Below are 57,671 nucleotides of genomic sequence, written 5' to 3' on the forward strand. Positions count from 1 at the left end.
ACTCATGGAGTATTTGCCTTTATATAATACCGAACAAGCTAAGCGTCACAATGTGCGTCCAGGTATGACTGGTCATGCACAGGTAAATGGGCGTAATGCAATTAGCTGGGAAGAAAAATTTAAACTTGATACTTGGTACGTAGAAAATCAGTCGACTGTGCTTGATTTTAAAATTATGTTTAAAACTGTGCATAAAGTCATTGCAAAAGATGATATTAATGCGGCAGATAATGCACCAATGTCAAAATTTGAAGGTTCTAAAAATGACACAAAATAATAACATTCTGCTTTCAATCATTATTCCTGTTTATAATGTAGAGAATGTAGTTACTTTTTGTATAAATTCAATTTTTAATCAGAACTTGAATCCTGAGAATTTTGAAGTCATTTTAATTAATGATGGTTCTAAAGATAACTCATATAATGTGTGTTTATCACTCAGTCAAAAGCATTCTAATATTCGTGTGCTTAATCAAGAAAACTCAGGCCAAAGTGTGGCACGCAATCGTGGGATTGATGAGGCACGTGGCCTCTATTTGAATTTTATTGATTCGGATGACTATATAATTGATGGTTACATGAATGAGATCCTAAAATTTGCATTGAGAGAAGACTGTGACTTTATCGGTTTTGGTAGTAAGCAAGTATGGAGTCGTAAAAACGAGCAGGGTGCTGTGCCTTTAGAAGTGTCTTTACAAGGGGAGGGTAACTACATTCTTTCTGAATATAACTACAATAACGGCCCTTGGTGGTACATTTTTAAAAAAGAAAAGCTCGGCAGTTTACGCTTTATTTCAAAACGTCTTTGTGAAGATGGTTTATTTACAGCAGAACTGATTGCAGTCTCTCAAAAAGTCAGTATTATCAAAAATGTGGTTTATTGCTATGTTGATAATCCTGAGTCGACAGTAAATACTAAGAATGTCGCACGCCAGATCAAACTGCGTGATGATATGTTCTTTGCTGCGTCACATTTCAACAGTATTTTGATGAAGTTAGATAAAAGTAATCCCTATTATCAAGCCGCGTATCAGCGTTTAAAAGAGCGTCAAGAAACCTATATTTTCTATGGTTTAATTCGTTGTATTAAAACCAATGAACCTGTACCAAATATCATGCAAAAGCTTGCAGAAACAAAGAATGAATACCCAATCAAAAAATTCTCTGGGTATGGGAGATGGTATAATAAAGTGTTAATTTTTATCCTCAATAACAAGTTTTTATTATCGACCGCAGCAAAAGTTAACCATATGCTTAAAATTGTAAAGTGAAATAAATGTCTAATATTTTAATTACCTCAGCAGGACAACGGGTTTCATTAGTACGTTCTTTCCAAACAGAACTGAAAAAGCATTTTGAAAATGGCCAGGTTTTCACTACTGATTTAAACCCTGTATTAGCCCCTGCATGCCACGTTTCTGATCAAAGCTTTACTGTACCGCGTGTCACAAGCCCTGAATATATTGAACGGCTATTACAATTATGTTTAGAGAACAATATTAAATTGATTGTACCGACTATTGATACTGAGCTGTTGGTGCTGAGTGAAAATATTGAAATCTTTAAACAACAAGGTATTTATTTATTGGTGAGTGATACAGCACTCGTACAACAATGCCGTGATAAGCGTCAGATTAATCAATTCTTTGAACAGCATGGTATTCATATTCCTCAGCAATATAATCTAGACCATTTGCAGTTCCCTGTATTTGTAAAACCTTATGATGGCAGTTTAAGCAAAGGGATTTTTACCGCACAGTGTGCAGTAGATATTAAGCCTGAGCATCGTGCTGACCCTAAACTGATGTTTATGGAATACATTGCACCTGAGGATTATGATGAGTTCACAGTCGATTGCTATTATGATCGATACTCAAATTTAAAATGTGTTGTACCACGTAAACGTATTTTTGTTCGTGCAGGCGAAGTCAATAAAGGCGTGACTAAAAAGAATATTATTGTTGCTGAGTTTAATCAGAAGTTACACCATATTACCGGTGCACGTGGCTGTTTAACCATTCAGGTATTTTTACACAAAACTGAAGATAAAATTCTGGGCATTGAAATTAACCCACGTTTTGGTGGAGGTTACCCATTAAGTTATTTGGCAGGTGCGAACTATAGCCGATGGGTAATTCAAGAGTATTTGCTTGATCAGACCATTGAACCTTTCTCAGCATGGAATGATAACTTATTGATGCTACGTTACGATGCTGAGGTATTGGTCAATGACTACACTGCTTAAGTGTTTAGTTTTAGATCTTGATGATACGTTATATCCTGAAATCAGTTATTTGCACTCAGCATATCGCTTTATTGCCGCCAAAATCAGTACAGAGCCTGAAGCATTGAGTGCGCATATGCTGCAGCAATATTATGCTGGTGAAAATGTACTTGAACAGCTTGTACACGACTATGGAATTGATAAAACAACTTTGCTGGAGTGGTACCGTTTTCATCAGCCTGACATCAGCTTATATCCAGCGGTGTTAGAAACGCTGAATAGCTACACAGCAGAGTATCAATATGCTGTGATTACTGATGGACGTTCAAAAACTCAGCGTAATAAATTGTGTGCATTGGGCTTAATGCCATATTTAAACAGCATTGTGATTTCAGAAGAAATTGGTTCAGAAAAACCTGATGCTGCAAATTATGAAAAGGTGATGCAGGATTTACAATGCGAGCACTATATTTATGTGGGCGATAACTTAAAAAAAGATTTTGTCACAGCGAAACGCTTAGGTTGGACAACAATTTGTTTGAAAGACCAAGGGCTTAATATTCATCAACAAGATTTTTCAGTCGCTGAGCAATATAAAGCAGACTACTGCTTTGACTCTTGGCATGAAATTAAAAATTTCTTAGCACAAGATAGAAAAACATTCAATAGGATAAGTCGTAAATGTTAAACACTGCATTTGAACCATGGCCAAGTTTCACTCAAGAAGAGACTGATGCTGTATCACAAGTTTTACTTTCGAATAAAGTGAATTACTGGACGGGTCAAGAATGTCGTGAATTTGAAAAAGAATTTGCATATTTTGCCGGAACTCAATATGCAGTAGCACTTGCTAATGGTACCGTGGCTTTAGATGTGGCGCTAAAAGCTCTAGGCATTGGTGCGGGCGATGATGTCATTGTCACTTCTCGTACTTTCCTGGCATCGGCCAGTTCAATTGTGACGGCTGGGGCAAATCCAGTTTTTGCCGATGTCGAGTTGGATTCACAGAATATCTCGCGCCGTACCATTGAAGCAGTCATTACGCCTAATACCAAGGCCATTATCTGTGTGCATTTGGCGGGCTGGATGTGCGATATGGATCCAATCATGCAGTTGGCTGCAGAAAAAGGTCTATATGTCATTGAAGACTGTGCTCAGGCACATGGGGCAAAATATAAAGGTAAATCTGCCGGCTCAATTGGTCATATAGGAGCTTGGTCGTTCTGCCAGGATAAAATTATGACCACTGGTGGTGAAGGGGGAATGGTCACCACCAATGACGAAAACCTGTGGAAAAAAATGTGGTCGTATAAAGATCACGGTAAAAATTTTGACAGTATCTATAACAAACAGCATCCACCAGGATTCCGCTGGCTGCATGACTCCTTTGGCACCAACTGGCGCATGATGGAAATGCAGGCTGTGATTGGTCGGATTCAGTTGCAACGTATGGCCGAATGGACTCAAAAACGTACCGATAATGCGAAACGTATTTTGGCCGCATTTGCAGACAGCCCTTATTTTAACGTGCATTATCCAAATGATGATTATACCCATGCCAATTATAAGTGTTACGTACAAGTCAATCTTGAACAACTGCCTGAAGGCTGGTCACGTGACCGGATTATGCAGGAAATCAATGCGCTAGATGTACCTTGTTTTAGTGGTTCATGTTCGGAAGTTTATTTGGAACATGCCTTTGACGGTACAGCATGGCGACCAAAACAGCGTTTAGTCAACGCCCAGCAATTGGGTGAAACCAGCTTAATGTTTTTAGTGCATCCGACATTAAGTGATGTCAGTATTGATAAAACGGTCACCACGATTGAACAGGTCATTTGTAGAATAGCGGCTTAAATTTTGCAAGAGCAATGCACCGAATTCGGTGCATTGCTCCATAGGATATCAATTTAAATTACGAATAGAATCGTGATTCATTAAAAAATCATTAGAATGAGACGGCGCATCCAGTGAAATCCATAATTCATCCATTCGTAGAATCACCACGATCAGTAAAATTAGCATTTCTTGTTATTCTAGACTTTTGTATTTTTCCTGTGCTGATCTGGCTCTGTTATGCCATCCGTAAATTTGATTTGGGTGCAGAAGTTGTTCCTAACCTTCCTTTCGGTTCAATCTGGGTCAGCATCATTGCTGTTTCGTCCTTGTTTATTTTGGGTATTTATCGCTTTATTGTACGGACCTACAACGAAGTTTTTATGATTAAACTGGGCTTAGCCACATCATTGTCTGTGGTTGGACTTTATGTTTTGGCCTATTTGACTCATGCATTTATTCCGATGTCTATTCCGTTGATGTTCGGTTTCATGATGTTTGCCTGGGTCTGGTTTAGTCGCGGCTTTATCCGTTTTATTATCCGTTCCTATTTACAGGCTGATATTCAGAAAAAACGTGTGGCGATTTATGGTGCAGGTAATGCCGGACAACAAGTCGCTGCTGCGCTGTATCGTTCCAATGAACATTTGCCGGTTTTGTTTGTCGACGATGACCCTTCTCTATCGGGACAGCAGTTGGGCAGACTGAAAGTCTATGATGCTGAAACTGCATTAAAAGTGATGGCCAAGAAAAAAATTGATGAAATTTTAATCGCCTTGCCTTCAGTCGGTCGTATCCGTAAAAGTGAAATTGTCAAATTCTTGGAACCGGCACATCTTAAGATTACCGAAATTCCGGGTCTGACCAGACTGGTCGATGGTGAAATTCGGGTTTCTGATATTCAGGAAGTCGATATTATTGATTTATTGGGACGTGATCCAGTTCCACCAATTCAGGAATTATTGGCTAAAAATATTAAAAATAAAGTGGTCATGGTGACGGGTGCGGGCGGCTCTATTGGTTCAGAATTGTGCCGACAAATTATTAAAAATCAGCCTATAAAACTGGTGATTTATGAGCTGACAGAGTTTGCGCTGTATAGTATTGATAAAGAATTGAACTTAAATACCCATATTGAAATTATTCCTATTCTAGGTACGGTGCTGGATCAGGCCAAACTGGAACGCATCATTGAGCAATATGGCATTCAAACTGTTTATCATGCTGCTGCCTATAAACATGTGCCTTTGGTGGAATGTAACCCGATTGCGGGTTTAAAAAACAATGCCATTGGTACGGCATTTAGCTTAAATGCCGCAGTGAAAAAAGGGGTAGAAACCTTTGTACTGATTTCAACCGACAAAGCAGTACGTCCCACCAATGTCATGGGGGCCTCTAAACGTATGGCAGAGCTGTATTGCCAGGCCATGGCAGAAGCCCAAGACCGGACTCAAATCAGTATTGTACGTTTTGGTAATGTGCTGGGTTCGTCGGGTTCGGTGGTGCCGTTGTTTAAGCAGCAAATTGCCAAAGGTGGACCTATTACCGTCACCCATCCAGATGTTACACGTTACTTTATGACCATTCCTGAAGCCTCCCAGCTGGTGATTCAGGCCGGAGCCTTAGGTCAGGGCGGGGATGTATTTTTGCTGGATATGGGGGAGCCAGTGCGTATTCAGGACTTGGCGCGCCAGATGATTGCCTTAAGTGGCTTAAAAGTGCGCGAAACTGGTGCTCAAAATGGTGATATTGAAATTCAATATTCTGGTTTGCGTCCAGGTGAAAAACTGTACGAAGAATTACTGATTGATCATGAAGATACCGAAATTACACAACATACTCGTATTTTAAGATCTTTCGAAAAGCATTATCCTCTGGATGAGTTGATTAAAATTTTTGAAAAAATGAATACACTGACAGCCGTTGATAATGATGTAAATTGGGCTTTGACCCAGTTAGAGTATTATGTTGATGGTTATCAACGTGGTAAAGAAATTAAAGTAAATTAATATTTAGGTATGATGATGATTAAAAAGGCGATTCTCCCTGTTGCTGGTTTAGGTACTCGGTTCTTGCCTGCAAGTAAGTCGATTCCCAAAGAAATGGTCACGGTTGTTGACCGTCCTGCAATTGAATATGTAGTACGCGAGGCAGTTGCAGCAGGGATTGAACAAATTATTTTGGTCACCCATTCTTCAAAAGCATCGATTGAAAATTATTTCGACCGTAATTTTGAACTTGAAACCACATTAGAAAATAAAAAGAAATTTGATTTGCTCAAAGAAATTACTGAAATCTTACCCCCGCATGTGAGTGTTGTGAGTGTTCGTCAGCCACAGCCCCTTGGTTTGGGACATGCGGTATTGTGTGCAAAAGCAGTGGTGGGAGACGAAGATTTTGCAGTTCTACTGCCGGATGTACTGGTTAAAGATGATCAGGTTGAAAATGATCTGGCGAAAATGATTGCACGTTTTGATGCGACTGGCGCTTCCCAAATTATGGTTGAAGCTGTACCTGACAATATGGTCGATCAATACGGGATTGTTGATGTCGCTGAGAGTCCAGCAGTTGCTGAAAGCATTGTCATGCAAGGTATTGTAGAGAAGCCTGCAGTAGGAACAGCACCTTCTAATCTGTCGGTTGTAGGTCGTTACGTACTTCCTGCTAAAATTATGCAATTATTAGAGCAGACCCCAAAAGGTGCGGGGAATGAAATTCAATTAACTGATGCGATTGCCATGTTACATCAGACAGATTGTATTGAAGCTTATCGTATGAAAGGTCAAACTTTCGATTGTGGTAGCAAATTAGGGTATTTAAAAGCAGTATTGCATTATGGGGTAGCTCATCCAAAATTGGGTGAAGATTTTAAAGCCTTAATTAAAGAGTTAAAACTATAAATATAAAACTATAAAATTAGGAGACTCTATGAAAGTTGCAGTATTTGGACAAACCCTGTATTCAGGTGTCCTGTCAGCATTGTTGGCCGAATGTGGCCATCAGGTGTATTGGTGTGATTTTCTAAAAAAAAGTGCTTTAGAACAAGCTTATGCCCAAGATGATGCGGTCAAACAGTTACTGGATAAACAGCAACAAAATGGATTTTTAAAATACTGTCACCTGAATGATATTGCCCTGGATATCGATGCTTATTTCTTTAGTTTTAATCCGACTGAAGAAAATTTAGGCATTGAAATATTAAAAGAAATCGGTCAGCGTCAAATTATTCATCCTAAACTGATGATTAATGCATCCACGCTAGGCTTGCATGGTACGGACAAATTACAAAAGTATTTACCTGAAGATGATTGGGTGTATTTACCCGACATCATTCAGGAGGGAAATGCCTTGGCCAGCATGACTCAAGCCGAACAGTTGATTGTGGGCTGTGAGCAAAGTAAGGTTCAACTCAAAATCCAGGAATTACTGCGTCCATTATTTCCGCGTCATCAGCAATATTTATTTATGCCCATTTTAGATGCGGAGTTTACCAAACTCAGCATTTCAGGCATGTTGGCGACACGCATTAGTTATATTAATGACCTCGCCGTAGTTGCGGAAAAACTGGGCATTGATATCGAGCATGTGCGTCAGGGCATGGCAGCGGATAGCCGGATCGGGTCGTCGTATCTGTATCCAGGTGCGGGTTTTGGTGGAGAGAACTTCTCGCATGATATTCTCACTTTGGCCAATACTGTGTCCGGGACAGGGGCTAAAAGTAAGCTTTTGGCGCAGGTTTGGGAAATCAATGAACAACAAAAAGAGCTGCTGTTTAGAAAACTGTGGAATTATTACCATGGTGATTTAGCAGGCAAAACTGTTGCAATTTGGGGTGCCTCTTTTAAAGAAAATACGGCACGTATCCAGCAATCCCCTATTCATATCATGCTGAAAGCCTTATGGGCGCAAGGAGTGACGGTCAAACTGCATGATCCGCAGGCTTTGGCTGAAATTGAAAAAGTCTATGGACATCGTGAGGACTTGATTTATTGTACCGAGCAGTATGAAGCCGTAAACGGCGCACATGCCTTATGCCTGTTAACCGCTTGGAAACAATATTGGAGTCCAGATTATCCGACTTTATTAAAAATCATGCAGCATCCGCTGATTTTAGATGGTCGAAATATTTATGATCCAGACTATGTGAAAGCGCAGGGATTTGCCTATATGGGGGTAGGGCGTTAATGATGAATCAAGCACAACCTTATCCAGTAGAAACGACTGATACAGTTTTAAGCAAGCTGCTGAATTTGAAAAATGAACTTGGGAACAAGCATTTAACCGATTTTTTTGCAGAAGAAGAAGACCGTTTTCAAAAAAATTCTGTAAATTTAGACAATGTGGTTTTTGATTTTAGCAAGCATCGGGTCAATCAGGCTGTACTTGACCGTTTGGTTGAATGGGCCAATGCACAACAGCTCAAGCCCTGGATTAAACGTCTGTTTTCCAGTGAAGCCATTAACTATACCGAACAGCGTGCGGCGATGCACTGGGCACTACGCTTGCCTAAACATGAAGTTCAACATCCTGAAATTGCTGATCAAGTTCATGAACAATTAGAGCGGATGTTCAATCTGGTCAATAAAATCCATGCCGGTCAATTTCGCGGTGCGACCGGGGAAGTGATTCAGGATGTGGTCAATATTGGTGTTGGAGGGTCGGATCTTGGGCCAGTGATGGTCAGCCATGCGCTATCTGATTTTAAAAAACAGACCACCAAGCCTTTAAATATACATTTCGTCTCGACCATGGATGGTAGCCAGCTATCAGCATTGCTGCATCAGCTGCGCCCTGAAACCACTTTATTTATTATATCTTCTAAGTCTTTTGGTACCATTGATACCTTATCCAATGCACAAACCGTGCGTTTATGGCTGGAAAAAGCCTTAGGTCAGCATCCGCATATTCTCAAGCACCATTTTATCGGAGTCTCGACCAAACCTGAGAAAATGACGGAGTGGGGTATTGCTCCTGAAAATCAGTTGTTGCTTTGGGATTGGGTCGGCGGGCGTTATTCACTCTGGTCATGTATTGGTTTGCCCGTGGCGCTTAGTATAGGAGTTGTAGGCTTTAAGCAGCTGCTGGCCGGGGCTTATGCGATGGATCAGCATTTCCAGAATGCCCCTTTTGCACACAATATTCCGGTATTGATGGGCTTGCTGGGTGCCTGGAATACCAACTTTCTAGATATCCAGACCCATGCCATTTTGCCTTATGATGGCCGTTTAAAATACTTTGCGGCCTATTTACAGCAGCTGGAAATGGAATCGAATGGTAAATCGATTCAACGTACAGGTGAGCATGTTGAAACCAATACTTGCCCGATTGTTTGGGGTGAGGTCGGACCCAATGCCCAGCATGCTTTTTATCAGTTATTGCATCAAGGCACACAAGCCGTCAGCTGTGATTTTATTGCACCGGTAAAACGCTATAATGCCCAGCAATTTACTTATGTAGACAATGCCGATGCCTTGATTGAGCAGCATCATTTGGCACTGTCTAACTGCCTGGCACAGTCACGCTTGCTGGCATTTGGTAATCAGGCATTAGATCAGACTGAACTCAATGATTTACCTGCCTATAAACAATATGCAGGCAATCAGCCCAGTAGCACCATTTTACTCAAAGAACTGACACCTTATAGCCTGGGTATGTTGATTGCCATGTATGAACATAAAGTGTTTGTGCAGTCTGTACTCTGGAATATCAATCCCTTTGATCAATGGGGGGTTGAAAAAGGCAAGGAAATTGCCAATCAGCTGCTGCCGATTTTAAGTGGCGAAAGTCAGAACATTTCAGATTTAGATGCCTCGACTCAAGGCTTAATACATATATTATTAGGAAAAACCCATGGCTAAAATTTTAGTGACCGGCGGTGCAGGCTATATTGGCTCACATACCTGCGTGGAACTGTTAAATTCAGCGCATGATGTGATTGTGCTGGATAATCTTTGCAATAGTTCGGAAGAATCTTTAAATCGAGTGCAACAGATCAGCGAGAAAACTTTAACTTTTGTGCAAGGTGACATTCGTGATGCACAAGTTTTAGATCAGGTTTTTCAGCAGCATCACATTGATGCCGTGATTCATTTTGCCGGTTTAAAAGCGGTAGGGGAAAGCCAGCAAATTCCACTGGCTTATTTTGACAATAATATTTCTGGCTCCATTCAACTGGTACAGGCCATGCAGCGCGCAGGGGTATTTAATCTGGTCTTCAGTTCATCGGCCACAGTGTATGATGAGGCCAATGTATCACCTTTAAATGAAGACATGCCTACAGGTATGCCAAGTAATAACTATGGTTATACCAAACTGATTGTTGAACAGCTTCTACAGAAATTATCCGTGGCAGATGAACGCTGGTCGATTGCCTTACTGCGTTATTTCAACCCGGTCGGTGCGCATAAAAGTGGTCGTATTGGAGAAGACCCGCAAGGCATTCCGAATAACCTGATGCCATTTGTCACTCAAGTCGCAGTAGGCCGTCGTGAAAAACTGGCGATCTTCGGCAATGATTACGATACTGTTGACGGGACTGGCGTGCGCGATTATATCCATGTGGTGGATTTGGCGAATGCGCATTTATGTGCCTTGAATAATCGCCTTATGGCAAAAGGCTGTCGTGCCTGGAATATTGGAACCGGTCAGGGTTCATCGGTTCTGGAAGTAGTCAAGACGTTCGAACGGGTCAACCATGTGCCGGTCGCCTATAGCATTGAGCCGCGTCGTGAAGGCGATGTGGCGACTTCATTTGCAGACAATAGCCGTGCTGTGCAAGAGTTAGGCTGGAAACCGCAATATACTCTGGAAGATATGCTGGAGAACAGCTGGAACTGGCAGAAGCAGAATCCGAATGGCTATCGCTAAAATGCTTAAAATTGCATGAATAAAAATGGGAGCAAATTGCTCCCATTTTTATGGCGCTTGATCTGGAAGTTTTAACCTTGAATCAGCAGGGTTAACTCATTGACATAATCTTGGATTGGTCGTGGTTTTTGATCACGGCGACTTTCAATATTCAAACGCAGTAAAGGTTCGGTATTGGAAGCACGGACATTAAAACGCCATGCACCAAAATCCAGGCTGACCCCATCCGTCTGATCAATGGCAGGATTTTGATCGGCGAAGTGATCAAAAATCTTTTGAATGGTGGCTTGCGTGTTTGCAACTTTAAAGTTGATTTCACCCGAACATGGAAATTTGGCAATCATGCCTTCAACCAGTGAAGATAAAGATTGTCCTGTTTCAGATAATACAGAAATAGCCAACAGCCATGGGATCATGCCACTGTCACAGTAAGCAAAATCACGGAAGTAATGATGTGCACTCATTTCCCCACCGTAAACCGCATTGTGTTCACGCATTTTTTCTTTAATGAATGAGTGACCTGATTTGGATTGAATCGCTTCACCTTTGTATTGTTCAACCACATCAAAGGTGTTCCATACCAAGCGTGGATCATGCACGATTTTTTCACCTGATTGTTTAAGCAAGAACGCTTGTGCCAATAAACCAACGATGTAATAACCTTCAATAAACTGACCTTTTTCATCAAACAGGAAGCAGCGGTCGAAGTCACCATCCCAAGCCAAACCCATGTCGGCCCCATGCTCAATCACGGCATCACGTGTACTGTCACGGTTTTCAACAAGCAGTGGATTGGGGATACCATTCGGGAAGGTACCGTCAGCTTCATGATGAATTTTAATAAATTCTACCGGTACATTGAGTACTTTGAATTTTTCTTCAATTGCATCAATCACATGACCTGCTGCCCCATTACCTGCATTCACAACCAGTTTTAAAGGTTTAATTTTTGCAGGATTAATGTAGGTCATCAAATGATCTACAAATTCAGCCAGAATGTTGTATTTTTCAGTGCTACCTTTGACTGCAATATCTGCGAATGAATTGGTTTCAGCCAATGCCTGAATGTCTTTTAGACCAGTGTCTGCACTGATTGGACGGGCATTTTCACGTACCAGTTTCATGCCATTATAATCCATTGGATTATGACTGGCCGTAATTTCAATGCCACCTTGAACATCTAAATGGAACGCACCGAAGTAGACTTCCTCAGTTCCAGTCATTCCTAAATCGAGTACGTTAACACCTGCATCATTTAAACCGCGAATAGTTGCCTGTTTAAGATTTTCACTGCTCAAGCGAATATCACAACCTATGACAACGGTCTTGGGTTGATAAATTTGACCATAAGCCCGGCCAATTTTATAAGCGATGTCTTCGTTTAATTCTTCACCCAATTTTCCACGAATATCGTAGGCTTTAAAACAAGTCAGGGTCATATTCTTTTACTCTTTCCTTTTGCAAGAAAAAGGCCGGTTACCCAGCCTTATATCAAAATTTATTATTCCACCGTTACCGATTTTGCCAGGTTGCGTGGTTGATCGACATCCGTACCACGCAAGACTGCGACATGGTAAGACAGGAGCTGCACCGGAATACTGTAAACAATAGGCGCAAGAACCGGGCTGATACTTGGCACATGAACTACATGTTGGCGGTCTTTTCCTTTAATACCACTGTTTTCATCGGCAAAGACAAACAGTTCACCACCACGTGCCTGAACTTCTTCCATATTGGATTTGAGTTTATCCAGCATGTCGTCTTGCGGTGCAAGAATTACCACAGGCATGTCATTGTCTACCAATGCCAATGGGCCATGTTTCAGTTCACCTGCTGCATAACCTTCGGCATGAATATATGAAATTTCTTTCAGTTTTAATGCGCCTTCAAGAGCAATCGGGAACTCGGTACCACGGCCTAAAAACAGGCAGTGCTGTTTTTCTACAAACAGCTCAGATAAACGCAGAATGTCTTTATCTTGCTGTAGGGTATCTAAGATGACTTTAGGTGTATGCCATAAATCAGTGGTAATGGCAGTAATTTGTTCAGCCGAGATGCTTTGTTTGACTTGACCAATCTTGAGTACCAACAGCATCAGTGCAGCAAGCTGCGTGGTAAATGCTTTGGTTGACGCAACGCCAATTTCAGGTCCGGCCAGGGTTAGCAGGCTATAATTGGTTTCACGCACCATAGAAGAGGTAGCCACATTACAAATGGTCATGGTACTAATGTTTAATTTTTTTGCAGCAGCGCGTTTTTGGGTATCACGCAGCGCAGCCAAAGTATCGGCAGTTTCACCGGATTGGGAAATACACACATAAAGAGTGTTATTGACAATCACTGGCGTGCGGTAACGGAATTCGCTGGCAATTTCCACCTGACAAGGCAAGTCAATCAGCTGCTCAAACCAGTATTTTGCAATCATGCCGGCATGGTAACTGGTCCCGCAGGCAATAATTTGTACCTGTTGAATCTTTTCAAAATCGCCCACCGCATTTTGCAAGAAATCTTCGCGCAAATCGTTGCCATTCAAGGCTTGGGAAATGGTCTGCTGAATCGCTTCAGGCTGCTCATAAATTTCTTTGAGCATGTAGTGCTTATATTCACCTTTAGATGCATTGCTGACGGTGGCATCCAGCTCTTTTACTGGACGATTCACCAGTTGCCCATCCACAAACACTTCAATACTGTTACGGGTTAAACGTGCAATATCACCTTCTTCCAGATAAATAAAACGGTTGGTAATTGGAAGCAGGGCCAATTGATCCGAACTGATAAAGTTCTCGCCAATCCCGACGCCAATAACCAAAGGTGAACCTTCACGAACGGTAATCAGTTCATTCGGATGGTCGGTATGCACGATACCCAGTGCATAAGCCCCTTTGAGCTGGGGAACAACCTGCTGAACCGCTTCTAGAAGGCTAGAGGTTGATTTCAATGCATCATTGACCAGATGTGCGACAACTTCGGTATCCGTTTGTGAGGTAAACACATAGCCCAGGGCTTCAAGATCGTCTTTCAGTTCTTGATAGTTTTCAATAATACCGTTATGCACCACAGCCACCGTACCAGAAACATGCGGGTGAGCATTGTTTTCAGTCGGTTTACCATGGGTTGCCCAACGGGTATGGGCAATCCCCAGTGAGCCTTGGATATTCGATTCACTTACTGCCTGTTCCAGATTGATCACTTTACCCACACGGCGTTCGCGCAGCACATGACCACCATTGATCAGCGCAACACCCGCTGAATCATAACCACGGTATTCAAGGCGCTTCAGGCCTTCAATTAAAATATTGCTAATATTACGTTCTGCAACGCCACCGACAATTCCGCACATATTTATAATCCTCTTATTTTTTCAGTTTTTGGGGGCGTTGATAGTTTTCTTTAGCCACTTGTTTAGATCGTTCAAAGGCCAAACTATTTTCTGCGACATCGCGTGTGATGACTGAGCCAGCGCCGACAGTTGCACCATTGCCAATACTGACTGGAGCAACCAGTGAGCTGTTCGAGCCGATAAAGGCTGAATCACCAATAATGGTTTTAAATTTATTGGCCCCATCATAATTGCAGGTAATGGTACCCGCACCAATATTTGAACCTGCACCGACTTCGGCATCACCTAAATAGGTAAAGTGATTGGCTTTAGAGCCGAGGCCAATTGTGGAATTTTTCACTTCAACAAAGTTGCCAATATGCACTTCATTCGCCAGTTTGGCACCTGGACGTAAGCGTGCAAATGGACCGATTTGTGCATCTTCACCAACAATTGCATTATCGAAGATACTGTAGGGTTGAACCTTGGTGCCTGAAGCAATCTTGGTATTCTTAATCACACAGCCTGCACCAATTTCAACATGATCACCCAACTCGCAGTCACCTTCAATGATCACATTGATGTCAATCCGCACATCTTGACCAACTGTAAGATTGCCACGTAAGTCGAAGCGGGTAGGATCAATTAAATGCACCCCTTGCTGCATAAGTTTTTTAGCTTGATCATTTTGAAATTCACGCTCTAGAGCGGCAAGCTGAATACGGTCGTTTACACCTTCAACTTCAAAAGCTAATTCTGGTTCAACCGATGCGACTTCTAAGCCATCAGCAATGGCCATCGCCACGATATCCGTCAGGTAATATTCACCTTGGGCATTTTCATTGCTCAATTTTGGCAACCATTGATGCAATTTGGCGTTGCTGACACAGTAAATTCCGGTATTAATTTCTTTAATTTGACGCTGTGCATCACTTGCGTCTTTATGTTCAACAATGGCCTGAATTTTATTGTTTTCACGTACGATACGGCCATAACCGGTAGCATCAGCCAGGGTTAATGTCACCAGGCCAATTCCTGTTTCACGTGAAACAGTTAACAGCTTTTCTAATGTTTCTTGTGTAATGCAAGGCACATCACCCGATAGAATCAGTGAAACGCCATCGCTAGGAAGAACCGGTAAAGTGACTTTAACCGCATGACCTGTACCCAGCTGTTCGGCTTGTTCTACCCATTGAACATTTTCCTGTGCAAAGGCTTGTTGAACTAAATTACCGCCGTGTCCAAAAATGGTAATAATATTTTTGGCATTTAATTTTTTAGCAGTTTCAATGACATGACCGAGTAGAGGGCGTCCTGCGAGCGGCTGCAATACTTTGGGTAAGCTCGAACGCATTCGAGTTCCTTTACCGGCAGCAAGAATAATCACAGAAGTTGACATAATACACCTTAAAAACTTGGCTTAAGCCATTGAAATGTTGAGGTACACGAGAATACAGATTGCGGCCCAAATGCCAGCAATAATATCGTCAAACATAATGCCGAAACCGCCACCGACTTGACGGTCGATGACACGAATAGGCCAGGGTTTCCAGACATCGAATAAGCGGAACAGGGCAAATCCGACGAGCACCCAAAGCCAGCTCATTTTTGCGAAGTAAATCAGGGGCAGGAAGGTAATCGACTGTCCTGCAAATTCATCCCAAACAATACGGCCATCGTCATGTACGCCCATGACTTTAGCGGTTTGCCCGCAAATATAAATGCCAATAAGTGACATTAAAATCATGGCAATAATGGAGGCTGTAAAGCCAATTGCAAGCCAGGCAGGAATAAACAGCAATGCAAAGGCCGAACCAAAAGTGCCCGGCGCTTTGGGTAACAACCCGGAACCAAATCCGACACCGCAAAAAACGATAAAGCGGTTGTACCAGGACATGTCTTTAAAATGAATCGCAGGTTTATGCAAAGTGTTGATATCCATGAAATTGCAGCGAATGATCTACGCCATCCTGCACAAAAGTTAACTCAGTTTTTTGGTCAATTTGTCCAATTTTGCTAATGTTGACATCTAATTGTTGTTGCAAAAGCTTTTCGTAATTTTGCGGGCTTATTGTAAAGCATAACTCATAGTCATCGCCACCCGCGAGAGCATATTGCCATTGCTGTTCTTGAGTTAAATTTTGTAAATCTGGACTGATTGGTAGCTGATTTAATTCAAGCGTGGCGCCGACTTTTGATGCTTTTAAAATATGGCCCAAATCTTGTGCTAATCCATCAGACACATCTATCATGCTGGATGCCAGGCCTTTTAACTTTTGACCGAGCTGACAACGTGGGGTTGGATAATCCAGACGCTGTTGTAGCGGATGTCCTAAATTGTGCAGAGCAAATGCGGCATCACCGACTGTACCAGAGACACAGACATAATCGCCGGCTTTTGCGCCTGAACGTGTGATGGCTTTTCCGGTTTCTATCCAGCCAAGCGCGGTGACTGAAATAGTGAGATGAGGACTTTGGGTGGTATCGCCACCAATTAAACTCACACCAAATTGATCGCAGCAATCATATAAACCTTGGCTAAAGCCTTTGAGCCAGTCATGATCAATTTGGGCTAGGCTCAATGCCAGTAAGATGCTCTGCGGTTTGGCACCCATCGCGGCAATGTCAGATAAATTGACAGCGACAGATTTCCAGCCAATGGCATGCGGATTGGTATCGAGAGGGAAGTGTCGTCCAGCAACCAGAGTATCGGTACAAATCACCAATTGTTGCTGTGGAGGAGGGGTGAGCAAGGCTGAGTCGTCACCGACACCTAAATCGACAGATGAATTGTTTTGCCGATTAAAATAAGTATCAATGATCGAGAACTCAGCCATACAACAAATCTACTGAAAAATTAGTCGGCTTGTTGCTTTTCTGCTGCACGTAAGCTGGTTGCTAAACGGTCCAATACACCATTGATGTATTTATGGCTGTCTGCACCGCCAAAGTGTTTAGCAAGCTCAATCGCTTCGTCTAAAACAACACGGTAAGGAACTTCAAGATGGTCTTTGAGTTCATACGCACCGAGACGAAGGGTTGCAAGTTCAACGCCATCAAGGGCGCTCACTTCGCGGTCAAGCACAGGGATTAAGAGCGCATCCAATGCTTCATGATTGGCAACCACTTGAGTCAACAATTCATGATAATAGCCGAGATCCACTTTGTGCATGGCATTTTCCACACGTGTACGTGCTTCAATCTCATGTACCGGATTGTGGCTCATCTGCCATTCATAAATTCCTTGTACAGCAAAACGACGTGCTTTGCGTTTTGCTGCATAAGTTGCTTGAAGTGTTTGCGACATAGCGTTAAATAGCCTTTAACAAGTTAACCATTTCAATTGCAGTAAGGGCAGCTTCACCACCTTTATTACCTGCTTTTGTACCCGAGCGTTCAATCGCTTGTTCAATACTATCCGTAGTCAATACACCATTAATTACTGGTAAGCCAGTGTCCAGACCAACCACGCCTAAACCTTTGGCACATTCACCAGCAACAAAATCGAAGTGAGGCGTGCTACCACGAATCACTGCGCCAAGGGCAATAATTGCATCAAAACGATCGGCAGCAGCCAGTTTTTTAGCCACTACTGGAAGTTCCCAGGCGCCAGGTGCGTGAACAACGGTGATATTATCCTCTGATACACCATGACGTTTCAATGTATCAATTGCACCTTCTAATAGATGTTCTACAACAAAACTATTAAAACGACCCACTAAAATCGCATAACGGCCTTCGCTAGCGAGATGTAACATACCTTCAATACGGCGAATTGCCATAGCAACCTCGATTATTTCTCTGATGTTTGATTTGCGGTGATGTATTCCACCACTTCTAAGTTAAAACCTGATAGTGCATTAAAACGTAAAGGTGAGCTGAGCAGCTTCATTTTCTCTACGCCTAAATCACGTAAAATCTGTGCGCCGACACCAATGGTTTGGTATTGCTGAGATAACGCAGCATTTGATTTGGTTGGTTTTGGCGCACTTAAACTTTCCAGCGCAGGACCTAGATCCTGTAAATGGCGTTGACCAATCCACACCAATACACCGCGATCACTATCTGCAATAGTTTTTAGCGCTTTATCTAAATTCCAGGCAGGTTCGCCATCTTGCTTGTTGATTTTAAGCAAGTCACGTGCCGGACTAAAACCATGCACACGTACAGTGGTCACACCTTGTTTCGGTTCGCCTTTTACCAGGGCCAAATGAATATCCGGGTTACCAATTTCACGGTAACGGAATAATTCAAAAGTACCGTATTCAGTATCTAGGGTTTGTTGATCCAGGCGTTCAACGGTTTGTTCGTTGGTCATGCGGTAATGGATTAAATCCGCAATAGTCCCGATTTTTAAACCATGTTTTTCTGCGAAAACTTCAAGGTCTGGACGGCGTGCCATGCTGCCATCTTCATTGATAATTTCACAAATGACAGATGCAGGTTCAAGACCGGCCAAACGTGATAAGTCACAGCCTGCTTCAGTATGACCGGCACGGTGCAATACGCCACCTGGCTGAGCCATTAATGGAAAGATATGGCCTGGCTGAACGATATCTGCCGGTTTTGCATGTGCCGCAACCGCAGTTTGAATAGTGTGCGCACGTTCAGCAGGGGAAATACCTGTTGAAATGCCTTTTGCAGCTTCGATTGATAACGTGAAGTTGGTACCGTGTTGGGCACCGTTTGCATCAACCATTAAAGGCAGGTTGAGCTGCTGACAACGGTCGCGACTCAAGGTGAGGCAAACCAGACCACGGGCGTGCGTGATCATAAAATTGATGTCTTCAGGACGTACGTGAGTTGCAGCAATGACCAGGTCGCCTTCATTTTCACGATCTTCATCATCCATCAGGATAACCATTTTTCCTGCACGGATATCTGCTACAAGCTCTTCAACTGTATTGAGCGGCATCAATCTTCACCTTCTTGTTGTCTTGAACGACATTTTGCTTACATTGATTGTTGCATAGTCTACCGTTTTTTTACGATGTTTGCCTATGCTTATTGGTTTCCATTCATGGTTCATTGTTATACACAGTGCCTGAACAGTTGAAAAGGGGACTTTATTTTAAAAAGCAGCGATTATGCTGAATCTTTAAGCAGTTGAAATACATAAATAATGACAAGCTTATGCAAAATGATGCTGATTTGTTGGGTTACGTACGCTACCGGTATAAAAAAAGCCCTAATCTTTCGATCAGGGCTTTTTTGAATCTGGAGCGGGAAAGGAGACTCGAACTCCCGACCCCAACCTTGGCAATAGTCACCAACATAAATTACATTAAATATATTAAAAGTACATTAAACTAAATACATATAAAACAAATACTTAATTCCTTAATATTTAATGGTGTAATTTAAAGTAGGGTAGGGTAAGAAGAAGTTGGTCACTTTAATATGCATTAAAATTCAACAATAATAACCAACATAAAATATGCTTCTATTTTTTATTATTTTTATTTTTTACTATTTGATAAAAATTATTTAGCTGCTGAGGAGTCCTGAATTTGGTAAGCAGCAATAGTCAAACAAATTGACCTAGATTCTTGGTAAGCGTCCGCTGAGCCCCATCAAGATTTTCCCAGTCAAAAACGATAAGCTACCATAGCAGTTATCAGACTCACCGTTTTACGGGTTCTAATCATTTGCAAGTATTTGAAAGTCTGGATGCAATTTTTTCCAATGTTCTCTTAGTTTTTCTTTATGGGCAGAACCCATTGGTAAATCTAGTAATAGCGCTGGCCATACTGACCGTGCTTTGTCCATGATCTCGTGAAGTTGTTTTTCAATTACACGCCATGGAACACCGACTTTTTCTGCCCATTGTTCAAAGTGTTTCATCTCAGCTAAATACCAATCTTTATTTTTGGCAAGATTCAATGCGAAGTGACGCTCATTTTCAATATATACACTTGTCATCAATATATCGTATGCGGGAGATAATCTAGGTGTTCTTTTATCGTGATAAATCATACTCCAGTTCTTTAAGTGTGCATCTCCATTGGCGAGTAAAATATTTATGAGTAAACGGCTGGCAAATTGCTGAATATCAAAAATTTTGTTATCTGAATACTGGTAAATGATCTTGCCTATCTGCTCATAATTTGTGGTGCTGTATTTCTGATGTGGATATGCACCAAAGATCTGAGCAAAATCTTCAATATGAATAAGCTCTGTAGTGTTAGCAGTACTCTGTCTATCGAATCTCTTAATTGCAAAAGCATATTGCTCTTGAGGTAAATTTAATGGTGGAAGGTCTTGTAAGAGTGCCATATCTACCAAGCGAATCTCAGGGACATCTATTCCGACCATTTTGGCAAGGGTCATCATAGAATATTCATTCAGTGGAACAAAAGCATGTCTGGAAGAAGGAGTTTTGATAATCCAATCCCCGAGTAGACTGGATTCCGTTGCCTGCGCTAATGTAAAACGCCCGTCTTTGGCTTTCATGGAAAACTTCATTTGGACGCCGGCCAAGGAAAACTTATTATCTGTTCGAATCTCTTGTTTTAAGATCTGATCTGGATTCGAGATCTGAAGCTTGAATTTTATTTCATCTGGGATTTCTTCTGGATCTAATGGGGTCGCAATGAGTGCTCCAGGTAAGTCATGACCTAAAGCTGCCAATAACTGAAATTCATTGTCTATATGTACTTTGAGGCTTTGTGCAATGAGTTCGCGTAATGCACCTTCTGGTAGCAAGTTTGATAGCAAGGGGTGTAAGCGCTGATGTGTAACATAGGTCCTTTCTAAAATCTTATCTGCTTGAGGATACAAGGGGGAAGTAAGCAGGCTCAAGGTCGGGCGTTGCTGATCAAATCGGAAAGAATCCGTAAAAACCAGAATACTTTTTCCGCTCTGAAATCCTGCCAAGTATCCAACGACAGCGTGATGTAATGTTAATTCCAGGACGGCAACAGTATTCATAGTTCCTCTCCTCCGAGAAGACCCTTCCATGGGTTAGTCATTAAGTCATCCTGATCTTCAATAGTGACTTTAATTTCATCATTCAATAATTGTCTGATCAAATGAACCTTATCATCAGGGATGAGCATCAGTTGAGCATTTAATCCTGCCGCTATAATTTCTAAGGTCTCTAATCGAGGGTTGCCCTGACTTTCCAGTTTTTGGTACTGCTGTCTTGAAATGCCTGTACGTGATTGCATATCAACTTGCTTTAAGCCCAATTGGGTTCGTCTTTTTTTGATTTGCTGAAGTAAAGACTTATTCATTGTAGATACATTTATTGCTTTTAGGTCCTAAAAGAAACATATTAGTTTCTTATTTTTAAAAAAGCAATTTATGATTTTATCATTTCGATCTGTAAAACAACCCTAGCTACGTAGTGATCTGAAATGATTCTGAAAATACAGTTAAAATTTGCATTCGGACCCGCATCCTTTGTGATGGCCAGTTATTTTGATGAACTCTTCATATTATTGCTGGATATGGGCCAGAACCGAGCCTAATCTTTTATTCTCAACCGCTGCATTTTGCTGTAGTCCAACCAGTTTATTGAAGACGCTATAAATGACAAACTTCGTCATTTTATTATGGTCAGCCTCAGGGTGAAGTGTGTCTAATCAACAGGGTTTTTCAGTCTCTACGCTTTTTTGAAAGGAAGATCCTTGATCCAGATTCCTTTTGCAACAGTGCCGTTTATTGTCCTTTCGCTTCCTCAAACACTCCTGTTTCGTTCAAAACCATGTGCTGAATGGGGTGATTGGTTAGCTGGGCAATATCCAGAAGATCACAAACCATTTGTTGTCCTAGCTGTTCACGATGAGAAGCTTCAACGATTTCCTGCATGGTTTGAAATACTTCAAAACTAAGAACAACTGCTTCGCACATATTGTTCCTGTAAACAAAAACAGGTTTATGATTATCTTTGATGATCTGAACAATCTTGCTCCAATGATTGCGAATATCAGTGGCGGAAACGGTTGTACCATTAACAAAAGTTAGTTCATCCATATCAAAGACCTCATGTTGTATGACCAATGTTAGGTCATAAAATATAACCACAATTAAAACTGAAGGTATTTGCAAAATTAGCCATGTATTTACTTATTGATGGGCTATTGGGAGAAGGAATGGGTGATAGACTATGAACGAGAGTGTGTAGTCATTTTATTCAGTATTTTGCAATTTAACTAAATGAAATTTATTGAATTTTAATTATTAATTAGAAAATTAAAACGCCCAATTTAAAAAAACTGGGCGCTTCACTAATGGTAATAAGCATTACCATCAACCACTAGAGAACACAAACCATGGTTCAGTTTTGTGTTTTATAAACATACTTTGTGTATGTGAGTTTGTAAATGATTTTTTGCTCAGAGATTTAAAAATCAAAATACCTTCTTGTTAATATTTGTAATATTAGACCATACCCTAAAGTTACAATCTGAAAGTTCATGAAATTATGTATCATTTAAATGATTTTTAATCATAAGTAACATGTAACTTTAGTGTTAAAGAATTATAATTTACGAAATTGTTCATTTTTATCCAATTGGGGCGTGAAAAATTGAAAGGCCAAAAAGTAGGGTATATCCGGGTAAGTTCTGTCGAGCAAAACACTGGACGTCAACTTGAGGGAATTGAAGTCGACCGGATTTTTGTTGACCGTGCTTCAGGTAAAAATACTGACCGACCTAAATTTCAGGAAATGTTGAACTATGTCCGGGAAGGGGACAGGGTGATTGTACATTCCATGGATCGTTTTGCGCGAAGCCTGAAAGATTTGGTCACTGAAGTAGATAAACTGGTCAAACGAGGGATTGCCATCCAGTTTGTAAAAGAAAATATTACTTTTACGGCCGAATCCACCCCGATGGATAATTTGATGCTGCAATTGATGGGTGCTTTTGCACAGTTCGAACGTGAGATAATTTTAGAGCGGCAAAAGGAAGGAATAAAACTCGCCTCTGCTCAGGGGAAGTACAAAGGTCGGGTGCATAAACTAAAGCCTGACCAAGCTGAAGCTTTACGACAAGCATGGAGGGAAGGGAAGTATCCATCAAAAATGGCATTAGGAAAAGCTTTTGGGATTAGTCGTCAGGCGGTATACCGATATTTACAAGTTAGTGAATAGCTTATTGGGATTGGCAACTAAATTTAGTTTAACTTATAAAAATCATGAAACATTGTTCGAATTTTAAGCGTGGAACATAAATAATCAATAAAAAGCCGCTCTGGTACCCTATGCCCCACAACGGCTTGATCTAATATACTGAAATTTAATGATAAATATCAAGTATTTCGTATAAGGTGTATTATGTTATTTTTAGAAAAACTTAACTTAAATAGATAAATCTAATATATTATCTTTCTCACAATTTCATAAATATCAATTATCTAATAAGCTTTAAATCCTCTTGCTAAGTCTGTATGCTGTTTTATCAGAAAGATACTATAGAGGGTAATATGCATAGTTTTTCTGTAAAAGAATTGGATCAGTTGATTGAAAATGATCTAAAGGAAAAGAAAAAATCTAGTAAGTTATTGATTGGATATAAACTATTTAATGATCTAATGAATGACCCTAAATTTTATGCAGAAGTGACAGATTCAGCCCTGAGTGCCACAAAACGAAAATATAAGAACCTCAAGATCAAGATTACGACGGATAAATATCAACTTCATTTTGAATAAAACATAAAAAAGATATTGATCTCTTTCAATTGTAGATACTTGACACTGTAGTGGCTACAGGGTTTTTAATGTATCTGACAAGGAGAATATTATGAACTCTACTGGCGAAAAAAAATCTAATACTACAGGCTGCTATAGTTGTGGCAGCAATGATTCAATATCTTTAGATGAGGTTAAACCATCACCTGATTCTACAGCTAGCACATCCCATAGATTCCGGATCGCCAACATGGATTGTGCATCGGAAGAATCTGAAATCAGGCATGCACTGAAAAACATTGAAGGGATTCATAACCTGCAATTTAATCTTGGAGAACGAGAGTTAGCGATTGCCGCTGATTCTGAAGTGTTACCCGTGGTTCTCTCGGAAATACGAAAAGCCGGTTTTAAGCCTGAAGCTATTCATATCGATAACGAAATTTCAGGAGAAACCCATCATCCTGCCCAGAATTTCTGGACGACATGGGGTAAATTGTTTACTGCTTTAGTTCTAGCGTTGTGTGCTGAAGCATTAGCTTTTATGTTGCCAGAAAGTTTGGCTGTTAAGGTTGTTGGTATGACCTTAGCTGTTTTAGCCATCGGATTGTCAGGTTTTTCAGTCTACGGTAAAGGTTTATCTGCGCTTCGTCAGGGGCGTTTAAACATCAATGCGCTGATGACGGTCGCTATTACAGGGGCATTTCTGATTGGGCAATGGCCGGAAGCAGCAATGGTGATGGCTTTGTTCGCTATTGCAGAGGTCATTGAGGCACGGGCAGTAGATCGTGCTCGGAATGCGATTAAAAGTCTGCTGTCTCTTGCTCCAGAACAAGCAGAAATATTACAGCCTGATGGTACATGGCTGAGTACACCAGTGAAGGCTGTAGCAGTCGGGGCTATTGCTCGAATCCGTCCAGGAGAACGTATTCCGCTCGATGGTAGCATTATTGCTGGACACAGTGCAGTTGACCAGTCATCGGTCACAGGCGAAAGCCTGCCTATAGATAAAACTCCAGGTGATGAAGTGTATGCAGGTACGATTAATCAAACGGCTAGTCTGGAAATACAGGTCACTGCACCCGCTTCTGACAGTACATTAACCCGTATTATTCATGCGATTGAGCAAGCACAGACTTCTCGGGCTCCGACGCAGAGATTTGTCGATCGTTTTGCAGCTATTTATACCCCAGCAGTATTTGTCCTCGCCATTCTTGTGTTTCTGTCGATGCCTTTGTTCACAGATATGAATTGGATGCAGTCACTCTACAAGGCACTGGTATTATTGGTGATCGCCTGTCCGTGTGCATTGGTCATCTCCACACCCGTGACCGTGGTGAGTGGTTTAGCAGCAGGAGCACGTCGAGGGATTTTAATTAAAGGTGGTGTGTACATTGAGGACGCACGCAAGATTAAGGTTGTGGCTTTAGATAAAACTGGAACCATCACTGAAGGAAAGCCAAAACTGGTTGCATTCGAGCAATTGGACTTGAATACGCCACAAGCAGAAATAGAATGCCTTGCCAAAAGCCTTGCGGCGAGATCGGATCACCCTGTATCCAAAGCAATCGCAGAAGGGCTGACGGCAGAGGTGCGCGAGGTGAATGAGTTTCATGCTGTTGCTGGTCGTGGTGTTCAGGGTGTAATTGAGGATCATCCTTATGTGTTGGCTAACCATCGCTGGATCGAAGAACGTGGACAATGCTCTGCTGAACTTGAAGCACGTCTCAAGATTCATGAGGAAGCAGGTCGTACAGTTACAATTATTGCGAATGCGCATCGGGTGATCGCATTGTGTGCTGTCGCTGACACAATCAAGCCTTCATCAGCCCAAGCCGTGAGTGAACTGAAATCATTGGGAATTACACCGGTGATGTTGAGTGGTGATAACGTTGCGACAGCACGAACAGTCGCAGCAGAGGCGGGCATTACGGAAGTCAAAGGTAATCTATTGCCCGAAGATAAATTGCAAGCGATTGCTGAATTACAACAGCGATTTGGCGTGACCGCAATGACAGGTGATGGTATTAATGATGCGCCCGCCTTGGCTAAGGCGGATATTGGCTTTGCAATGGGTGGTGCAGGAACGCATATCGCAATGGAGGCCGCGGATGTGGTAGTCATGAATGACGATCTACGTCGCTTGCCTGAAACAATCCGTCTCTCAAAACGCACCCATACTATATTGTGGCAAAACATTACACTTGCACTAGGCATCAAACTTGTATTTTTGTTGTTAGCTATTTTTGGTAATGCCTCTATGTGGATGGCGGTATTTGCTGATATGGGGGCGAGTTTACTGGTGATTGGCAATGGGTTAAGACTGTTACGTCGATAAACTGGAATTCTTAACTTTTTGAAAGTATTTCTATTGAATGTTCGAGCGATTTTAGATGGATTTAGATAATATTTTTCTAGCTAGCTTCGGGATCGCTCTTATATTTTCTGATAGCACTTTTATTAATAAATTTTCTGAATTAGTAGACCATCCCACCAAAGTTGTGTCTTGAGCTTATAAATTATAAAGAAAATATTACATTCACTGCTCAATCGACCCCGATGGATAATTTGATGCCGCAACTAGCGGATAACGCTGGCTTCATTCAGTATCGAAAAAATTTAGGTTAATCCAATAGGCTTTGTTGCACAAACCTATCTGTAAAGGGTTTTTCAGCGATATAATTTTCAAATGAAGAAGCCTACACACAAAATCTACCGCACAACCAATTGGCCCGCATATAACCGAGCACTCATGAGTCGCGGAAATATTGCCATTTGGTTTGATCCTGCTACGCAATGGTATGCGCCATCAAAAGGCAAACAAGGGCGAAATCAAACCTACTCCGACGCAGCCATCCAATGCTGCTTAATGATTAAATCCTTATTCCGTCTGTCTTTACGTATGGTCACTGGCTTTGTGCAAAGTCTGATTAAACTTTGCGGATTAAATTGGATAGCTCCAGATTACACCACGCTTTGTAGAAGACAAAAGCATATTGATATTGTAATCAGCTACCAAAAAAGTAGCGATGGGCTGCATCTACTCATGGACTCTACAGGCATGAAGTTTCTAGGTGAGGGCGAATGGAAACGCAAGAAACATGGACCTGAATATCGTCGCTAATGGCGTAAACTTCATATTGGTATAGATGCTAAAACCCTACAAATACGAGCAGTTCAGCTTACAACCAATAATGTCAGTGATTCACAGGTGCTTGGTGATTTACTTAATCAGATTCCACAAGATGAGCAGATTAACTCTGTTTATACCGATGGAGCTTATGACACCAAGCAATGCCGTCAGGTCATTGCAGATCGGCAAGCGCATGCGGTGATTCCACCTAGAAAAAATGCGAAACCATGGAAAGATACAAAGAGTAGCTCGCTAGAGCGAAATGAATTACTTCGAACAATTAAACGTTTAGGCAGGACACTATGGAAAAAATGGTCAGGCTATCATCGTCGAAGTTTGGTTGAAACTAAGATGCATTGCATCAAATTATTAGGAGATAAACTCAGTGCAAGGAGTTTTGATAGCCAAGTGAATGAGATCCATGCACGTGTAGCAGTCCTTAACAGATTTACGGAATTAGGTCGACCACTTACCCAAGTTACGCCTTAAATTTGGCTCAATTAGGGGCGCTTTGCATTTCAAATCTTTGTGCAACAAAGCCGATGTGAATGAATTAATTGACTTACATGTCAGTGCTATCAGAGAAAATATAATCAAGCAACAAAAGCTTATTGAACAATTATCTGATTTAAGAGGTACTTGTGATGGTTTATGTACAATTGACCAATGTGGAGTTCTAAAAAATCTAGCTTGATTATCTAGACCTATGCTTTTTTCAAAAATTCTGTATATCTTTACTTAAGGCTGCAAAAAGTTTAAGGTTACTCAAATTCTGTGATCAGATCTTTGATAGATCTGGACAGCTTCTTATTGGTGTTTTAAATACAGATTTGTGTATGAAGAGAAAAACATTTCTAATCCAGATATTGGTACTCTTATTCACATTCCAGAATATTTGGAGTGTGGCAGAGGCTGCTTGTCTGCATGAAATGCCAAACATACCCAATTCAATACTCTCTAATCCAATCGATTTAGACGAAAAGAGTGATAGTCCTCGTCAAGCACTTTATTCCCTAGAAAACTATAAAGAAATCTATGACTATTGTCAGAAGGTTTGTTTTAACGAAAAGTGCAGTCATTTCTCAAATACAATCGTGATTCAGATTGACCCACCCGATGATCTGAAGCTTAAAGCTAATTTTGAGACCGGCATTACCCCAACTTATTTGGGAATAACTTTTTATAAACCCCCTTATCTGGATCAATTAACCCCGCCTCCCGATTTGCCCCTACTATTGGTGGGGTAGTCTTATAAAAGCCCACCACTCCTAATTTCATTATGCGTGGGGCATTTTCATGTCAAAAAACAAATTACATCAGGATACCTCCATCCTGAATTTATCCTGGTCAGCCTTAGGTAGCGGTATCTTGCTATCTGCAATGATCAGCTTCAGTACTTCCGTAGTCGCCAGTACTCAAGATTTAACGCTGCAGCAAGCTATTGAGCAGGTTAACCAATATCAAGCGTCCCAAAATTTCTGGGAAACGCAAAACAGCATTAATGCCACGAATCTTCAGCAAAGTAAGCTGTTTAAAAATCCTGAACTGTCAGTTGAACAAACGGGATTTGGTTCAAATAATGAAAAAGAGCTTACCATTGGCATATCACAACCCTTGGATATTTTTGGTGAGCGAAGAGCAAACCAAAAATTAGCCAGTCTCTCTACAGATAAAACAGCGCTGAAGCAGAAGATTTATCAAGCGCAAATTGAGCTTGCAGTGAAATATGTATGGTCACAACTGGCCATTGCCGAACTTGAAAGAAACATTGTCAATGAACAACTTCGGGTGAGCCAAGAAAACCTTAAAGCGATCGAGAAGCGCTTTACTGCGGGCGGTATCGCGCAAGTAGATGTGAATCGCGCACGTTTAAGTCATGCTGAAAATATCCGTCTTTTTAGACAGGCCGACTTACAAGTCCAAGTGGCCACCCAACAATTATCAAATTTATGGGGAACCTCTGATAAGTCATTGCAGGTAAACCTCTCTTCACAAAAGCTCTGGCCAAAATCGACTCATCAGCAGGTTCAAGAATATTTAGCGGAAAACTACGTTGAGAAATATCGAGCTTTACTGGTATTAGAGTCTCAAGCAACGGTTGATCAACTAAGGGCAAAGGCACGTCCTAACCCCACTTTAAACCTAGGTGTCAACCGCACCCAATCCTTGGAAAACTCCACACAAAATCAATTAGTAGTCGGAGTCAGTGTACCGCTTAATATTTTCGATCGTCAGCAAAATGGCATAAAAATCGCGCAAGAAAAAATGAACTTATTAGAGCGTCAGAAAGACTTTTATCTAAAGCAAAATGCGCTGCAAATCGGTACGATCTTAACCGAGTTGCAGGGTTTAGAGCTTCAATTCAAAGTCGTTGACGAGACTCAAATTCCTTTGGCGACTCAAGTTCAAAGTAAAACTTTACAAGGTTTTCTGGCAGGCAAGTTTGCTTTAACCGATGTTCAGCAAGCCACGCTTCAATTACAGGATATCCGTCTACGTAAAGTCCAGTTGTTACGGGATGGCTGGCAAAAGGCCATCGAAGCAGAAAGTTTGAGCTTAGGCATTAGCCCAAGTGAAGTCATGTCGAAAGATGCTATTGCACAAATTAATCAAAACTTATGGCAAGACATACAGGCCATGCCTGTCATTGGTGGGGGAAATTAACATGTTCGATCTTAAAAACATCTTAAAAAAACAGAGCGGAAAGATTTCCCAACCTCTATTGATTGGTTTGGCCATCGGTGCAACCGTACTCCTCAGTATTTTCTTGATCTTAACGGGTAAGAATAAATCTGAAACATCAGATGAACATGCCGAGGAAGAAGGCGCAGAGGAACATGGAAGTGAAGAAGGCAAAGAGGAACATGGCGGTGAAACCGAAGAGCATGCAGAAGGCGTGAGCCTGACGGCCAAGCAACTGGTTGAACAAGGCATACAGTTATCAGCAGTCGATCAAGGTCCGGTGGTTAAATTAAGTTCTTATCCAGCAAAACTGAATGTGAATACCGACCAGCAAGCGCATGTCTCTCCGAGTTTTAGTGGTCATGTCGAAAATGTTTATGTAGAACTCGGCCAAAAAGTTCAGAAAGGACAGTCTTTGGCCACGTTGCTTGTTCCTGATTTAGTCGATCAGCAGGCCAATCTAAAAATTGAACAAACCAACCTTGAACTGGCGAAACAGGACTTCGAGCGTGAGCGTCAGCTGTGGTCACAAGGTATTTCAGCAAAACAGGACTATCAACGTGCTTACAACAGCTATAAACGGGCGCAAATTCAGGTTCAAGCGGCCCAATCACGTTTAAGTGCATTTGGTGCAGTGAATGCCAGTAACGGGCGCTATATTTTGAAAGCTCCCATTTCCGGCGTGATCAGTAAAAAGGATTTGGTGCTCGGAGAAAATGTTCAGTTAGCCGATCAGCTCTTTACCATAGACCGGTTAGATCAGCTCTGGCTTGAGTTTATTGTTCCAAATTCTGAAATTATGGGTTTAGCCCCGAATCAAAAGATCGAATTTAAATCCTTGCAAACTGAAAAGGTCTATCAGGCAGTTATCCAGACTTTAAATACTGAAGCGGATACTCAAACGGGTCGTCTTCAGGTTCGAGCAAAAGTTGAATCGAATGCAACCGAATTACGTCCAAACTTGATGGTAAACGTACTGCTGCAACAACAGAGTGAAAGTACCGCATTACGGGTGCTTAAGTCAGCAGTTCAGAATATCGATGGAAAGGATGTGGTTTTTGTCGCCACTCAACATGGACAGAAAGTTGAATTCAGTCCGCAGCCGGTGAAATTAGGTCAGTCATCTGGGGAGAGCCAGTGGATTGAAGTGGTAAATGGGCTTAATCAGGGACAAAAATATGCCGCTCAAGGTAGTTTCTTACTGAAATCTGAAATGGAAAAAGGAGAGGCTTCACATGGGCACTGAAAATTCTCAAATATCTAATAATGAGTCAATAAAGCCTGAAGGACTGTTTGATCGACTGATCCAGTTTTCAATTCATAATGCCATCTGGGTCATGCTGTTTATTGTGGCCTGGATTGGCGTAGGCATTTACAGCTATCAAAAGCTGCCGATTGATGCTGTACCAGATATTACCAATACTCAGGTGCAGATTAACACTTCAGCCAATGGTTTTACGGCTTTAGAAATGGAACAGCGGATTACATATCCAATCGAGAATGCCATGTCAGGCATGCCGAAAATGGAACAAACCCGTTCTATTTCACGCTACGGCTTATCGCAAGTGACCATCATTTTTGAAGATGGCACGGATATTTACTGGGCCAGACAGCTCATCAACCAGCGCTTGCAAGAAGCAATGGGAGAAATGCCTGAAGATGTGCAACCTAACATGTCACCTATTTCGACAGGTTTAGGTGAAATCTATCAATGGGTGATTAAAGCCGAACCAAATGCTAAAAAACCGGATGGGACCGCTTATTCGGCTATGGATTTACGTGAAATTCAGGATTGGATTGTAAGGCCACAATTACAGCGCGTAAAAGGCGTTGCGGAGATCAACAGCATTGGTGGCTTTAATAAAACCTATGTGGTTGCCCCGGATCTGAACCGATTGCAACAATTGCAAATTCCTTTGTCTGATTTACAAACTGCCTTAACAGAGAATAATGAAAACCGTGGTGCTGGCTATATTGAGAAAAATGGACAACAGCTAACGGTTCGTGTTCCCGGCACTTTAAACACGATTGAAGATATCCAGAACATCAGTATTGCCAATAAAAACGGCTATCCGATTCGGGTGGCAGATGTCGCCAATGTCTCAATTGGTCATGACTTGAGAACAGGGGCTGCAACCTATAATGGTGAAGAAACTGTATTGGGTATTGCCATGATGATGATGGGAGAAAATAGCCGTACCGTTGCTCAAGCCATTGATGAAAAGGTGCAATCGATCCAGCAATCGCTACCTAAAGGTGTGGTGATTGAGACTGTGTATGACCGTACGCATTTGGTTGATCGGGCGATCAAAACCGTTCAGAAAAATTTGATTGAGGGTGCAATCCTCGTCATTGTTATTTTATTTCTCTTTCTAGGTAATTTCCGTGCTGCGCTGATCACGGCTTGCGTTATTCCACTCTCAATGCTGTTTACCTTGACGGGAATGGCAGAACAGAAAATCAGTGCGAATCTGATGAGTTTGGGGGCATTGGACTTCGGTATCATTATTGATGGTGCAGTGGTTATTGTAGAAAACTGTATCCGGCGGCTAGCCGAAGCTCAGAAGCTGAAAGGTGGTTTGCTGAGCCGTTCTGAAAGATTTAGAGAAGTCTTCTTGGCTGCGAAACAGGCACGTCGCCCTCTCATTTTTGGACAGTTGATTATTTTGGTGGTTTATCTGCCCATCTTTACCTTAACCGGTGTAGAAGCCAAACTTTTCCATCCTATGGCAATGACTGTAGTACTGGCCTTAATTGGTGCCATGATTTTATCGGTCACTTTTGTGCCGGCCGCAGTTGCACTCTTTGTCACTGGAGAAGTTAAGGAAACCGAAAGTCGCTGGATGCATTGGCTTAAAACCAAATATGAAGTGCTGTTAGACAAGGCCTATGAACTGCGTTTATTTGTGACTATTGTGGCTGTCTGTATTTTAGTGCTTACGGGTGTGTTAGTCACTCAAACAGGCAGTGAATTTGCACCTCAACTGAGTGAAGGTGATTTTGCTGTTCAGCAAATGCGTTCTCCAAGTACAGGTTTAGAGCAATCATTACGAATACAGGAAAACACTGAAAAGTTACTGTTGAAAGAATTTCCTGAAGTTAAAGCGATCTTTGCCCGTACCGGTACAGCAGAAGTAGCCACAGATGTGATGCCACCCAACATTTCAGATGGCGTTGTACTGTTAAAACCTCATGATGAATGGCCTGATCCAAAACAAACGATTGATGAGCTTCGCCAAAGAATGATTACTTTCTTAGCGACATTGCCGGGAAATAACAGTGAGTTCTCGCAACCCATTGAACTGCGTTTTAACGAGTTAATTTCAGGGGTGCGAAGTGATGTGGGGGTCAAGTTATTTGGCGATGATATGGAGATTCTGAATCGCGAAGCGAATAAGATTTCTCAAAAAATTAACTCAATTTCAGGCGCGACAGCCGTTAATGTAGAACAGACCAGTGGCTTACCCTTGTTGAATGTAGAGGTGGATAAGTCCAGAGCTGCACAATATGGCTTGTCGGTAAGAGCAATTCAGGATCTGGTAGCTACAAGTGTCGGTGGCCAGAATGTTGGAACAATTTTACAGGGAGACAAGCGTTTTGATTTTGTCATCCGTCTAGATGAATCCCAGCGTAGTCCTGAACAGTTAGCGGTACTTCCTATTCAATTGCCGAATGGTGGTTTAGTCCAACTGCAAGATGTGGCACGCGTTGAAAATATCCTGGGTATTAATCAGGTCAGCCGTGAAAATGGTAAACGTCGAGTGGTTATTACTGCAAATGTAGAAGGACGTGATTTAGGCTCATTCGTAACAGAGCTTCAGAGCACGTTATCCAAACAGGAATTACCAAGCGGTTATTGGATAGATTATGGCGGTCAATTTCAAAATCTGATGTCTGCAAAAGCGCGTATGCAATTGGTGGTTCCGCTCGCATTGTTGACGATCTTTATTTTATTGATGGCTGTATTCCATAATATCAAAGAAAGCTTACTGGTCTTTAGTGGTGTACCGTTTGCCTTATGTGGAGGCTTAATCGCGTTGTGGTTGCGTGACATTCCATTATCCATGTCAGCAGGGGTTGGCTTCATTGCACTATCGGGGGTGGCTGTACTGAATGGCTTAGTCATGCTCACCTTTATCAAAGAGTTGCGACAACAATATGACCTTTATTATGCAACGTGGCAGGGTGCAATTTTGCGTCTTAGACCTGTGCTGATGACCGCTTGTGTGGCGTCCCTTGGGTTTGTCCCGATGGCTTTGGCAACCGGAACTGGGGCAGAAGTACAGAGACCTTTAGCAACAGTGGTTATTGGAGGAATTATCTCCTCTACCCTGCTTACATTGGTTTTATTGCCCGTACTGTACCGCTGGATGAATGAAAAGAAAGTTTCTTAATCCAATAGATTAGTCGATTTACAGCAGAGATATTGGCTGTTATCCAATATCTCTGCTCATCATAAATAGAATAAGGAAAATATTTTATGTCAGAACATCATGATCATAGCCATGCGGTTGTTACTGAAGAAAATAGTAAGAAGTTAATGGTTGCCTTAGGTTTAACGACTACTTTTTTAATAGTAGAAGTTGTCGCTGCTTTTATTACCCAAAGTTTGGCTTTGTTATCTGATGCAGCTCATATGTTTACTGATGTAGCCGCTTTAGCTATTGCTCTTGCCGCTATCAAAATTGGTAAAAAAGCCGCAGATGATAAAAGAACTTTTGGCTATCAGCGATTTGAAATTTTAGCGGCTCTGTTTAATGCGGTGATGCTTTTTGTGGTAGCAATATATATTGTATATGAAGCTTATCAACGTTTTACGAACCCTGCTGAAATTCAAAGTGTTGAAATGATGATTGTCGCGGTCATTGGTTTGGTCGTAAATTTGATTTCAATGAAAATCCTTTCTGCTAGTGCTGAAGGAAGTCTAAATGTGAAAGGCGCATATTTAGAAGTTCTTAGTGATGCACTGGGATCGATAGGCGTGATTATCGGAGGAGTGGTCATTTATTTTACCCAGTGGATGTGGGTAGATACCTTAATCGCTGTGTTAATTGGCTTCTGGGTCTTACCTCGAACTTGGGTTTTATTAAAACAAAGTATTAATATTCTGCTTGAAGGAGTTCCTGATGAGATTGATATTGAGTCGTTAAGAAATGATTTATTGAAGCTAGAGGGTGTTGAAGGGATTCATCAGTTGAAAGTCTGGGCTATATCTTCAAAAAACATTCATTTAACTGCTCATTTGGTTGCTCCTAATAGCGATCCAGATCAGCTCTATCAAAAGGCCTTAGACGTTCTAAAACATAATCATAGTATTACTGAAATTACGTTACAAATAGAAAGTAAGGAATGTAATACATTGGAACAGCATAAACATTAAAGTGCTGCTCTTTCTACATAATGGACAGATGACTAGGCTGATAAACCTTACCATTTTCCTGTATTACACTTCTATTTATCACACGCACTTTAAACACCATCCTGAGACATTTTAAAATTACAAGAATGTAATTTATGAGTCCTCTGGGTGTTAATTCTTTAAAGTTAGAATATCTAACAAGTATTAAATGAGAGTAAATAAACATGCTATTCAAAAATAAATTTTGTACTAAATTACTGTTAATTAGTGCATTCTTTAGTATCGCAAGTTTTAGTTATGCAGATGGCGGCTTGTTATTTCTTGAAAAGAATTTAAAAGCTTCTAAAGTTGAAAATTCTAAACAAAAACAAGTTAAAAATAATGAATCAAATGAATCAAATGAATCAAATGAATCAAATGAATCAAATGAATCAAATGAATCAAATGAATAGTTGGGTTGCATAAATAAATCAATTAGACTTATTCATTCAGCAATATAATTCCTGAATGAATAAGTTTATAACTAAAACCGGCTTTGTTGCATAAACATTCAAAAGCTGAGTTTTCCCCAATCCATTCAAATTTAAGTGACAACTTGGGTGTGAGGTCTACCTAATTCCGTAAATCTATTCAGAACTGCCACACGCGCATGAACTTCATTGACCTGACTTTGAAAATGTCTTGCCGTCAGCTTATCTCCTAATAATTTGATGCAATGCATCTTGGTTGGCACTGTTGCAAATAACCACGAATGGTAAGCTGAAGACTGTTTTAGCTAAAGGTGCAGCATATGAATCCTTTCCATGGTCGGCATTTTCAGGGCGAAATCATTCTTTGGGCTGTGCGCTGGTATTGTAAATATGGCATTAGCTATCGTGAACTGCAGGAAATGTTGGCCGAACGGGGTGTGAATGTTGATCACACGACTATTTACCGTTGGGTTCAACGTTATGCTCCTGAAATAGAAAAACGTTTACGCTGGTATTGGCGTAATCCTACAGATCTGAGCTCGTGGCATATTGATGAAACCTATGTAAAAGTGAATGGACGATGGTCTTATCTGTATCGTGCAGTCGATCAACGTGGCGATACCATTGATTTTTATCTTTCTTCTAGACGTAATACCAAATCAGCATATTGTTTTCTTGGAAAAATTTTAAATAATGTGAAGAAGTGGCAAATTCCACAAGTGATCAACACGGATAAAGCACCCACATATGGACGTGCTTTATCACGGTTAAAACGGGAAGGTAAATGTCCACCAGACCTTGAGCACAGGCAGATTAAGTATAAAAATAACGTGATTGAATGTGATCATGGCAAGCTAAAGCGGATCATCAGGGCCACATTAGGATTCAAATCTATGAAGACGGCTTATGCCACAATTAAAGGTATTGAAGTCATGCGTGCACTACGTAAAGGACAAGCATCGTCATTTTATTATGGTCAGCCTCAGGGTGAAGTGTGTCTAATCAACAGGGTTTTCGGTCTCTAAGTACTTTTTAAAGGGAACATCATCGACTCAAATCTCTATTTGCAACAGTGCCCGTGAAGGTGACATGATTGTTGTTCATTCCATGGATCGTTTTGCCCGAAGTCTGAAAGACTTAGTCACTGAAGTTGATCAGCTCATAAAAAGGGGAGTTGCTATCCAATTTTTCAAAGAGAATATTACCTTCACGGCTCAAGCCACCCCGATAGATAACCTGATGCTGCAGCTAATGGGTGCTTTTGCCCAGTTTGAGCGAGAAATCATTTTAGAACGTCAGAAAGAAGGGATTAAGATTGCATCTGCTCAGGGGAAATATAAAGGTCGAGTCCATAAATTAAATCCTGAGCAGGCTGAGGCCTTACGACAAGCATGGAGGGAAGGGAAGTATTCATCTAAGGTTGATCTTGCTAAAGCATTTGGTATTAGCCGACAGGCTGTGTATCGATATTTGAATGGACTGCTCCCAGTATCCTAGACATGAGACAGCCTCATTTTGAAGCTGCCTCAAATACTTCTAGGCATTTAATTATATAAGCGTTACTTTAAAACGTTTTAATCGTAGCGCATTACCCAATACAAAAACGGATGAGAGGGCCATTGCGCCAGCAGCGAATACAGGAGAAAGTAGGAGTCCAAATTTCGGATAAAGAACACCTGCCGCGATAGGAATCAAAGCAGTATTATAAATAAACGCCCAGAATAAATTTTCACGTATATTTTTCAGAGTGGCTTTGCTTAAAGCAATAGCATTCGGAACACCTTTCAAATTACCAGACATCAAAACTACATCGGCAGCTTCAATTGCGACATCTGTGCCTGTTCCTATCGCTAAGCCTATATCTGCTTCTGCAAGTGCAGGAGCATCATTAATGCCATCTCCGACATAGGCGAGTTTCCCGTATTGATTTTTTAATTTCTTAACGGCCTCTATTTTACCCTCAGGTAAGACTTCAGCGACAACCTCATCGATATTTAATTTTTTTGCAATCGCTTGAGCCGTATGACGATTATCACCGGTAATCATGGCGACCTTTAGGCCTAACTGATGCAGCGCGTTAATCGCAGCAAATGTCGATTCTTTAATGGGATCCGCGACCGCAATAATCGCGGCAAGTGTTTGGTCAATTGCAACATAGAGGGGAGTTTTGCCTTCTTCACCCAACTGATCTGAGAATTGAGAAAAAACTTTAGGATTCAAACCCAGTTTTTCCATGTATCGATCTGCACCAATATGCACCAAATGCCCAGACACTGTTGCCTCAATTCCGTAGCCAGTCACTGAGTTAAAATCAGAAACAGGAGACAAATTCAATCCTTTGTCTGTAGCTGCCTGTACAATTGCTCGGGCAATAGGATGCTCTGACTTTGATTCAACGGCTGCCATAAGTGAAAGTACCGAGTCATTTTCAAACCCATCTAGGACTTGAAAATCCGTTAAAATGGGTTTCCCTTCAGTCAAAGTACCGGTTTTATCAACCGCAACCACCTTGGTTTCTTTTAACAGTTGTAATGCTTCTCCTTTACGGAATAAAACCCCCATTTCCGCACCACGCCCGGTTCCCACCATGATGGAGGTAGGCGTTGCCAAGCCCATTGCACAAGGACAGGCAATAATGAGTACTGCAACGGCATTCACTAAACTAAATGTTAGCGCAGGCTCAGGGCCGAAAATAAACCAAGCTAGAAAAGTTAAAATTGAGAGAGCCATTACGACAGGCACAAACCACATGGTAATTTTATCAACCAATGCCTGAATCGGTAGCTTGGAGCCCTGTGCCTGTTCTACCATTCGAATAATTTGAGAAAGTACGGATGAACTGCCCACAGAAGTGGCTTTGATATTTAAACTGCCACTCTGGTTAATTGTTCCTCCTACTACAATAGAGCCTACAGTTTTCTCAACAGGCATAGGCTCACCAGTAATCATGGATTCATCAATAAAGCTTTGGCCGTGAATAACTTCACCATCGACAGGGATACGTTCTCCTGGTCTAATCTCTACAATAGATCCTGTTTGAACTTCAGCAATCGGAACTTCTATCACTTGATTGTTGAGCTGTATTCTTGCGACTTTAGGTTGCATTCCGACTAAGTGTTGGATTGCTAAAGATGTTCGGCCTTTTGCCTTTGCTTCAAAAAAACGACCTAACAGGATTAAGGTGATAATCACTGCCGCGGCTTCATAATAGACATTGACTGTACCTTGCGGCAGTACATCTGGAAAGAAGGTGGCAACCACTGAGTAAAGATAGGCAGCGAGTGTTCCTACCGCCACCAAGGAATTCATGTCGGGTGCTAAACGGAATAAACTTGGAATTCCCTTTTTGAAGAAGCGTCGACCAGGGAAGGTCAATGCGGCCGTAGTCAAGATAAACTGAATGAACCAGCTATTTTGTTGGCCGATGTTATTCATCATAAACATGTGAAAAGCAGGAATGAGATGAGATCCCATTTCCAAAATAAACACGGGTATAGTCAATAAGATTGAAAAAATTAAATCCTTTTTAAGTTTTTCTAATTCAATATTTTTTTTGTCTTGAACGCTTTCAGTATTTTGAGCAACTAACTTGGCTTCAAATCCTGCTTTGATGACAGCTTGAATGAGTGAGTCAATAGTTATAGATGAATTTGCCTGAATAGTTGCTTTTTCTGTGGCCAGATTGACATGCGCTGATACAACACCTTCAACAGATTTTAAGGCTTTTTCTACGCGGCCTACACATGAGGCACATGACATGCCCTCAATCGTCAGCTCTATGGGTTGTAATGAACGGACTTCATAACCTGCTTTTTCTACTGTTTTGATTAAAGCAGTCCGATCAAGGGGGGTATGAGCATAAATGACTGCTTTTTCTGTAGCCAAATTGACATTCGCTGATGCAACGCCTTCAACAGACTTTAAGGCTTTTTCTACTCGACCTACACAAGAAGCACATGTCATCCCTTCAATCTCTAATGTTTCACTGTAGCGTGGCGTATCAGTCATTTCGGTACTCATATGCGATCTCTATCATTTAGATATGCTTAGTTCTACATTCAAAGATTAGCTCGAACCAAGATAATGGGGAATTCAGGCGGTACTTTTATTGCAAGCAAGTACAGATTTTATCTGTACGACGAGAAGAATCAAGATGAGTAAAAGTGGTAATAGATTACCACTTTTACGATAACAGAGATTAAGCAGGCTCAGCTGTAAATCCACGCTCACTTAAAGCGGCAATCACTTTATCCTGACTAACTGTTGTATTGATTTCAACAATATGATTTGGTAAATCGAAATCGAGTGTGGCATTCGAGTCGAGCTCTTTAATTGCGGCAGTAATACCTCGTGCACACCCACCACAAGTCATATTAGCAATGTGAAATTTCATATGTCGCTCCTTTTTGACAAAAAATTTGTTTAAAACATTAGAACAATAACTCTAAACCCGCACCATACAACCAGCCTTTTTCTGAGTCAGTAGCTTGTTGGAATCTAGTCTCTTTCAATCCTTTTTCATATTGATATGCAACATCAACAAATGGTCTAATCCTTTTAGTAATCTCATATCTGGTTTTTATACCAGTCTTCAACTCAGACAAACCAGTTTTAGAAGCAAAGTCAGAATTATCATTGAATACCATATCTGCTTCGATGTATGGCTGGGTAATTAACTTTTGGGTGAGTAATAAGTCCCGATCCACGTCAAAACTAGCTCCCCAGAAATTATTTTCACCACCGTATAAATAAGCCTGAGTTTCAAAGAAATAAGGAGCTAATCCTAATATACCAACAACACCATCTATTCGATTACTATTGTTATTTCTATCTTCACTATATCTTACACCAGCTTGTATATCCCAAAAGGGCGCTACATTACGACTGTACAGTGCAGATATATCATATTGGGGGTCATGACTTTCTGATTTACTTAGATTAGCCTCAATAAATAAACGATTCTCATCTGTGCCAATGAGCGTTTGCAGTTTGGAGCCATACGTACCTTGGCCATCTTCATTAAGCAGCCATTCATTTCTCAGTTTAGTCGTTTGATAAACTTGTCCACCATGTTCTTTAAGATGATTATCATGGCTATGATTAACCGAAGCTGCTTTAAGCGCAGTACCGTTATCTCCATCATTTTTATTGGGAGCATTTTGATACAAGCTACGGTTAAGGTAACCCAACCCTCCAGGTTCTTTTGAAAGTAAATTCATACTCTCCGATGTAGAAGCATTGGTACTATTGTCTAAGTTTTCCTTAGAATTATCACTTGCAAAAGCTATACCCATCCATCCGCTTAGTGCAACTAATAAAAGTGTTTTTGAAAATAATTTTTTAGTGGTTTGCATGTTGATTAACTCCCTTATCATTTGTTAGGGGCTGAGCAACAATCTCTTTAGCATCATTATCGTGACTATCTACATTTGCCACAATCAGTTTGTTCATCATGCCAGCGCTCATGTGATAGAGTAAATGACAGTGAATTGCCCACTCACCTAACTCATCAGCAGTTAAGAGGGTACTCACTGTTTTTCCAGGAGGGACAATTACGGTATGTTTATTCGGCATATTGCTTGTATCTTGACCATTTTCAAGTTGCATAAACATGCCATGTAAATGCATTGGGTGAGCCATCATGCTGTCATTCACGAATTTTAACCGTATGCGTTCACCATACTTCACTTCAAGAGGCTGAGCTTCATTGAACTTTTTGCCATTAATGGTCCAGATATAACGTTCCATATTACCGCCAAGGCGGACCTCAATTTCTCTTTCAGCAGTACGAGTATCAGGTTGTGGATTCAAAGACTGCAGGTCGCTGTACTTTAAAGCTCTGTGCCCAGTCGGTGTCGATGCATTGGCCCATCCATAAACGGATTTATCTGAAGTTTCATATAAATTTGTGGTGTTAATTGATCTGTCATGGTTCATGCCAGCCATAGAATGCTCTTGAGACTTGTCAGACATACTGGACATATCATGGTTCATGCCAGCCATGGAATGCTTCTGAGACTCGTCGGACATACTGGACATATCATGGTTCATGCCAGCCATGGAATGCTTCTGAGACTTGTCAGACATACTAGACATATCATGGTTCATACCAGATGAAGCACCATGATTCATTCCCATATCTTCCATTGTCAATAAAGAGCGAGGACGTGGTTTTGGCATCACAATTTGATTTACTGGAGAGTCATTTTCTTCATGTAATGAACCTACAGAAAAACCACTTCGATCAATAGACTCTGCTTCGATCTGATAATGAGCTTGTTTAGGTTCTACAATGACATCATAAGTTTCAGCTGTCCCAATTCGAAACTCATCAACGGGGACAGGTTTGACTGGTTGACCATCGGCACTGACTACAGTCATTTTTAGATTAGGAATTCGTACATCAAAAAAAGACATTGCCGCAGCATTAATGAAACGAAGACGTACTTTTTCACCCGCCTTAAAATTTCCGGTCCAATTTTGTTCTGGAGTTTTACCATTCATTAAGAATGTATACCGAGTGACATCAGAAAGATCCGTTTTAAGCATACGCATCTGATTCCACATCGACCGATCTTGCCAGGTAGCTTTTAAGCCATCTCTTTTGATCTGTTTAACTACATCAAAAACTGTTTCTCTTTGATTTTGATAATAATCTGCTTCTTTTTTAAGATTCTTCACAATTTGGCCACTTGTGGAATTATGAAAATCAGAAAGCAAAACTACATAATCTCTATCCGTTTTTTCATTAACCGATAAAGGGATTTTATTCTTAGGATAAATGATTAGAGGTCCATATAAACCCTCTTGTTCTTGACCTTTACTATGCGAGTGATACCAATAAGTACCATTTTGACGAACCTTGAATTTATATTCATAGGTTTTATTAGGTCCAATACCATCAAATTGGTTAAATCCGGGCACACCATCCATGATGCCCGGTAAAATTAAACCATGCCAATGAATAGAAGAGTCCTGGTTCTTTAACTTATTATGTACCCGTATAACAGCATCATCGCCTTCTTCAAACTCTAGAAGAGGTGCAACAAATTTACCATTCACTGTGATTCGCTTAAGAGGCTTTCCAGTAATGTTCACTGTTTGTTCCGCGATTGTTAAATCATACTCTTTAACCGCTGCCATAACCCAAGTCGATGAAAATAAACCGACTCCTATTAAAAAAACATGACTTAATTTTTTAGACATTTTATTTCACCTACCTAAAATCAAGACCAAGGTATCTATAAAGACTCTTTACTTGGTCTGATACCTCGAGCTTTCATTTAGCGTATTAATTACTTATTTCCTAGATTTGACATGCTCATTTTTGAATGGTCCATGTCACCCATATTAGAGTGATCCATATTCATCATCTTTGAATGATCCATTTGAGACATATCTGCCATATTGCCATGGTGATGTTGGCTATGGTTTTGCTGAGACTTGTCATTGCTCTTCATTGCACAAGGTTTTGGGCATTGTTCTTGTGCATTTGATACCTGCTGAGTCTCTTTTGCCCATGACTGAGTCGCAACCATTAAAGTCCCAACACACATAAGGGTAGTTAAGCTCTGGCGAAATACAGTTTTCATTTTTACTCCAACAAAAAGAATATCTTCTTGTCACTACCATATAGTGTCTCAACAAACATCAACATGACCTGAAAATGACATTTTTGTAATCTACAACGAATAAGATATTTATAACGTTATTATGTTTATATGAATGGTCATGAGCTGAATCAATGAGAATTTTACTGGTTGAAGATGAACTAAAAACCGGTGATTACCTTAAACAAGGTTTGTATGAAGCTGGATATATTACAGACTGGGTAACGGATGGGGTATCAGGCCGGCATCATGCACTTACAGAAGATTATGATCTCATCATACTGGATGTGATGTTACCGGGATTAGATGGTTGGCATATCCTTGATGATATTCGTAAAGCCGGTAAATCCATGCCGATTCTGTTTCTGACCGCACGCGATCAAATCGAGGATCGGGTTAAAGGTCTGGAATTGGGTGCCGATGACTACCTGATCAAACCCTTTGCTTTTGCTGAACTAGTGGCCAGAATCAAAACCTTGTTACGTCGTGGCCAGCCGAAAGAAGACAGCAATATCATCAGGGTAGCTGACTTGGAACTGGATCTGCGTAAACGTCGTGTCACCCGTGCAGGCCAGCGAATTGATCTCACCGCAAAAGAGTTTGCACTGATGGAATTATTTATGCGTAGACGCGGTGAAATCTTGCCGAGATCACTGATTGCTTCGCAAATCTGGGATATGAATTTTGATAGTGATACCAATGTGGTTGAGGTCGCAATTAAACGTTTACGAAATAAAATTGATAGCAACTTTAGCCTGAAACTGATCCAGAATGTGCGAGGCATGGGTTACGTTTTAGAGGTTGAAGATGAGGAATAAGGTCTTTCAGGCGATCAGTTTTAAAATCAGTCTGGTCTTTTCCTTTTTTACGATTGTGATTTTCATGATTTTGGGCTTGGTCATTAACCAGCTGGTGATCCATCATTTTCAGGATCAGGATCGCAGCCAACTGGAAGGGAAAGTTCAGCTGATTCAAAATTTACTCAAACAATATCCAGAAAATTCTGTTGAACTACCTCAGTATCTGCACGATGCACTTGTGGGCCATCATGACCTGATTGTTCAGGTTGAACGGCCAACCGGACAGATCATCTTTAGTTCTATGCCTTCAGCTTTTAAAAGCCCTATATTTAAAGCTTCCAGCCCTACAAATTGGCTGGAATGGCAGATACAGGACAGATCCTACCGTGGACTGGTTGAGCACACAGCTACAGCCAAGATCATTATCGGGATTGATACTTTAGAGCATGCGCATTTTCTAAAAGAATTTAGACAGCAGTTATTGATCATCTGCTTAATTGGAACATTCTGTTTGATGTTATTGGGCTGGTTGGCCGCATGGAAAGGACTCAAACCGGTACAAAACATGGCGCAGGTTGCGGAAGGAATTTCTGCACAACATCTGTCTGAACGTCTGGATGTTGAGCATACGCCTAGTGAACTGCGTGCGCTGGCTACCGCATTCAATGACATGCTGGATCGTCTGGAGTCCGCACTGGAAAAACTGGCTGATTTTTCTTCTGATCTGGCGCATGAAATTCGGACACCCATCAACAATCTGATGACACAAACCCAGGTCTGTCTGTCCCGAAAGCGGGATGTTGCAGCCTATCAGGAAGTACTGTTTTCCAATCTTGAGGAGTTTGAACGTTTGGCCCGCATGGTGTCGGATATGCTATTTTTGGCCAAGGCAGAACATGGCTTATATTTGCCTCATTCACAACCCGTCGATCTGGTTGAAGAGATCACAGCCTTATTTGATTTTTATGATGCACTGGCTGCGGAAAAAGGCATGCGTTTACACCAAACCGGATCCGGGACGGTGGTGGGCGATCCGCTCATGTTAAGACGTGCCTTGAGCAACCTGTTGTCTAATGCCATTAAATATGGTCAGCCTAATTCAATCATCAAAGTCAACTGCCAGCAAAAAGACAAAGACACCATCGTGTCAATAGAAAATGCGGCATCCGAGCTAAATCCTGATCAACTATCCCGACTGTTTGATCGTTTTTACCGAACGGATTCTTCACGGCAAAGAACAGAAGAGGGAACAGGTTTAGGATTGGCGATCACCAAATCGATTCTTGATCTGCATGGTGCAAGCATTCAAGCGGAATCACGCCATGGAAAAATTATTTTTACCCTTGTTTTCCCAGGCTAAATCCAAGACATGTTGAGAATGAATCAGTATTTAAATTTTTGGTCGTTGCATTAAATGAATTAGTGGTTCTCATTGAGCTATTAGGCCAAATCCTCATGGACTTGGCCGTGATAAAAACAAATTATTTGTATGATATTGAATCTTCATGCAACGATTCATTGAGTTGATCTACAGTAATAGCCCATTCCCCATCAGAAGCAACTTTTTCTGACAAAAATTGACGCTGGGCAGCGCTCCAAAACTCCGCTTCCATAATATGTGTGTCGGCTGCAAGTTGATGGGTTTCAATGAAATTCTGAATTGCTTCGGCACTTGAATCCAGACCCAGCTGTGCAAAAAGATTAGTCATTCTAGGGCGGGTTTGACTCATGTTGAATCTCCTTGTTGTTCGATGTTTACTATAAAATATGAAAAAATATCATCAGTATCATCACACCTTAGTGTTACAGATTGGAGGTGGACAGATACTGAACGGATTATCGTTATGCCTGTTGATATTAACTGCATCATGATTCGTGCAACTAGCCAAAACGCAGAGTTATACCAAGAGTTAAGCCTGCGAATAACATAGCGATGGTATAACCCAGTAAAATGTTCTTTCCAAACTGTGCACCGCCAGTGGTCCAGGCAATCGTGGCCTTACTGAGCATATTGGTCAGGGTTGCAAGTCCCAGTGCGATAACGGTAATTTCTGTGGCTAAACTGCCGCTTCCATGCATTCTGGCAAGTGAAATGAGAATGGCATCGACATCGGCCAGACCGGAGATAGTGGACAGCACATAAATACCGCTGGTGCCCAACCATTGTTTGGCAGCGGGCACCAAAATAGCCATGACAGCCAGGAAAGCAGCAAAGCCGAATGCGGTCCCAAGATCAAAAGGAGCCATTGTTTCTATTGTGCGATCGTTTTTTTCGGTGCTGGTAATTTGGCGTTGTCTCCATAGTGCCATGCCGAGCAGAATAATCCCCGCAATGATCATTGCACTACCAAAAGTGCTTAGAAGGGCTGGTTCAATCACCCCAATCAGCACAGCCATGCGGAAAAACATGATGCCACAGGCCGCTAATGTTCCTGAAATAGCAGCACTGACCATGATGGGATTCTGACGTGCATAGCGTGCAAGGGCTACAGTTGCAGCTGTAGACGATGCTAAACCACCCAATAGACCTGTCCAGAATATTCCTCTTTCTGAACCGGTGAGCCGCATGGCAAAATGACCTGCCAGAGAGAGTCCGGCAATCAGGATCACTGCCCACCATAACTGATAAGGATTTAATGCGGAAAAAGGTCCCAGACCCGTATTTGGCAAGTAGGGTAAAATGACGACAGAGAGTACCAACAGCTGCAACGATGCAGTCAATTCACGATGTTCGATCAGGCGTAACCAGCTGTGCAGTGTGGGTTTGAGATCCAAAAATACAGCGACGATTACAGCCGCGGTTAATGCTAACGTGACATTACCATGGGATGCATATGCACCTAGAACTAAGGTCAACAGCATCGCAATAGTCGTGGTAGCACTTAGATTATCGGAAAGTTTTGCAGTACGTGCGTAGGATACAGTGAGTAAGAGAGAAAGCCCTAATATCGCTGCGACCAGTGGCCAAGGCCCAAAATTTGGCTGTAGATGACCGAGCACGCCTCCGAGCAACCCAGTCAACGTAAAGGTACGTAGGCCTGCTACTCGGCTGCCTTCTGGCAATTCACGATCGTGCCATCCTCGTTCTAAACCAATGATCAGGCCGATTGCAAGCGCTGCTATCAGGCCCGGTACCTCTGGTGGAAGAAAAGAACTCTCTATCATAGCTTTTTATGTCGCAGACGGAGGGCATTGGTGATGACTGACGCTGAACTAAAACTCATGGCCAAGGCCGCAATCATGGGTGACAATAACCAACCTGTAAATGGATAGAGTACGCCAGCTGCGATTGGGATACCCAAGGCATTGTAAAGGAAAGCAAACATTAAGTTCTGTTTCATGTTGCCGACAGTCGCTTCCGAGAGTGAACGAGCAACCGCGATCCCTCGTAAATCTCCCTTGACCAAGGTAACTTGAGCACTATTCATTGCGACATCAGTCCCGGTACCCATAGCGATACCGACATCTGCTTTAGCCAAGGCTGGTGCATCATTGATTCCATCGCCAGCCATTGCCACGATGCGACCTTCTTTCTGCAATTTGCTGACCAGTTCTAGTTTATCCGCTGGCTTGACTTCACCATGTACCTCATCAATTCCCAGGCGTGCTCCGACTGAACGGGCAGTGGTGAGTCCATCTCCCGTTGCCATCACGATACGTAGTCCGGCTTCCTTCAGTGTGGCAAGTGCTTCAGGGGTACTGGCTTTAATGGGATCCGATACTGCGAGTAGGCCAGCCAATTCACCATCAGCCGCTAGATACATCACACTTGCACCTTCCGAACGTAGCTCTTCAGCTTGCGGAATCAGAGATTGTACGGATATACCCAATTGTTCCATGAGTGCCGTGTTGCCCAAAGCTAACTCGCGACCGCTCACTTGTCCTCGAACACCGATCCCTGAGCCTGATTCGAAATGATCGGGTTTTTCCAGAGACAGGCCACGTTCGCGCGCTGCAGTTACAGTCGCATTAGCTAGCGGATGTTCACTGCCCTGATCCAAACTAGCGGCCAGACGTAATACCTCAGACTCTTCGAACCCTGCTGCAGCTACTACACGGTCGAATGCAGGGCGTCCTTCAGTCAGCGTACCGGTTTTATCAATAATCAGTGTGTCAATCTTGCGCAGATTCTCAATCGCTGCCGCATCACGGAACAACACGCCATGGGTGGCGCCTTGGCCAGTCGCAACCATGATAGACATAGGCGTTGCCAACCCTAGTGCACAAGGACAGGCAATAATGAGTACTGCTACAGCATTGATTAATGCATAAATCCAGCTTGACTGTTCTGGGCCAAATAGTCCCCATCCAAAGAATGTAAGAAAGGCAATGGTCACTACAGCCATTACAAACCAACCTGCTACCTGATCAGCCATACGTTGCATGGGTGCTCTCGAGCGTTGAGCTTGTGCCACCATTTGTACGATCTGAGACAGCATTGTGCTTGAACCAATTTTCTCTGAACGCATGATCAATGAACCATTCGTATTCAGGGTAGCCCCAATGACTTTATCTCCGACGCGTTTAGTGATCGGTAAAGGTTCACCTGTTAACATCGATTCATCCACTGAACTACTCCCTTCAGTAACTACACCATCCACAGGAACTTTTTCGCCTGGGCGGATGCGAAGTAAATCTCCGACATGCACATGCGTCAGAGGAACATCTTCCTCAGTTCCATTGGGCAGGATTCTGCGCGCTGTTTTAGGAGCAAGGCCAAGTAATGACTTAATTGCGGCAGAGGTTTGTGAGCGTGCTTTTAGTTCTAATATCTGCCCCAGCAGGGTCAAAGAAATGATGACAGCTGACGCTTCAAAGTAAACAGCAACGCGACCCATAGAAACAAAGGAATCCGGGAAGATTTGCGGTGCAACCGTTGCTACCACACTATAGAGAAATGCGGCTCCAGTCCCCAAACCGATCAGGGTCCACATGTTTGGGCTACGATTGACGACCGATTGCCAGCCACGAGAGAAGAATGGCCAACCTGCCCACAATACAATCGGGAGTGACAGCACTAATTCAATCCAACTCTGAACCTCCATGTCGAACAGGTTCAGTTGATGGCCAAACATCGCCAAAAAAGTCACAATTATGGTGAGTGGTAGTGTCCACCAGAAGCGTCGACGGAAATCACGTAACTCAGGATTCTCATCTTCCTCCAATTCGGGAATGAGTGGCTCCAGTGTCATTCCGCATTTAGGACAGTTTCCAGGATGATCCTGGCGAATTTCGGGATGCATCGGACAAGTATAGATTGTTACCCCAGCGGTATTCGCTGCAACCTTTTGAGGAACTGATACGGATTGAGAGCCATGCTGATGTGCATGAGTATCATCCTGTGTCATTTCCGGCTTATTCAGATATTGCAAAGGATTGTTCTGGAATTTGGAGTGACATTTTTCACTGCAAAAAAAGAAGGTTTTCCCCTGAAAGACTTCATGGTGTTGTGCTTGTTCAGTCACAATCATGCCACACACTGGGTCTTTTAGCGTATCTGTTTCTGTCTGTGTAGTATGGTGTTGATGATTTTCTTGATGAACCATGAATAATCCTCTTATAGATTACCTGTTTTTCTTTTAAAGTTAGGAATAAAGCGTGGTGTGCATTGTGCATATTGTTCGTAAACAGCCCCAAATTGTTTACGCATTTCAGTTTCTTCAGTGACCGCCAGACGTCCATACATAACCAGTAAAATGGGGAACATGATCAAGGTTAACAGGGTGGGCCATTGCAACAGGAAACCCAGTAAAATCATGACAAAAGCTACATACTGGGGATGGCGTATACGCGCATAAGGTCCTGTTGTTGCCAAAGCATGCTGGCGCTGTGCATGGTAGAGCACATTCCATGCCGTGGATAACAGATAGAATCCAAAGCCCAGGAAGATGTAACTGGCGATATGTAAAATGCCAAAATGTGGATCACCTTTTTCGCCAAGCAGCGTAGACCATAAATGCCCGGAATTATGGGAGAGCAAATCCAGACCAGGATTACGGGTTTGCAACCAGCCTGAGAGCAGATAAATGGTCAAGGGGAAACCATACATCTCGACAAATAAAGCAATTACAAAAGCCGAGAAAGCACCAAAGGTACGCCAATCTCGTGTGGTGTTAGGTTTAAAGAAACTGAAAGCAAACATGATAAAGATGGCTGAATTGATGATCACCAGTGACCAGAGCCCATAGGCAGATTCCATATGATTCATGGTTTATCTCCAGGTTGATCCGATTCAGTTTGATTTCTTGTGTCTGGTTTTTTTCCATGATGGTGATGACCACCATGCATAAAGACATGCATGAGTGGGCAAACTAATAGCAGTAAATAGGGGAGAGCCGCGATGGTATGTGCCAGATGCTCCGTCAAGAGAAAATAGGCGGCCACACCGGCAATGACAAGAAAACCGATGGCGTAACGTGATGACCAAAATCTAGGCGGGGACTCATGGCCCTGATGTTGTTGCTTCATGCTGCTCTCCCATAAATGCGTATGCTGTTATTTTTTTGCGGCAGGCTGAGACATGCAGCCATCCATCATCATCTGCATCATGGATTGCATCATATCCATACGCTTTTCCATCATTTGCTGACGATCAGCCATATTCATGTTCATATTCTGCTGATCCATCTTCTGCATCATGCTCATCCCATCTTGCATAAGTTTCTGGTGTTCAGCCATGAGCTTCTGTCTGTCAGCAGGTTTCTTGGCTGCCATCATTTTTTCATGCATGGTTTGCATAGCTTTCATATGCAGGTCCATGGCTGCCATAGGGTTTGTCGTTGGGCTGCCAGTCGCAGTTTTATTTACAGTTGCTGTGCTAGTAGACCCAGCCGGATGATGCTCTTTATGTTCATCAGTACCTTGAGCGAACACAGCCAGTGATGAGGTTGCAAGACAAAGTCCAAGTAATGTATGGCGAATATAGGTCATGATGTTCTCCTGTCCACCTGAGAAATCGATACCACTTTACAGTGAAGTGAATAGCAGTGGTTTTTCGTTCTCATCAGATATTTTTATTTGGGGCTAAGTTTATTTGTTACGGTATTTTCGGATAAGAACTCTGATTTTGCAGGTTTTTCTCATCTGTATAATGAATAAGCTTATCATTGGCATCGAGTTGTTTTTTGAAAATGACAAAAATGTAATTTTGGGGTCATCTGCATGTACTGAAGCCACCTGATAATACAAAAAGATATAACGAAGTAATCAAGCAATTAAGCGATAATTATGTATTGTTCAGTTCGTGGTTGTTTACTGTATTTATAGTCAAATATTGACTGAGGATGGACAGATGACGTTATTTCAAAATTGGATGATCAAGTTAGGCCAAATTTTAGCAGGTATTGCTATCATCACTGTGACTACGGCCACGTTTGCTCATGTGAATCTGTTGAGTTCCACACCCGCTGCAAATGCTGTTGTTGCGCATCAACCTAAAAAGATCACCCTGAATTTCGCTGATGCCGTGATGTTGATGAACATTAAACTGGTCGATGCGCAGAAAAAAGAAATTCCATTGAATTACAAAGTCAGCCATGACCTGAAAAAATCATTTGATATTGCGCTACCAAAGCTGTCCAATGGTAAATATACGGTATTCTGGATGACCATGGCCAAAGATGGCCATCACATGAATGGTGAGTATAGCTTCACGATTAAAAATTCAAAATAAAATCCATTTATTGTTAGATCTACCAGTCATTGACTGGTAGATCATTAAAAGATTAAAAAATAATGATGTTTTCTGAGTATTGGACATTAGCAAGCTGGATCACACAAGTCGGGTTGTACTTCGGTACGGCTTTTGTGCTGGGTGGTGTTTTCAATTATCTGCTGTTTGCAAAAATTGCCGAAATTCACACAATCTTACAGCGTTATATGTTGATTGGTGCAATCCTTGGCTTGATTTCAACTGTTCTAGGTTTTCTGATCCAGATCGGGAGTTTTGCCAATCATGGCATAGCAGGGATGTGGGATACCACATATTTGAATATTCTGATGGAAACATCTATTGGCAAGGTTTATGAATTGCGTGCACTGTGTTTTGGGGTGGTTTTACTCCTGTTGCTGAGCAGATTAAAAAGCACAACACCACCTGCATCATGGCGAAACGGATTGTTGCCTGCTGTATTCCTTATACCTGTGGTCATTAGTTTTTCTCAGCTTGGCCATACGGCAAATCTTGGCTATATGGCGCAGGGCTTATTAGCCTTGCATGTCTTGAGTGTTTTTCTATGGATGGGGGCACTTTATCCCTTATGGAAATTAAACAGACTCATTAGGGGGAAAGCTTTACAGGACAGTATGCGTTTATTTGGGCGGATTGCCGTTTTCATTGTCGCTACACTGATTGTTGCTGGTGTTTCAGTGGCCGTATTTTTATTTCAAGACTGGAAAAATTTGCTGGGAACAGCCTATGGTCAAGGTTTTATTCTCAAGATATTAATGGTGTTTGGAATCTTGTTTATCGCTGCATTGAATAAATTGTATTTCACACCACGTTTACAGCATCCTAAAACTGCAAAATTGTTTGGCCATGTGATCTTGCTGGAAATAACATTCGGATTCGCCATTTTATTGCTGATAGGATACATCACGATTGTGATTGGCATGGAATGATGCAAATGTCAGAGTAATTCTTAAATCATAATCGTGGAACGTGAAGAATCCAGGAAAATGTCCAATTGGGGTGCGATTGGGCTAAACACCATAATGCAAGATATTGATTTTAATTGAAAAATTAAAACAATTTCGTATAAGGTGTATTATGTTAATTTTAGGAAATGTTAAATTTCAATAAAAATATAGATTCATCAAATAACTATTGTTTACCACAGCAATTTCTATAAAAGACCACATAACACCATAAAATATATTGATTTTTATATACTAATATGGCATAAATTCCCCCCTGTTACTTTATAGCAGTAAATCAACTACATAAGATTTAGCTGATCGAAAGGCTAATTTGTAAAAGAATTCTAAAATTAAAGCTCTATGAGCTTTTCAAAGTCCTGTTGGGGTTGCTGTCGCCTCCCTGGTATACAGGAAGAGTTCGAAGTGCATGTTTTAGAGCGAACTCGAAAAAACGGCAGTAACGACTGGGCGCCACGTTTGATCAGCAGCACCAAGGGTCGTGGCTTTGTTGAAGGAGGATTCTATGGAGTCTCTCAATGAAACAAGCTCAGCGGGTTATTTGATTGGCTTTGCAGTATTGTATGGTGTACTCGTTATATCATTCGTACCTGCACTGGCTTTCGTGCTTACGATGCTTGTTATGGTTGTAGGTATGGTCTTATTAAAACAGGGCTAAGATAATTGACAAAAAGTAGATTTTTTAAAGTTCATGCAAGCGTGGGCTTTTTTTTCGCCTTCAGTTTCTGAATATGGCGATTATATAAAATTTATTAAATAGAGCAGGCGTAATCAGAAAAAGCTACCTTATAAATAAACAGATAGCTTAATCTAAAAATTCTTACCTTTCATTTCTACGTATATGACGAGCATAACTAGCACGCCGGCGCAAATACTTTCCTGAATAGGATTTAAGTGTCATCCAAAGAATGCCATTTATTCTTTCTAAGTGTGTGATCGTCCAGTAACAACCAAAGTTGGTACAACTAAGATGAATTGGTAAGCCAACTCTCAATTCATTTTCTGGAATAACTTGACCAATATTATGTCTAAAGCGGTGATGTAATGCCATTTTATTTCCAATTAAAAAAGTTTATGGGTTTTAACGGTTTACTCAATTTAATGCTTTTTTATGATATATACAGGACCAAATTTTCCATTAGAAAAATGGACCAGAATTTCTATAGAATGTTGTTATACTAAAATGTTTTATGGTAATAAAAAACTGACATGCTCATCTCTCAAGAAACCCAAAAAGAACATGCCCTTTCAGAGATAACGAACTTTATAGCTCAAGAAATATATAGAATTGCAGTTATGGAACACTATCCTGATGACTATTATGCAATTCAAAATTTATCAAACAACATTTGGGATAAATTTCAGAGCTTACGAGACCAAGGTATTGATAATTTAATTGATAATTTAAGTTCAGAAATAATTAATCATATTGTTTTTCAAAAAGATGAAGATAGTTTTGATATAAATATAAAAGAAATGATTGATGATGAAGGCAAATGTTTGCTTGCTTTAGTTGGAAGCCCTGATACAGAAATAGTTGCTAATTATGATTATCTAAAGCATGAGAATGGACTAAAAGAGAATGTTTTTCAAATTGCTAAAGAACTTTTTTTAGAACACCGAAATTTAAATTGTAATATTCCACATAAATACCCACCACATATTCTTAGTTTTACATTTGATTATCAGTCAGCTCTTGAACACTATCATGGATTATCTTTTCTACCTAGAGAAAAAGGGAATACAATAACTGTAACATCCGCTCCTTATTTCTCTCTTAGACCATATTCAACAAAAAGTATTAGTCGATTCAAAGTCATTACTGAGAAAGTTGAGATATCTAATCAAGCTCTGTCTAAAAATTTACAAACCATTATAGAAGGGGAAGACTGTACTGAACCTGATTTATTAGAAAGTTATGTGAGTTTAGATTTTGCTAAAAAACTAAACTCACATAACTCAATTAATTATGCTAAAAAACTAAGATGTGAACTGGATACAAGTAATCCACTATCTGAGAAAGAAATTGATAAGTTTTTTAGCCATTTAAGAGCTGAAATAGTATCAATACAATATAAAAATAAACAGTGTAAACTGCTGATGGCAGAAAGTAAGGAAGAACTAATAAGCGCCTATAGAATTCCAGAAATTAAAAGAAATGATTGGGTACAAATAGAAAAACTACATAAGGTTGAAATGCCTAATTTAGAAACACCATCACATGCAAAAAACTATCTATTAGGATTAATTTTAGCTCATGAAGACTATATAAACAAAAAAAATCGTAAGTTAAGTGGTAAAGGGGGGGATGGCTTAAATCTCTCAGATCGTGCAGATTTTTTATCTCAAGAATTAGCTAAAAATCATGGGGAAAAAGGATTCACCGCAAGCATGATAAATAAAGGATATAAATTAGTTCGTAAAGCTATTAATAGTCACATTAATGATTTCAAACAATTCTCCACTTAACATAATGGGCATTATTCGAAATTAAAATGTTAGAAACCATTTAAAGTGTCTGTATTCTCACCAATAAAAATGTCTGGTCTAGGATGCGCATCAACATCATGGACTGGATATGAATCGAGATACTGATCACTATGTCTGACAAGGAAATACAATGTCTTGCAGTTCACTTAAGGCTCCCATTTTTGTGGATTAAGTTCAAGAGATCGTGGCCTCCCAATACATGCTAGATGCAGACAAAATTTAAATGCGGCAAGTGCTCTACCATCTGGTATTGAATAAAGCTGTAGACGAACGTAATCTTCATTTGTCTTTGGATGATCTGCAGTTTTTGATTTAGCAAGTTTTATTAATAAAGGCTGTTTTTTAGGATCTAAAAAGTCGACTAAGTCTTCTTGTCCGAGCAGATGCCAAAAGTGATTAGGAAATAGCGTTTTTACTTTGGAATAAAACACTTCCAATTCATCAATTTTATTCTTGCGATAATGAATACCGGTATGAGAAATAGTGACACGTGTTAAAAATGTCTCAAGTACAGCTTTGATTTCTCCGGGATTTTTTGCAAATACCTCGTGAATATTGTCAAAGAAATAGACAAGTGCTTTCAACTCTTCGGCTGTGTCGATCTTTGAAGGTTTTAGGGGAATTGATTGATGATTTTTGTTGTTAAGATCAAATAACCGTGGGTTATTTTTTTGAGACTTAAGATTGCTTAAGTGTTTTGCATTTTCATACCAATAGTTTACAAGTTCGATGGGTAAACACATTTCTTGCGATACATGTTGTGGGTCATGATGAATCTCTAGTAAATGAAGACACTTGTAAAACAATGCAAATGAGACTTTAGATTCTTTTGTTCCAGCAAAGTATTTAAAATAGTCATGGAATTCAGAGTTAAATAAAGCAATCTCATTCTGAATATCTTCTGCATTGCTGTTTAACCAGCCAGTTTGATCGTTGAGTAAACGCTGACATAAATGATCAGCATGCTTTTCGAAATTAAATTGATCTGAATCTTTCGCTGTATTTAAAAATTTGAAAGAAGGTTGATATCCCATTATTTTCTTGGCTAACTGATTATTCATGTCTGGGTGATATTGCAGTATTTTGTATCCAGCCATCAGATAACTTAAATGGATATAACTTTTAAATGTTTCGGTAGGATCAATATGTCCCAGTAAATGCGCAATAATAAACCAATGATGTTGACCATGTGAATTGCGGAGTATCTCTGCTCGAATAGATTGATATTCTTCTTCGGTGTAATCCGTCAGATTTTTTACAAGTGGAGTGTAATCTGAATTGAGAAGAACTGATAGGTGATTTGCTGCAGTGTGTCGGAACGAGTGGAAAGAATAATCATGATAATTAAAAAGCTCATTCAGAATCATTTTAAAAGGCGTAGTCACCGTATGCCTATTAAGTTTTGTGTTCTCATTCCAATTGCGAAACAAGTATAAGTTTTTTTGTTTGAGTAGACGTTGCTCGACCACATAGCTGTGGAATAGTTGATATTCATCAGCTTTTAACAAACAATATACAGGTACTATACGTTCAGCACTATCTGTTTTGAGTTCATGTAGATTCCCTTGCTTTTTAGAACCATAAGGTTGAATCCATACTGATAGATTGATCAAACCTTCTATATCGCGGACGCGTAATCCGAGAATTTCATTAATACGCATACCAGTTCGGTAAGCTAAAATATATATAATTTTTAATGTCTTATAATGATTTTCTTTGATATTGGTATTTGTGAATAGTGCATCCAACTTACTCATCAAAGCCTGATAGGTTAAATGGCCGATAATACGGGCTCTAGGTCTGCTTTGAGTAGCGATGAATTCTAAGTCAAACGACTCTGCATTGAAGACTGTTTGTTGGAATGCATGGAAGCGTTTTAGCATGTAGATTGTTTGGCTTTTTGATTTTTTTAAATCAGGTTGATTCGCTTCATCTACAAGTCGAGTATTTGTAATGATTTGTTCGTAGATTTTATTCAGCGTCGTATTCAGATCATCTTCGGTATCAAGATATTGTAATGAGTGTGTCAACCAGGGTTCAGCAATTCGAGTGAAGTAGGTATAGATTGATTTATCAGCTAAACGTCCATTTTCCTGAAATGACTTTTGGAATTGAATCACGCAAAACTTAAAAAGATCAGCGATAGGCTGAATTTTTTCTGAAGCCGGTTTATAAAGACTAATAAGCCATAAGATGATACGTTTGCTGTATTCATTAAATTTTTCGGCATTTTCAGTACAATATTTGATAATTAATAGATCAATGCCTTTATCGGTTTGTGCAGTACGAATAAGCTTTAAAAGATCTTTATGAATTTTGATAACATCATCTAAGGCCTGTTGAGCATTATCAGAGTAGGACTGATTCATGATTGAAGGCGAGTTTTCCATATCGACATCACTAATAGGATCCTGCTGATATTTGAATTTTGGTTGAAGAAATCGTTCAAATTCAGTCTCTGATAGTCCACATGTTGCGATATTTTCAATCAGACACTGTGAGAGTGCCGGATCAATGGCAACGTTCGGGAGTTGCATCCAGTTAAAACTAGTATGGTCACGTAATAATACTTTAAAATCTTTGAAGAGAA

The 57,671-nt window shown here is 41.0% G+C and carries 48 protein-coding genes and 4 pseudogenes (2 of these 52 cut by a window edge); 28 read left to right on the top strand and 24 right to left on the bottom strand.

The features are described from left to right. The 10 genes from WAE57_RS08070 to galE form a co-directional block, all read left to right on the top strand. Window positions 1-277, top strand: partial view of a sugar transferase gene (locus tag WAE57_RS08070; protein WP_337709886.1) — the end only. Its footprint begins 329 nt before the window's first position; 277 of the gene's 606 nt are visible here — the last part of the coding sequence; the start codon falls outside the window, past its left edge; it ends in the stop codon at window positions 275-277. Next, the gene (locus WAE57_RS08075) at window positions 264-1,271 is read left to right on the top strand and encodes a glycosyltransferase (RefSeq protein WP_337709888.1); all 1,008 of its coding nucleotides are present in this window, start codon (window positions 264-266) and stop codon (window positions 1,269-1,271) included. The genes WAE57_RS08070 and WAE57_RS08075 overlap by 14 nt, the downstream gene beginning before the upstream one ends. A 5-nt stretch (window positions 1,272-1,276) precedes the next feature. After that, window positions 1,277-2,245, top strand: a complete 969-nt coding sequence (locus WAE57_RS08080) for an ATP-grasp domain-containing protein (protein WP_337709890.1) — start codon at window positions 1,277-1,279, stop codon at window positions 2,243-2,245. Continuing rightward, the gene (locus tag WAE57_RS08085; RefSeq protein WP_337709892.1) at window positions 2,229-2,912 is read left to right on the top strand and encodes an HAD family hydrolase; all 684 of its coding nucleotides are present in this window, start codon (window positions 2,229-2,231) and stop codon (window positions 2,910-2,912) included. Before WAE57_RS08080 ends, WAE57_RS08085 begins: the two co-directional genes overlap by 17 nt. Continuing rightward, entirely contained in the window at window positions 2,906-4,081 is a 1,176-nt protein-coding gene (locus WAE57_RS08090) for a DegT/DnrJ/EryC1/StrS aminotransferase family protein (RefSeq protein ID WP_337709894.1), read from the top strand. The genes WAE57_RS08085 and WAE57_RS08090 overlap by 7 nt, the downstream gene beginning before the upstream one ends. A gap of 113 nt (window positions 4,082-4,194) precedes the next feature. After that, window positions 4,195-6,069 carry a nucleoside-diphosphate sugar epimerase/dehydratase gene (locus WAE57_RS08095; protein ID WP_337709896.1) on the top strand — a complete coding sequence of 625 codons (1,875 nt, stop codon included), beginning with the start codon at window positions 4,195-4,197 and terminating at the stop codon, window positions 6,067-6,069. 15 nt (window positions 6,070-6,084) lie between these two features. Continuing rightward, window positions 6,085-6,960 carry a UTP--glucose-1-phosphate uridylyltransferase GalU gene (gene galU, locus WAE57_RS08100; RefSeq protein ID WP_337709899.1) on the top strand — a complete coding sequence of 292 codons (876 nt, stop codon included), beginning with the start codon at window positions 6,085-6,087 and terminating at the stop codon, window positions 6,958-6,960. A 28-nt stretch (window positions 6,961-6,988) separates the two neighbouring features. Next, a complete protein-coding gene (locus tag WAE57_RS08105) occupies window positions 6,989-8,245 on the top strand; it encodes a nucleotide sugar dehydrogenase (protein ID WP_337709901.1) in 1,257 nt (418 codons plus the stop codon). After that, a complete protein-coding gene (gene pgi / locus WAE57_RS08110; protein WP_337709903.1) occupies window positions 8,245-9,918 on the top strand; it encodes a glucose-6-phosphate isomerase in 1,674 nt (557 codons plus the stop codon). The genes WAE57_RS08105 and pgi overlap by 1 nt, the downstream gene beginning before the upstream one ends. Then, complete coding sequence (gene galE / locus WAE57_RS08115; protein WP_337709905.1) at window positions 9,911-10,927, top strand: UDP-glucose 4-epimerase GalE; 1,017 nt, start codon at window positions 9,911-9,913, stop codon at window positions 10,925-10,927. The genes pgi and galE overlap by 8 nt, the downstream gene beginning before the upstream one ends. 71 nt (window positions 10,928-10,998) lie before the next feature. Here galE and WAE57_RS08120 read toward each other — a convergent pair whose 3' ends face one another. The 11 genes from WAE57_RS08120 to WAE57_RS08170 all read right to left on the bottom strand — a co-directional run bounded on the left by WAE57_RS08120 (window position 10,999) and on the right by WAE57_RS08170 (window position 22,223). Beyond that, the gene (locus WAE57_RS08120) at window positions 10,999-12,366 is read right to left on the bottom strand and encodes a phosphomannomutase CpsG (protein WP_337709907.1); all 1,368 of its coding nucleotides are present in this window, start codon (window positions 12,364-12,366) and stop codon (window positions 10,999-11,001) included. Between the two features lie 62 nt (window positions 12,367-12,428). After that, entirely contained in the window at window positions 12,429-14,267 is a 1,839-nt protein-coding gene (gene glmS / locus WAE57_RS08125) for a glutamine--fructose-6-phosphate transaminase (isomerizing) (protein WP_337709909.1), read from the bottom strand. 13 nt (window positions 14,268-14,280) lie between these two features. Next, window positions 14,281-15,645, bottom strand: coding sequence for a bifunctional UDP-N-acetylglucosamine diphosphorylase/glucosamine-1-phosphate N-acetyltransferase GlmU (gene glmU / locus WAE57_RS08130; protein WP_337709911.1), 1,365 nt, complete (start codon window positions 15,643-15,645; stop codon window positions 14,281-14,283). A gap of 21 nt (window positions 15,646-15,666) precedes the next feature. Further along, window positions 15,667-16,188 (bottom strand): phosphatidylglycerophosphatase A, encoded by a 522-nt coding sequence (locus WAE57_RS08135; protein ID WP_337709913.1) that lies wholly within the window; start codon window positions 16,186-16,188, stop codon window positions 15,667-15,669. Then, on the bottom strand, window positions 16,166-17,083 hold the full coding sequence (gene thiL, locus WAE57_RS08140; RefSeq protein ID WP_337709916.1) for a thiamine-phosphate kinase: 918 nt from the start codon (window positions 17,081-17,083) through the stop codon (window positions 16,166-16,168). The genes WAE57_RS08135 and thiL overlap by 23 nt, the downstream gene beginning before the upstream one ends. Window positions 17,084-17,103: 20 nt before the next feature. Then, window positions 17,104-17,553, bottom strand: a complete 450-nt coding sequence (nusB, locus tag WAE57_RS08145; protein WP_086176520.1) for a transcription antitermination factor NusB — start codon at window positions 17,551-17,553, stop codon at window positions 17,104-17,106. A gap of 4 nt (window positions 17,554-17,557) precedes the next feature. Then, window positions 17,558-18,028, bottom strand: coding sequence for a 6,7-dimethyl-8-ribityllumazine synthase (gene ribE / locus WAE57_RS08150; protein WP_086176519.1), 471 nt, complete (start codon window positions 18,026-18,028; stop codon window positions 17,558-17,560). A gap of 11 nt (window positions 18,029-18,039) precedes the next feature. After that, window positions 18,040-19,161 carry a bifunctional 3,4-dihydroxy-2-butanone-4-phosphate synthase/GTP cyclohydrolase II gene (gene ribBA, locus WAE57_RS08155; protein WP_337709922.1) on the bottom strand — a complete coding sequence of 374 codons (1,122 nt, stop codon included), beginning with the start codon at window positions 19,159-19,161 and terminating at the stop codon, window positions 18,040-18,042. 725 nt (window positions 19,162-19,886) lie between these two features. Further along, window positions 19,887-21,176 (bottom strand): type II toxin-antitoxin system HipA family toxin, encoded by a 1,290-nt coding sequence (locus tag WAE57_RS08160; RefSeq protein ID WP_169538744.1) that lies wholly within the window; start codon window positions 21,174-21,176, stop codon window positions 19,887-19,889. Next, window positions 21,173-21,481 (bottom strand): helix-turn-helix transcriptional regulator, encoded by a 309-nt coding sequence (locus tag WAE57_RS08165; RefSeq protein WP_169538745.1) that lies wholly within the window; start codon window positions 21,479-21,481, stop codon window positions 21,173-21,175. The genes WAE57_RS08160 and WAE57_RS08165 overlap by 4 nt, the downstream gene beginning before the upstream one ends. Window positions 21,482-21,908: 427 nt before the next feature. After that, a complete protein-coding gene (locus WAE57_RS08170; protein ID WP_169538746.1) occupies window positions 21,909-22,223 on the bottom strand; it encodes a type II toxin-antitoxin system Phd/YefM family antitoxin in 315 nt (104 codons plus the stop codon). 556 nt (window positions 22,224-22,779) lie between these two features. On the opposite strand from WAE57_RS08170, the gene WAE57_RS08175 reads away from it, so the two are divergent. The 11 genes and pseudogenes from WAE57_RS08175 to WAE57_RS08225 all read left to right on the top strand — a co-directional run bounded on the left by WAE57_RS08175 (window position 22,780) and on the right by WAE57_RS08225 (window position 35,508). Then, window positions 22,780-23,346 carry a recombinase family protein gene (locus WAE57_RS08175; protein ID WP_004282172.1) on the top strand — a complete coding sequence of 189 codons (567 nt, stop codon included), beginning with the start codon at window positions 22,780-22,782 and terminating at the stop codon, window positions 23,344-23,346. A 332-nt stretch (window positions 23,347-23,678) separates the two neighbouring features. Next, window positions 23,679-23,906 (top strand): hypothetical protein, encoded by a 228-nt coding sequence (locus tag WAE57_RS08180; protein ID WP_004812234.1) that lies wholly within the window; start codon window positions 23,679-23,681, stop codon window positions 23,904-23,906. 91 nt (window positions 23,907-23,997) lie between these two features. Continuing rightward, window positions 23,998-26,220 carry a cation-translocating P-type ATPase gene (locus tag WAE57_RS08185; protein ID WP_261183710.1) on the top strand — a complete coding sequence of 741 codons (2,223 nt, stop codon included), beginning with the start codon at window positions 23,998-24,000 and terminating at the stop codon, window positions 26,218-26,220. Window positions 26,221-26,571: 351 nt separating this feature from the next. Further along, window positions 26,572-27,504 (top strand): annotated as a pseudogene (locus WAE57_RS08190) (IS5-like element ISAba12 family transposase). Window positions 27,505-27,553: 49 nt separating this feature from the next. Next, window positions 27,554-27,709, top strand: a pseudogene (locus WAE57_RS08195) (MerR family transcriptional regulator); the annotation flags it as partial. A 142-nt stretch (window positions 27,710-27,851) separates the two neighbouring features. Continuing rightward, window positions 27,852-28,262, top strand: coding sequence for a hypothetical protein (locus WAE57_RS08200; RefSeq protein WP_004733191.1), 411 nt, complete (start codon window positions 27,852-27,854; stop codon window positions 28,260-28,262). Between the two features lie 49 nt (window positions 28,263-28,311). Continuing rightward, on the top strand, window positions 28,312-29,679 hold the full coding sequence (locus WAE57_RS08205; protein ID WP_337709944.1) for a TolC family protein: 1,368 nt from the start codon (window positions 28,312-28,314) through the stop codon (window positions 29,677-29,679). Window position 29,680: 1 nt separating this feature from the next. Continuing rightward, window positions 29,681-30,943 carry an efflux RND transporter periplasmic adaptor subunit gene (locus WAE57_RS08210; RefSeq protein ID WP_337709946.1) on the top strand — a complete coding sequence of 421 codons (1,263 nt, stop codon included), beginning with the start codon at window positions 29,681-29,683 and terminating at the stop codon, window positions 30,941-30,943. Beyond that, the gene (locus WAE57_RS08215) at window positions 30,933-34,091 is read left to right on the top strand and encodes a CusA/CzcA family heavy metal efflux RND transporter (protein ID WP_337709948.1); all 3,159 of its coding nucleotides are present in this window, start codon (window positions 30,933-30,935) and stop codon (window positions 34,089-34,091) included. The genes WAE57_RS08210 and WAE57_RS08215 overlap by 11 nt, the downstream gene beginning before the upstream one ends. 86 nt (window positions 34,092-34,177) lie before the next feature. Continuing rightward, on the top strand, window positions 34,178-35,077 hold the full coding sequence (locus tag WAE57_RS08220; RefSeq protein WP_337709950.1) for a cation diffusion facilitator family transporter: 900 nt from the start codon (window positions 34,178-34,180) through the stop codon (window positions 35,075-35,077). A gap of 203 nt (window positions 35,078-35,280) precedes the next feature. Then, the gene (locus WAE57_RS08225; RefSeq protein ID WP_180081777.1) at window positions 35,281-35,508 is read left to right on the top strand and encodes a hypothetical protein; all 228 of its coding nucleotides are present in this window, start codon (window positions 35,281-35,283) and stop codon (window positions 35,506-35,508) included. A 131-nt stretch (window positions 35,509-35,639) separates the two neighbouring features. On the opposite strand, the pseudogene WAE57_RS08230 reads toward WAE57_RS08225, so the two are convergent. Continuing rightward, window positions 35,640-35,795: pseudogene (locus WAE57_RS08230) on the bottom strand (IS5/IS1182 family transposase); the annotation flags it as partial. A gap of 51 nt (window positions 35,796-35,846) precedes the next feature. Here WAE57_RS08230 and WAE57_RS08235 point away from each other — a divergent pair. Then, on the top strand, window positions 35,847-36,551 hold the full coding sequence (locus WAE57_RS08235) for an IS6-like element IS1006 family transposase (protein WP_001067784.1): 705 nt from the start codon (window positions 35,847-35,849) through the stop codon (window positions 36,549-36,551). A gap of 52 nt (window positions 36,552-36,603) precedes the next feature. Continuing rightward, window positions 36,604-37,023 (top strand): annotated as a pseudogene (locus WAE57_RS08240) (recombinase family protein); the annotation flags it as partial. A 51-nt stretch (window positions 37,024-37,074) separates the two neighbouring features. On the opposite strand, the gene WAE57_RS08245 reads toward WAE57_RS08240, so the two are convergent. The 5 genes from WAE57_RS08245 to WAE57_RS08265 all read right to left on the bottom strand — a co-directional run bounded on the left by WAE57_RS08245 (window position 37,075) and on the right by WAE57_RS08265 (window position 43,118). Further along, window positions 37,075-39,546 carry a heavy metal translocating P-type ATPase gene (locus tag WAE57_RS08245; RefSeq protein WP_337709956.1) on the bottom strand — a complete coding sequence of 824 codons (2,472 nt, stop codon included), beginning with the start codon at window positions 39,544-39,546 and terminating at the stop codon, window positions 37,075-37,077. Between the two features lie 178 nt (window positions 39,547-39,724). After that, window positions 39,725-39,919 carry a heavy-metal-associated domain-containing protein gene (locus WAE57_RS08250; protein WP_337709958.1) on the bottom strand — a complete coding sequence of 65 codons (195 nt, stop codon included), beginning with the start codon at window positions 39,917-39,919 and terminating at the stop codon, window positions 39,725-39,727. A gap of 37 nt (window positions 39,920-39,956) precedes the next feature. After that, complete coding sequence (locus WAE57_RS08255) at window positions 39,957-40,880, bottom strand: copper resistance protein B (RefSeq protein ID WP_337709960.1); 924 nt, start codon at window positions 40,878-40,880, stop codon at window positions 39,957-39,959. Further along, complete coding sequence (locus tag WAE57_RS08260; protein WP_337709962.1) at window positions 40,867-42,732, bottom strand: copper resistance system multicopper oxidase; 1,866 nt, start codon at window positions 42,730-42,732, stop codon at window positions 40,867-40,869. Before WAE57_RS08260 ends, WAE57_RS08255 begins: the two co-directional genes overlap by 14 nt. 89 nt (window positions 42,733-42,821) lie before the next feature. After that, complete coding sequence (locus WAE57_RS08265; protein ID WP_337709964.1) at window positions 42,822-43,118, bottom strand: hypothetical protein; 297 nt, start codon at window positions 43,116-43,118, stop codon at window positions 42,822-42,824. Window positions 43,119-43,270: 152 nt separating this feature from the next. Here WAE57_RS08265 and WAE57_RS08270 point away from each other — a divergent pair, with 152 nt between their 5' ends. Beyond that, window positions 43,271-43,954 (top strand): heavy metal response regulator transcription factor, encoded by a 684-nt coding sequence (locus WAE57_RS08270; protein WP_337709966.1) that lies wholly within the window; start codon window positions 43,271-43,273, stop codon window positions 43,952-43,954. After that, window positions 43,944-45,296 (top strand): heavy metal sensor histidine kinase, encoded by a 1,353-nt coding sequence (locus tag WAE57_RS08275; protein ID WP_337709968.1) that lies wholly within the window; start codon window positions 43,944-43,946, stop codon window positions 45,294-45,296. The genes WAE57_RS08270 and WAE57_RS08275 overlap by 11 nt, the downstream gene beginning before the upstream one ends. Before the next feature lie 121 nt (window positions 45,297-45,417). Here the strand turns inward: WAE57_RS08275 and WAE57_RS08280 are convergent, their stop codons facing one another. From WAE57_RS08280 to WAE57_RS08305, 6 genes are all read right to left on the bottom strand, one after another. Continuing rightward, window positions 45,418-45,666 carry a DUF2789 family protein gene (locus WAE57_RS08280; RefSeq protein ID WP_337709970.1) on the bottom strand — a complete coding sequence of 83 codons (249 nt, stop codon included), beginning with the start codon at window positions 45,664-45,666 and terminating at the stop codon, window positions 45,418-45,420. Between the two features lie 151 nt (window positions 45,667-45,817). Further along, window positions 45,818-47,101: an MgtC/SapB family protein gene (locus WAE57_RS08285; RefSeq protein WP_337709972.1), complete on the bottom strand. Its 1,284-nt coding sequence runs from the start codon at window positions 47,099-47,101 to the stop codon at window positions 45,818-45,820. Beyond that, the gene (locus WAE57_RS08290; protein WP_337709974.1) at window positions 47,098-49,482 is read right to left on the bottom strand and encodes a heavy metal translocating P-type ATPase; all 2,385 of its coding nucleotides are present in this window, start codon (window positions 49,480-49,482) and stop codon (window positions 47,098-47,100) included. The genes WAE57_RS08285 and WAE57_RS08290 overlap by 4 nt, the downstream gene beginning before the upstream one ends. Before the next feature lie 11 nt (window positions 49,483-49,493). Beyond that, complete coding sequence (locus tag WAE57_RS08295; RefSeq protein WP_337709976.1) at window positions 49,494-50,144, bottom strand: isoprenylcysteine carboxylmethyltransferase family protein; 651 nt, start codon at window positions 50,142-50,144, stop codon at window positions 49,494-49,496. Beyond that, on the bottom strand, window positions 50,141-50,404 hold the full coding sequence (locus WAE57_RS08300; RefSeq protein WP_337709978.1) for a DUF2933 domain-containing protein: 264 nt from the start codon (window positions 50,402-50,404) through the stop codon (window positions 50,141-50,143). Before WAE57_RS08300 ends, WAE57_RS08295 begins: the two co-directional genes overlap by 4 nt. Before the next feature lie 27 nt (window positions 50,405-50,431). After that, a complete protein-coding gene (locus WAE57_RS08305; RefSeq protein WP_337709979.1) occupies window positions 50,432-50,866 on the bottom strand; it encodes a hypothetical protein in 435 nt (144 codons plus the stop codon). Window positions 50,867-51,227: 361 nt separating this feature from the next. On the opposite strand from WAE57_RS08305, the gene WAE57_RS08310 reads away from it, so the two are divergent. The 3 genes from WAE57_RS08310 (at window position 51,228) to WAE57_RS08320 (ending at window position 55,060) form a co-directional block, all read left to right on the top strand. Further along, window positions 51,228-51,608 carry a copper resistance CopC family protein gene (locus WAE57_RS08310; protein ID WP_169538747.1) on the top strand — a complete coding sequence of 127 codons (381 nt, stop codon included), beginning with the start codon at window positions 51,228-51,230 and terminating at the stop codon, window positions 51,606-51,608. Between the two features lie 65 nt (window positions 51,609-51,673). After that, complete coding sequence (locus WAE57_RS08315; protein ID WP_337710039.1) at window positions 51,674-52,555, top strand: CopD family protein; 882 nt, start codon at window positions 51,674-51,676, stop codon at window positions 52,553-52,555. A 1,245-nt stretch (window positions 52,556-53,800) separates the two neighbouring features. Next, window positions 53,801-55,060, top strand: coding sequence for a hypothetical protein (locus WAE57_RS08320; RefSeq protein ID WP_169538749.1), 1,260 nt, complete (start codon window positions 53,801-53,803; stop codon window positions 55,058-55,060). Window positions 55,061-55,227: 167 nt separating this feature from the next. On the opposite strand, the gene WAE57_RS08325 is transcribed toward WAE57_RS08320, so the two are convergent. Further along, window positions 55,228-57,671, bottom strand: the 3' portion of a protein-coding gene (locus WAE57_RS08325; protein ID WP_169538883.1) for a tyrosine-type recombinase/integrase. Its footprint extends 772 nt past the window's final position; only the last 2,444 of its 3,216 coding nucleotides appear in the window; the start codon falls outside the window, past its right edge; the stop codon is at window positions 55,228-55,230.

Origin of the sequence: Acinetobacter sp. NS-4 (assembly GCF_037402435.1) — a bacterium.
GTDB lineage: Bacteria > Pseudomonadota > Gammaproteobacteria > Pseudomonadales > Moraxellaceae > Acinetobacter.

Bases quoted from the DNA above. Each gene is read 5' to 3' on its own strand.
- WAE57_RS08185 (WP_261183710.1), top strand. From the start codon at position 23,998: ATGAACTCTACTGGCGAAAAAAAATCTAATACTACAGGCTGCTATAGT.
- WAE57_RS08310 (WP_169538747.1), top strand. From the start codon at position 51,228: ATGACGTTATTTCAAAATTGGATGATCAAGTTAGGCCAAATTTTAGCA.
- WAE57_RS08250 (WP_337709958.1), bottom strand. From the start codon at position 39,919: ATGAAATTTCACATTGCTAATATGACTTGTGGTGGGTGTGCACGAGGT.
- WAE57_RS08255 (WP_337709960.1), bottom strand. From the start codon at position 40,880: ATGCAAACCACTAAAAAATTATTTTCAAAAACACTTTTATTAGTTGCA.
- pgi (WP_337709903.1), top strand. From the start codon at position 8,245: ATGATGAATCAAGCACAACCTTATCCAGTAGAAACGACTGATACAGTT.
- nusB (WP_086176520.1), bottom strand. From the start codon at position 17,553: ATGTCGCAAACACTTCAAGCAACTTATGCAGCAAAACGCAAAGCACGT.
- WAE57_RS08105 (WP_337709901.1), top strand. From the start codon at position 6,989: ATGAAAGTTGCAGTATTTGGACAAACCCTGTATTCAGGTGTCCTGTCA.
- WAE57_RS08320 (WP_169538749.1), top strand. From the start codon at position 53,801: ATGCTCATCTCTCAAGAAACCCAAAAAGAACATGCCCTTTCAGAGATA.
- WAE57_RS08245 (WP_337709956.1), bottom strand. From the start codon at position 39,546: ATGAGTACCGAAATGACTGATACGCCACGCTACAGTGAAACATTAGAG.
- ribE (WP_086176519.1), bottom strand. From the start codon at position 18,028: ATGGCAATTCGCCGTATTGAAGGTATGTTACATCTCGCTAGCGAAGGC.
- WAE57_RS08285 (WP_337709972.1), bottom strand. From the start codon at position 47,101: ATGATAGAGAGTTCTTTTCTTCCACCAGAGGTACCGGGCCTGATAGCA.
- WAE57_RS08270 (WP_337709966.1), top strand. From the start codon at position 43,271: ATGAGAATTTTACTGGTTGAAGATGAACTAAAAACCGGTGATTACCTT.
- WAE57_RS08170 (WP_169538746.1), bottom strand. From the start codon at position 22,223: ATGGATGAACTAACTTTTGTTAATGGTACAACCGTTTCCGCCACTGAT.
- ribBA (WP_337709922.1), bottom strand. From the start codon at position 19,161: ATGCCGCTCAATACAGTTGAAGAGCTTGTAGCAGATATCCGTGCAGGA.
- WAE57_RS08075 (WP_337709888.1), top strand. From the start codon at position 264: ATGACACAAAATAATAACATTCTGCTTTCAATCATTATTCCTGTTTAT.
- WAE57_RS08180 (WP_004812234.1), top strand. From the start codon at position 23,679: ATGCATAGTTTTTCTGTAAAAGAATTGGATCAGTTGATTGAAAATGAT.
- galU (WP_337709899.1), top strand. From the start codon at position 6,085: ATGATTAAAAAGGCGATTCTCCCTGTTGCTGGTTTAGGTACTCGGTTC.
- WAE57_RS08165 (WP_169538745.1), bottom strand. From the start codon at position 21,481: ATGAATAAGTCTTTACTTCAGCAAATCAAAAAAAGACGAACCCAATTG.
- galE (WP_337709905.1), top strand. From the start codon at position 9,911: ATGGCTAAAATTTTAGTGACCGGCGGTGCAGGCTATATTGGCTCACAT.
- WAE57_RS08205 (WP_337709944.1), top strand. From the start codon at position 28,312: ATGTCAAAAAACAAATTACATCAGGATACCTCCATCCTGAATTTATCC.
- WAE57_RS08265 (WP_337709964.1), bottom strand. From the start codon at position 43,118: ATGAAAACTGTATTTCGCCAGAGCTTAACTACCCTTATGTGTGTTGGG.
- WAE57_RS08295 (WP_337709976.1), bottom strand. From the start codon at position 50,144: ATGAATCATATGGAATCTGCCTATGGGCTCTGGTCACTGGTGATCATC.
- WAE57_RS08210 (WP_337709946.1), top strand. From the start codon at position 29,681: ATGTTCGATCTTAAAAACATCTTAAAAAAACAGAGCGGAAAGATTTCC.
- WAE57_RS08080 (WP_337709890.1), top strand. From the start codon at position 1,277: ATGTCTAATATTTTAATTACCTCAGCAGGACAACGGGTTTCATTAGTA.
- WAE57_RS08225 (WP_180081777.1), top strand. From the start codon at position 35,281: ATGCTATTCAAAAATAAATTTTGTACTAAATTACTGTTAATTAGTGCA.
- WAE57_RS08280 (WP_337709970.1), bottom strand. From the start codon at position 45,666: ATGAGTCAAACCCGCCCTAGAATGACTAATCTTTTTGCACAGCTGGGT.
- WAE57_RS08290 (WP_337709974.1), bottom strand. From the start codon at position 49,482: ATGGTTCATCAAGAAAATCATCAACACCATACTACACAGACAGAAACA.
- thiL (WP_337709916.1), bottom strand. From the start codon at position 17,083: ATGGCTGAGTTCTCGATCATTGATACTTATTTTAATCGGCAAAACAAT.
- WAE57_RS08260 (WP_337709962.1), bottom strand. From the start codon at position 42,732: ATGTCTAAAAAATTAAGTCATGTTTTTTTAATAGGAGTCGGTTTATTT.
- glmS (WP_337709909.1), bottom strand. From the start codon at position 14,267: ATGTGCGGAATTGTCGGTGGCGTTGCAGAACGTAATATTAGCAATATT.
- WAE57_RS08275 (WP_337709968.1), top strand. From the start codon at position 43,944: ATGAGGAATAAGGTCTTTCAGGCGATCAGTTTTAAAATCAGTCTGGTC.
- WAE57_RS08090 (WP_337709894.1), top strand. From the start codon at position 2,906: ATGTTAAACACTGCATTTGAACCATGGCCAAGTTTCACTCAAGAAGAG.
- WAE57_RS08305 (WP_337709979.1), bottom strand. From the start codon at position 50,866: ATGACCTATATTCGCCATACATTACTTGGACTTTGTCTTGCAACCTCA.
- WAE57_RS08215 (WP_337709948.1), top strand. From the start codon at position 30,933: ATGGGCACTGAAAATTCTCAAATATCTAATAATGAGTCAATAAAGCCT.
- WAE57_RS08200 (WP_004733191.1), top strand. From the start codon at position 27,852: ATGAAGAGAAAAACATTTCTAATCCAGATATTGGTACTCTTATTCACA.
- WAE57_RS08120 (WP_337709907.1), bottom strand. From the start codon at position 12,366: ATGACCCTGACTTGTTTTAAAGCCTACGATATTCGTGGAAAATTGGGT.
- WAE57_RS08160 (WP_169538744.1), bottom strand. From the start codon at position 21,176: ATGAATACTGTTGCCGTCCTGGAATTAACATTACATCACGCTGTCGTT.
- glmU (WP_337709911.1), bottom strand. From the start codon at position 15,645: ATGTCAACTTCTGTGATTATTCTTGCTGCCGGTAAAGGAACTCGAATG.
- WAE57_RS08135 (WP_337709913.1), bottom strand. From the start codon at position 16,188: ATGGATATCAACACTTTGCATAAACCTGCGATTCATTTTAAAGACATG.
- WAE57_RS08300 (WP_337709978.1), bottom strand. From the start codon at position 50,404: ATGAAGCAACAACATCAGGGCCATGAGTCCCCGCCTAGATTTTGGTCA.
- WAE57_RS08220 (WP_337709950.1), top strand. From the start codon at position 34,178: ATGTCAGAACATCATGATCATAGCCATGCGGTTGTTACTGAAGAAAAT.
- WAE57_RS08235 (WP_001067784.1), top strand. From the start codon at position 35,847: ATGAATCCTTTCCATGGTCGGCATTTTCAGGGCGAAATCATTCTTTGG.
- WAE57_RS08315 (WP_337710039.1), top strand. From the start codon at position 51,674: ATGTTTTCTGAGTATTGGACATTAGCAAGCTGGATCACACAAGTCGGG.
- WAE57_RS08085 (WP_337709892.1), top strand. From the start codon at position 2,229: ATGACTACACTGCTTAAGTGTTTAGTTTTAGATCTTGATGATACGTTA.